At 59.0% G+C, this 56,156-nt stretch carries 60 protein-coding genes and 2 pseudogenes (2 of these 62 running past the window's edge); 37 read left to right on the plus strand and 25 right to left on the minus strand.

Features of this window, described 5'->3' with window-relative positions:
• On the plus strand, positions 1-1,794 hold the 3' portion of the coding sequence (locus tag NT179_04770) for an acyl-[ACP]--phospholipid O-acyltransferase (protein ID MCX5721328.1). 1,647 nt of this gene lie to the left of the window's left edge; only the last 1,794 of its 3,441 coding nucleotides appear in the window; the start codon falls outside the window, past its left edge; its stop codon occupies positions 1,792-1,794.
• 38 nt (positions 1,795-1,832) lie between these two features.
• Here the strand turns inward: NT179_04770 and NT179_04775 are convergent, their stop codons facing one another.
• The gene (locus tag NT179_04775; GenBank protein MCX5721329.1) at positions 1,833-2,645 is read right to left on the minus strand and encodes a sterol desaturase family protein; all 813 of its coding nucleotides are present in this window, start codon (positions 2,643-2,645) and stop codon (positions 1,833-1,835) included.
• Positions 2,646-2,983: 338 nt separating this feature from the next.
• On the opposite strand from NT179_04775, the gene NT179_04780 reads away from it, so the two are divergent.
• Both NT179_04780 and NT179_04785 read left to right on the plus strand, forming a co-directional pair.
• Positions 2,984-3,373: a DUF3015 family protein gene (locus tag NT179_04780; protein ID MCX5721330.1), complete on the plus strand. Its 390-nt coding sequence runs from the start codon at positions 2,984-2,986 to the stop codon at positions 3,371-3,373.
• 147 nt (positions 3,374-3,520) lie between these two features.
• Positions 3,521-4,438 (plus strand): hypothetical protein, encoded by a 918-nt coding sequence (locus NT179_04785; GenBank protein ID MCX5721331.1) that lies wholly within the window; start codon positions 3,521-3,523, stop codon positions 4,436-4,438.
• 49 nt (positions 4,439-4,487) lie between these two features.
• On the opposite strand, the gene NT179_04790 is transcribed toward NT179_04785, so the two are convergent.
• Complete coding sequence (locus tag NT179_04790) at positions 4,488-5,990, minus strand: CPBP family intramembrane metalloprotease (protein ID MCX5721332.1); 1,503 nt, start codon at positions 5,988-5,990, stop codon at positions 4,488-4,490.
• A 190-nt stretch (positions 5,991-6,180) separates the two neighbouring features.
• Here NT179_04790 and NT179_04795 point away from each other — a divergent pair, with 190 nt between their 5' ends.
• From NT179_04795 to NT179_04805, 3 genes are read left to right on the plus strand one after another with little or no spacing between them, the layout of a single operon-like run.
• Complete coding sequence (locus NT179_04795; GenBank protein MCX5721333.1) at positions 6,181-7,311, plus strand: alanine--glyoxylate aminotransferase family protein; 1,131 nt, start codon at positions 6,181-6,183, stop codon at positions 7,309-7,311.
• Between the two features lie 21 nt (positions 7,312-7,332).
• Positions 7,333-7,935, plus strand: coding sequence for a DUF3365 domain-containing protein (locus NT179_04800; protein MCX5721334.1), 603 nt, complete (start codon positions 7,333-7,335; stop codon positions 7,933-7,935).
• On the plus strand, positions 7,932-9,143 hold the full coding sequence (locus NT179_04805; protein MCX5721335.1) for an amidohydrolase family protein: 1,212 nt from the start codon (positions 7,932-7,934) through the stop codon (positions 9,141-9,143). The genes NT179_04800 and NT179_04805 overlap by 4 nt, the downstream gene beginning before the upstream one ends.
• A gap of 498 nt (positions 9,144-9,641) precedes the next feature.
• On the opposite strand, the pseudogene NT179_04810 reads toward NT179_04805, so the two are convergent.
• Positions 9,642-9,848: pseudogene (locus NT179_04810) on the minus strand (DnaJ domain-containing protein).
• A gap of 137 nt (positions 9,849-9,985) precedes the next feature.
• Between NT179_04810 and NT179_04815 the strand changes: the two are divergent.
• Positions 9,986-10,657, plus strand: coding sequence for a hypothetical protein (locus NT179_04815; protein ID MCX5721336.1), 672 nt, complete (start codon positions 9,986-9,988; stop codon positions 10,655-10,657).
• A 145-nt stretch (positions 10,658-10,802) separates the two neighbouring features.
• Here the strand turns inward: NT179_04815 and NT179_04820 are convergent, their stop codons facing one another.
• Positions 10,803-12,122, minus strand: coding sequence for a hypothetical protein (locus NT179_04820; protein ID MCX5721337.1), 1,320 nt, complete (start codon positions 12,120-12,122; stop codon positions 10,803-10,805).
• Between the two features lie 161 nt (positions 12,123-12,283).
• Positions 12,284-12,715 (minus strand): response regulator, encoded by a 432-nt coding sequence (locus NT179_04825; protein ID MCX5721338.1) that lies wholly within the window; start codon positions 12,713-12,715, stop codon positions 12,284-12,286.
• 519 nt (positions 12,716-13,234) lie between these two features.
• Here NT179_04825 and NT179_04830 point away from each other — a divergent pair.
• The gene (locus NT179_04830; protein ID MCX5721339.1) at positions 13,235-13,621 is read left to right on the plus strand and encodes a hypothetical protein; all 387 of its coding nucleotides are present in this window, start codon (positions 13,235-13,237) and stop codon (positions 13,619-13,621) included.
• A gap of 106 nt (positions 13,622-13,727) precedes the next feature.
• Here the strand turns inward: NT179_04830 and NT179_04835 are convergent, their stop codons facing one another.
• From NT179_04835 to NT179_04845, 3 genes are all read right to left on the minus strand, one after another.
• The gene (locus tag NT179_04835; protein MCX5721340.1) at positions 13,728-14,486 is read right to left on the minus strand and encodes a DUF3047 domain-containing protein; all 759 of its coding nucleotides are present in this window, start codon (positions 14,484-14,486) and stop codon (positions 13,728-13,730) included.
• 322 nt (positions 14,487-14,808) lie between these two features.
• Entirely contained in the window at positions 14,809-16,365 is a 1,557-nt protein-coding gene (locus NT179_04840; GenBank protein ID MCX5721341.1) for a mercuric reductase, read from the minus strand.
• A 63-nt stretch (positions 16,366-16,428) separates the two neighbouring features.
• A complete protein-coding gene (locus NT179_04845; GenBank protein MCX5721342.1) occupies positions 16,429-17,133 on the minus strand; it encodes a TVP38/TMEM64 family protein in 705 nt (234 codons plus the stop codon).
• Positions 17,134-17,423: 290 nt separating this feature from the next.
• On the opposite strand from NT179_04845, the gene NT179_04850 reads away from it, so the two are divergent.
• The gene (locus NT179_04850) at positions 17,424-18,068 is read left to right on the plus strand and encodes a sulfite oxidase-like oxidoreductase (protein MCX5721343.1); all 645 of its coding nucleotides are present in this window, start codon (positions 17,424-17,426) and stop codon (positions 18,066-18,068) included.
• Between the two features lie 18 nt (positions 18,069-18,086).
• Here NT179_04850 and NT179_04855 read toward each other — a convergent pair whose 3' ends face one another.
• Positions 18,087-18,302 (minus strand): DUF3565 domain-containing protein, encoded by a 216-nt coding sequence (locus NT179_04855; GenBank protein MCX5721344.1) that lies wholly within the window; start codon positions 18,300-18,302, stop codon positions 18,087-18,089.
• A gap of 88 nt (positions 18,303-18,390) precedes the next feature.
• Here NT179_04855 and NT179_04860 point away from each other — a divergent pair, with 88 nt between their 5' ends.
• Positions 18,391-19,290, plus strand: a complete 900-nt coding sequence (locus NT179_04860; protein MCX5721345.1) for an NAD(P)-dependent oxidoreductase — start codon at positions 18,391-18,393, stop codon at positions 19,288-19,290.
• Positions 19,291-19,390: 100 nt separating this feature from the next.
• On the opposite strand, the gene NT179_04865 is transcribed toward NT179_04860, so the two are convergent.
• From NT179_04865 to NT179_04880, 4 genes are all read right to left on the minus strand, one after another.
• Positions 19,391-19,849: a hypothetical protein gene (locus NT179_04865; GenBank protein MCX5721346.1), complete on the minus strand. Its 459-nt coding sequence runs from the start codon at positions 19,847-19,849 to the stop codon at positions 19,391-19,393.
• A complete protein-coding gene (locus tag NT179_04870) occupies positions 19,846-20,340 on the minus strand; it encodes a heme-binding protein (protein ID MCX5721347.1) in 495 nt (164 codons plus the stop codon). The genes NT179_04865 and NT179_04870 overlap by 4 nt, the downstream gene beginning before the upstream one ends.
• A 168-nt stretch (positions 20,341-20,508) precedes the next feature.
• Positions 20,509-20,694 (minus strand): hypothetical protein, encoded by a 186-nt coding sequence (locus NT179_04875; GenBank protein ID MCX5721348.1) that lies wholly within the window; start codon positions 20,692-20,694, stop codon positions 20,509-20,511.
• A gap of 156 nt (positions 20,695-20,850) precedes the next feature.
• Positions 20,851-21,795: a pectinesterase family protein gene (locus tag NT179_04880; GenBank protein ID MCX5721349.1), complete on the minus strand. Its 945-nt coding sequence runs from the start codon at positions 21,793-21,795 to the stop codon at positions 20,851-20,853.
• A 168-nt stretch (positions 21,796-21,963) separates the two neighbouring features.
• Here NT179_04880 and coaE point away from each other — a divergent pair, with 168 nt between their 5' ends.
• The 3 genes from coaE (at position 21,964) to thiI (ending at position 24,864) form a co-directional block, all read left to right on the plus strand.
• On the plus strand, positions 21,964-22,566 hold the full coding sequence (gene coaE / locus NT179_04885; GenBank protein ID MCX5721350.1) for a dephospho-CoA kinase: 603 nt from the start codon (positions 21,964-21,966) through the stop codon (positions 22,564-22,566).
• A 51-nt stretch (positions 22,567-22,617) separates the two neighbouring features.
• A complete protein-coding gene (gene trxB, locus NT179_04890) occupies positions 22,618-23,544 on the plus strand; it encodes a thioredoxin-disulfide reductase (protein MCX5721351.1) in 927 nt (308 codons plus the stop codon).
• 141 nt (positions 23,545-23,685) lie between these two features.
• Positions 23,686-24,864 (plus strand): tRNA 4-thiouridine(8) synthase ThiI, encoded by a 1,179-nt coding sequence (gene thiI, locus NT179_04895; GenBank protein ID MCX5721352.1) that lies wholly within the window; start codon positions 23,686-23,688, stop codon positions 24,862-24,864.
• A gap of 188 nt (positions 24,865-25,052) precedes the next feature.
• On the opposite strand, the gene NT179_04900 is transcribed toward thiI, so the two are convergent.
• The gene (locus tag NT179_04900; GenBank protein ID MCX5721353.1) at positions 25,053-25,589 is read right to left on the minus strand and encodes an SRPBCC family protein; all 537 of its coding nucleotides are present in this window, start codon (positions 25,587-25,589) and stop codon (positions 25,053-25,055) included.
• Positions 25,590-25,851: 262 nt separating this feature from the next.
• On the opposite strand from NT179_04900, the gene NT179_04905 reads away from it, so the two are divergent.
• From NT179_04905 to NT179_04915, 3 genes are all read left to right on the plus strand, one after another.
• The gene (locus tag NT179_04905; GenBank protein ID MCX5721354.1) at positions 25,852-26,217 is read left to right on the plus strand and encodes a hypothetical protein; all 366 of its coding nucleotides are present in this window, start codon (positions 25,852-25,854) and stop codon (positions 26,215-26,217) included.
• 2 nt (positions 26,218-26,219) lie between these two features.
• Positions 26,220-27,227 carry a tRNA epoxyqueuosine(34) reductase QueG gene (gene queG, locus NT179_04910; protein MCX5721355.1) on the plus strand — a complete coding sequence of 336 codons (1,008 nt, stop codon included), beginning with the start codon at positions 26,220-26,222 and terminating at the stop codon, positions 27,225-27,227.
• A 202-nt stretch (positions 27,228-27,429) separates the two neighbouring features.
• Positions 27,430-28,782, plus strand: a complete 1,353-nt coding sequence (locus tag NT179_04915; GenBank protein ID MCX5721356.1) for a sigma-54 dependent transcriptional regulator — start codon at positions 27,430-27,432, stop codon at positions 28,780-28,782.
• 223 nt (positions 28,783-29,005) lie between these two features.
• On the opposite strand, the pseudogene NT179_04920 reads toward NT179_04915, so the two are convergent.
• The 3 genes and pseudogenes from NT179_04920 to NT179_04930 all read right to left on the minus strand — a co-directional run bounded on the left by NT179_04920 (position 29,006) and on the right by NT179_04930 (position 30,077).
• Positions 29,006-29,191 (minus strand): annotated as a pseudogene (locus NT179_04920) (type II toxin-antitoxin system HicA family toxin).
• Entirely contained in the window at positions 29,188-29,409 is a 222-nt protein-coding gene (locus tag NT179_04925; GenBank protein ID MCX5721357.1) for a type II toxin-antitoxin system HicB family antitoxin, read from the minus strand. The pseudogene NT179_04920 and the gene NT179_04925 overlap by 4 nt, the downstream one beginning before the upstream one ends.
• A 353-nt stretch (positions 29,410-29,762) precedes the next feature.
• The gene (locus tag NT179_04930) at positions 29,763-30,077 is read right to left on the minus strand and encodes a helix-turn-helix domain-containing protein (GenBank protein MCX5721358.1); all 315 of its coding nucleotides are present in this window, start codon (positions 30,075-30,077) and stop codon (positions 29,763-29,765) included.
• 213 nt (positions 30,078-30,290) lie between these two features.
• Between NT179_04930 and NT179_04935 the strand changes: the two genes are divergently transcribed.
• Together NT179_04935 and NT179_04940 are read left to right on the plus strand one after the other, a co-directional pair.
• Positions 30,291-30,854 carry a tetratricopeptide repeat protein gene (locus NT179_04935; GenBank protein ID MCX5721359.1) on the plus strand — a complete coding sequence of 188 codons (564 nt, stop codon included), beginning with the start codon at positions 30,291-30,293 and terminating at the stop codon, positions 30,852-30,854.
• Between the two features lie 629 nt (positions 30,855-31,483).
• A complete protein-coding gene (locus NT179_04940) occupies positions 31,484-32,158 on the plus strand; it encodes a hypothetical protein (GenBank protein ID MCX5721360.1) in 675 nt (224 codons plus the stop codon).
• Here the strand turns inward: NT179_04940 and NT179_04945 are convergent.
• Positions 32,133-34,547, minus strand: a complete 2,415-nt coding sequence (locus NT179_04945; protein MCX5721361.1) for an endonuclease MutS2 — start codon at positions 34,545-34,547, stop codon at positions 32,133-32,135. The genes NT179_04940 and NT179_04945 overlap by 26 nt on opposite strands.
• Before the next feature lie 255 nt (positions 34,548-34,802).
• On the opposite strand from NT179_04945, the gene gap reads away from it, so the two are divergent.
• From gap to secG, 4 genes are read left to right on the plus strand one after another with little or no spacing between them, the layout of a single operon-like run.
• Complete coding sequence (gap, locus tag NT179_04950; GenBank protein ID MCX5721362.1) at positions 34,803-35,816, plus strand: type I glyceraldehyde-3-phosphate dehydrogenase; 1,014 nt, start codon at positions 34,803-34,805, stop codon at positions 35,814-35,816.
• A gap of 22 nt (positions 35,817-35,838) precedes the next feature.
• Positions 35,839-37,038 carry a phosphoglycerate kinase gene (locus NT179_04955; GenBank protein ID MCX5721363.1) on the plus strand — a complete coding sequence of 400 codons (1,200 nt, stop codon included), beginning with the start codon at positions 35,839-35,841 and terminating at the stop codon, positions 37,036-37,038.
• A 50-nt stretch (positions 37,039-37,088) separates the two neighbouring features.
• On the plus strand, positions 37,089-37,859 hold the full coding sequence (tpiA, locus tag NT179_04960; protein MCX5721364.1) for a triose-phosphate isomerase: 771 nt from the start codon (positions 37,089-37,091) through the stop codon (positions 37,857-37,859).
• Between the two features lie 14 nt (positions 37,860-37,873).
• Positions 37,874-38,218, plus strand: a complete 345-nt coding sequence (secG, locus tag NT179_04965) for a preprotein translocase subunit SecG (protein MCX5721365.1) — start codon at positions 37,874-37,876, stop codon at positions 38,216-38,218.
• 225 nt (positions 38,219-38,443) lie between these two features.
• Here secG and NT179_04970 read toward each other — a convergent pair whose 3' ends face one another.
• Together NT179_04970 and NT179_04975 are read right to left on the minus strand one after the other, a co-directional pair.
• Positions 38,444-39,358, minus strand: a complete 915-nt coding sequence (locus tag NT179_04970; GenBank protein ID MCX5721366.1) for a branched-chain amino acid transaminase — start codon at positions 39,356-39,358, stop codon at positions 38,444-38,446.
• A 124-nt stretch (positions 39,359-39,482) separates the two neighbouring features.
• On the minus strand, positions 39,483-39,857 hold the full coding sequence (locus tag NT179_04975) for a PilZ domain-containing protein (protein ID MCX5721367.1): 375 nt from the start codon (positions 39,855-39,857) through the stop codon (positions 39,483-39,485).
• Between the two features lie 219 nt (positions 39,858-40,076).
• On the opposite strand from NT179_04975, the gene rplU reads away from it, so the two are divergent.
• The 10 genes from rplU (at position 40,077) to NT179_05025 (ending at position 47,536) form a co-directional block, all read left to right on the plus strand.
• On the plus strand, positions 40,077-40,391 hold the full coding sequence (gene rplU / locus NT179_04980; protein MCX5721368.1) for a 50S ribosomal protein L21: 315 nt from the start codon (positions 40,077-40,079) through the stop codon (positions 40,389-40,391).
• 12 nt (positions 40,392-40,403) lie between these two features.
• Complete coding sequence (rpmA, locus tag NT179_04985) at positions 40,404-40,673, plus strand: 50S ribosomal protein L27 (GenBank protein ID MCX5721369.1); 270 nt, start codon at positions 40,404-40,406, stop codon at positions 40,671-40,673.
• Between the two features lie 128 nt (positions 40,674-40,801).
• Positions 40,802-41,827: a GTPase ObgE gene (gene obgE, locus NT179_04990; protein ID MCX5721370.1), complete on the plus strand. Its 1,026-nt coding sequence runs from the start codon at positions 40,802-40,804 to the stop codon at positions 41,825-41,827.
• Positions 41,809-42,930, plus strand: a complete 1,122-nt coding sequence (gene proB, locus NT179_04995) for a glutamate 5-kinase (protein ID MCX5721371.1) — start codon at positions 41,809-41,811, stop codon at positions 42,928-42,930. The genes obgE and proB overlap by 19 nt, the downstream gene beginning before the upstream one ends.
• 233 nt (positions 42,931-43,163) lie before the next feature.
• Complete coding sequence (gene nadD / locus NT179_05000; GenBank protein ID MCX5721372.1) at positions 43,164-43,907, plus strand: nicotinate-nucleotide adenylyltransferase; 744 nt, start codon at positions 43,164-43,166, stop codon at positions 43,905-43,907.
• On the plus strand, positions 43,822-44,394 hold the full coding sequence (gene rsfS, locus NT179_05005) for a ribosome silencing factor (protein ID MCX5721373.1): 573 nt from the start codon (positions 43,822-43,824) through the stop codon (positions 44,392-44,394). The genes nadD and rsfS overlap by 86 nt, the downstream gene beginning before the upstream one ends.
• 4 nt (positions 44,395-44,398) lie before the next feature.
• A complete protein-coding gene (locus NT179_05010; protein MCX5721374.1) occupies positions 44,399-45,799 on the plus strand; it encodes a tetratricopeptide repeat protein in 1,401 nt (466 codons plus the stop codon).
• 84 nt (positions 45,800-45,883) lie between these two features.
• Complete coding sequence (gene bioB, locus NT179_05015; protein MCX5721375.1) at positions 45,884-46,879, plus strand: biotin synthase BioB; 996 nt, start codon at positions 45,884-45,886, stop codon at positions 46,877-46,879.
• 94 nt (positions 46,880-46,973) lie between these two features.
• Entirely contained in the window at positions 46,974-47,261 is a 288-nt protein-coding gene (locus NT179_05020; protein MCX5721376.1) for a prevent-host-death protein, read from the plus strand.
• A complete protein-coding gene (locus tag NT179_05025) occupies positions 47,258-47,536 on the plus strand; it encodes a type II toxin-antitoxin system YafQ family toxin (protein ID MCX5721377.1) in 279 nt (92 codons plus the stop codon). The genes NT179_05020 and NT179_05025 overlap by 4 nt, the downstream gene beginning before the upstream one ends.
• A gap of 141 nt (positions 47,537-47,677) precedes the next feature.
• Here the strand turns inward: NT179_05025 and NT179_05030 are convergent, their stop codons facing one another.
• Positions 47,678-50,290 carry an FtsX-like permease family protein gene (locus tag NT179_05030; protein ID MCX5721378.1) on the minus strand — a complete coding sequence of 871 codons (2,613 nt, stop codon included), beginning with the start codon at positions 50,288-50,290 and terminating at the stop codon, positions 47,678-47,680.
• 162 nt (positions 50,291-50,452) lie between these two features.
• On the opposite strand from NT179_05030, the gene NT179_05035 reads away from it, so the two are divergent.
• Complete coding sequence (locus NT179_05035; GenBank protein ID MCX5721379.1) at positions 50,453-50,728, plus strand: response regulator transcription factor; 276 nt, start codon at positions 50,453-50,455, stop codon at positions 50,726-50,728.
• 2 nt (positions 50,729-50,730) lie between these two features.
• On the opposite strand, the gene NT179_05040 is transcribed toward NT179_05035, so the two are convergent.
• Both NT179_05040 and NT179_05045 read right to left on the minus strand, forming a co-directional pair.
• On the minus strand, positions 50,731-51,657 hold the full coding sequence (locus tag NT179_05040) for a dihydroorotate oxidase (GenBank protein MCX5721380.1): 927 nt from the start codon (positions 51,655-51,657) through the stop codon (positions 50,731-50,733).
• Positions 51,657-52,355, minus strand: coding sequence for an ABC transporter ATP-binding protein (locus NT179_05045; GenBank protein MCX5721381.1), 699 nt, complete (start codon positions 52,353-52,355; stop codon positions 51,657-51,659). The genes NT179_05040 and NT179_05045 overlap by 1 nt, the downstream gene beginning before the upstream one ends.
• Positions 52,356-52,495: 140 nt before the next feature.
• On the opposite strand from NT179_05045, the gene NT179_05050 reads away from it, so the two are divergent.
• The 4 genes from NT179_05050 (at position 52,496) to NT179_05065 (ending at position 54,811) form a co-directional block, all read left to right on the plus strand.
• Positions 52,496-53,311, plus strand: a complete 816-nt coding sequence (locus NT179_05050; GenBank protein MCX5721382.1) for a ComF family protein — start codon at positions 52,496-52,498, stop codon at positions 53,309-53,311.
• A gap of 284 nt (positions 53,312-53,595) precedes the next feature.
• Positions 53,596-53,793 carry a helix-turn-helix domain-containing protein gene (locus tag NT179_05055; protein MCX5721383.1) on the plus strand — a complete coding sequence of 66 codons (198 nt, stop codon included), beginning with the start codon at positions 53,596-53,598 and terminating at the stop codon, positions 53,791-53,793.
• Positions 53,794-53,809: 16 nt separating this feature from the next.
• Positions 53,810-54,250 (plus strand): hypothetical protein, encoded by a 441-nt coding sequence (locus NT179_05060; protein ID MCX5721384.1) that lies wholly within the window; start codon positions 53,810-53,812, stop codon positions 54,248-54,250.
• 9 nt (positions 54,251-54,259) lie between these two features.
• The gene (locus NT179_05065) at positions 54,260-54,811 is read left to right on the plus strand and encodes a RusA family crossover junction endodeoxyribonuclease (GenBank protein ID MCX5721385.1); all 552 of its coding nucleotides are present in this window, start codon (positions 54,260-54,262) and stop codon (positions 54,809-54,811) included.
• A 34-nt stretch (positions 54,812-54,845) separates the two neighbouring features.
• Here the strand turns inward: NT179_05065 and NT179_05070 are convergent, their stop codons facing one another.
• Positions 54,846-56,081, minus strand: coding sequence for an ABC transporter permease (locus NT179_05070; GenBank protein MCX5721386.1), 1,236 nt, complete (start codon positions 56,079-56,081; stop codon positions 54,846-54,848).
• On the minus strand, positions 56,082-56,156 hold the 3' portion of the coding sequence (locus NT179_05075) for an ABC transporter ATP-binding protein (protein MCX5721387.1). It continues 642 nt past the right edge of the window; 75 of the gene's 717 nt are visible here — the last part of the coding sequence; the start codon falls outside the window, past its right edge — the gene reads right to left on this strand; it ends in the stop codon at positions 56,082-56,084.

Consider the following 56,156-nt stretch of genomic DNA (forward strand, 5'->3'; position numbering starts at 1 on the left):
GCCCCCATCGTTCCCGTTCATCTGGATCGCATCTGGGGCAGTATCTTCAGCTTCAATCGAGGAAAGTTTCTCTCGAAAATGCCGGAGCACATCCCCTATCCCGTGACCGTCTCATTCGGGGCGCCGCTGCCGCCAGAAACCTCGGCCCATGATATCCGCCGCGCCATTCGCTCCCTCGGCGAAGCGGCCTGGCGCCTCCGCAAGCAGGACCGTTGCCCGCTGCACCGGGCCTTCATCCATGCCATGAGGAGACATCCCTTCCGCTTCGCCATGGCGGACCAGACCCGCCCGCATGTCTCGTCGCTCCAGGCCCTGATCGGCTCCATCGTACTCGCCAGAACGCTGCGGCCTCTCTGGGAGGGCCAGCGCCATGTCGGCATCCTCCTCCCTCCGACCGTCGCAGCCGCACTCGTCAATGTGGCAGCGCCTCTCTGCGGGAAGACCAGCGTAAACCTGAACTACACGGTCGGCAAAGCAGGCCTCGAAGCAGCCGCACGGCTCGCTGGCCTCCGCACGATCGTCACCAGCCGGACCTTTGTCGAGAAGGCCAAGTTGGATCTGCCGGACGGACCGGCGATTGTGTGGCTGGAAGACATCGCGCGTACGATCGGCCCAAGGCAGAAACTCGCCGCGAGTCTCCTCGCCCTCTGCGCCCCTGCCAGGCTGATCGAACTGGCCTGCGGGCAAAAGACCCCAGTGACGATGGACGATCTGGCGACCATTATTTTCAGCAGCGGCAGCACCGGCGAGCCCAAAGGGGTGATGCTCTCTCACTTCAACATCGACGCCAATGTGGAGGGAGCCAGCCAGATGCTCCACCTCTACCAGCAGGAACGAGTCCTAGGGATCCTGCCCTTCTTCCACTCATTCGGCTATCTCATCTTCTGGCTGATCATGCACAACAACGCGGGTATGGTCTTTCACCCCTCCCCACTCGACGTCACCGCCATCGGCGAGCTCGTGCGCCGCTACCGCCTCACGTTCCTCGTGACTACGCCGACCTTTCTCCAACTCTACCAACGCCGCTGCACCCCGGAGCAATTCAGTTCCCTGCGCGTGGTCCTGACCGGCGCGGAGAAACTGCCGCTCCGGCTCGCGCAGGCCTTCGAAGATCGATTTGGCATCGCCCCCATCGAGGGCTACGGCGTGACCGAATGCGCCCCCGTCATCTCCGTCAATTGTCCTGATTTCCGCGCCGCCGGCTACTATCAGCCTGCCTCCAGGCGGGGAACCGTGGGCCAACCGCTGCCGGGCATCTCCGTGCAGATCGTCGATCCGGACAGCTTCGCGCCATTGCCGCCAGGCGTTCCCGGCATGTTGCTGGTCAGGGGTCCCAACGTCATGCAGGGATACTTGGGGCGTGAAGACCTGACGGCCCAGGCCCTGCGCGATGGCTGGTACATCACCGGCGATATCGTCACGCTGGATGACGACGGATTTCTGACCATCACGGATCGGCTCTCGCGCTTCTCCAAGATCGGCGGGGAAATGGTTCAACATGGGCAGGTAGAAGAGGCCCTGCATCAGGCGCTCGGCCTGGAGACGCAGGTTTTCGCCGTCACAGGCATTCCTGATGAACAAAAAGGCGAGCAGCTCGCGGTCCTGCACACCCTGGACGAGTCGCAGATCCCAAGCCTCGTCACCAAGCTCGCGGCAAACGGCCTGCCGAACTTATTTATTCCCGCGCGCACGAACTTCATCAAAGTCGAGGCACTACCAATATTGGGCACAGGGAAAATGGATCTGCGAGGTCTGAAACGAATCGCGATGGAGCGGCTGGGGGGGAAGTGCTGAGTCCTGAGTGCTGGGTGCTGAGACAGGCGGAATGCGGGCTACGTGCGCCCGACATACCGCCCGAGCGTCGCAACGAACGGAAACCGCAGCATCATGAACAGATTCAAACAGACCGGAGGGCCGAGGTGTTCGAGGCCGATCTTCATCCCCAGTTGCCCTAAAGCCGGCTCCGCACAATAGGTTCCGAAGAGCCGGTCCCACCAGGGCACATTGAAGCCATAATTGCTGTTGGTCTCGCGCGGGTCCACCGAATGGTGGATGCGATGCATGTCCGGAGTCACGATGAACCACCGGAGAACCGGCTCGATGTTCAAGGGGATACTCACATTGCTGTGGTTGAACAAGGCCGTACCATTCAACACGATCTCAAAGGCGACCACTGCTAACGGGGCAACCCCCAAGACCAGCACTGCCGCGCTCTTCACCAGCAGCGAGATGACCATCTCCACCGGATGAAACCGCACCCCGCTGGACACATCCAGGTCCAGGTCGGAGTGATGCATCATGTGAAACCGCCAGAGCAATGGGACCCAATGGAACACCTGATGCTGCAAGTAGATCACCAGATCGAGCAGCACCACCGCCAAACCCATTTCGAGCCAGACCGGCCAATCAACCCAGTTCAACAGGCCCCAGCCATGCTCCTGCGCCATCACCGCCGTCGCCGCGACGCCTCCCGCAAACAATAGCCTGGCGATCATCGTATTCAACACCACGATCGTAAGATTCCCGCCCCACCGACAGAGCTTCGAAACAGTCAGCTTCCGGCGCGGCGCCAACAGTTCCCACGTCGCCATGATGCCCAGCACGGACAGATAGGACCCTACTCGAACCAAATCTCCAGACACCATAACGCTCCTCCTCGCCAATAACGATCACCTTGTAGAACGTAAGAGGCAGGACCGATGAAATGGATTCAGGCGATGAAAGGCAAATAAATCAATGGCTCCTGAAACCATTGTCAGTTTCATGGACGATTGTCCACCTTTGAAGGAGTTCGCGCAAACAGAGCCAGCCCAGTGCTTATGAGCAAACCGATCGCAATCCCTATCGCAGAAACGGCACGGCGAGGCGTAGGAGTCCCGCGCTCGCCATGCACGGAACTTGAGGCGGAATTTCATGCAGTGGTATAGTGCGCTTGGTCAACGATGAAGAGACTAGCGCTCTTCCATACCGAGGAGGTCTTCCGATGCGACATACTCTCAGGACATTGCTGCTGACTTGCAGCACAGCGCTCATACTATGTTCGTCAGGCTGCACGCTCAAGGGCACGATCAAAGAGACCACGGATACCACCTCCAACGTCACCGGCACGACCTCCGGTCGCACCTGGTTCACCGAGGATGGTCTCTTGCACCCGGAACATAAGCTCACCGCCTTCACGGCCTTGAACCAGACGAATCTAGAGCAGGACCTGGCGCGGGGGCAGGGAGAATATGTGGCATCGCTCGCCACCCTCTTAGGAGTCCCGAACGACCAGCAGGCGGCCTTTCACGCACAAGCCCAGGGGGCCTTCGAGACGCTCATCACGTCAAATCATGAGGCTCAGCTTCAACAGTTACGCGCACTTGCTCGCTAAGGACGGCAGAGGCATCGGCCCAGCGCTGCCAGCAGAACCTCTTTGCCCCTCCCCTTTTTCAATAGGCACCCTCCAACATTATGGAAAGATGCCCGCAACTAGCGGAACGAGGAGAACGGGAATCTCCTCCCGGCACAGGATACTCTGGTGGACCAACAGAATAACCGGCAATCACAAACTGGCCAGACGGATCGGCCACTGATCATCCTTGGCTGCGGCTATACGGGCAGGTTCATCTTGCCGCTGACCGTCCAACGCGAAACCGCAACATGGGCCACCAGCCGGAACCCAACGCAACAACTCGCGATGGTGCCTCTCTCGCAGCGACTGGAATTCGATCTGGCCCGCCCTGCAACCTGGGACCATCTGCCAGCTGGAGCTGACCTCATCTGGTGCTTTCCCGCCACTCCCCTCTCGGCCGTGCAGCAATGGGCCGGGACGCAGCGTTCACGATTCAACCACCTCGTCGTACTCGGTAGCACCTCTGCCTACGAGGTCGCCGATGACTCCACCGACTATCCCCCATCCTGGATCGACGAATCAGCCCCGATCGACCGGACGAAACCACGGGTGCAGGGAGAAGAATATTTACGAACCGAACTCGGCGCCATCCTGTTGCGCGTGGCAGGCATCTACGGCCCAGGAAGAAACCCGTTGGATTGGATCGCACAAGGCCGTGTCGGTCCATCGAGGAAATACGTGAACCTGATTCATGGAGAAGACCTGGCAGCGATCTGCCTCGCTGCAATCGAAAAGGGAACGCCAAGCGAAGTCTATAACGTCAGCGACGGGGTGCCATATACCTGGAAGGGAATCTGCGACGCGGCCCAGCAGCGCTGGGGCGTAACCTCGTCAGCAACACAAGAAGACCCTTCACCGGGAAAACGAATCAACAATGCCAAGCTTCAATCAAAACTCGGCTATACGCTGAAGTATCCGGACTTGCACGAAGCTCTTGCATTGATTGAGTCAACGAACGGAATAGAGGAACAGGATGGTCAAAATGGCTTCCAGCAAGGCCCGAGGCGAGAGGAAACCGGAGGCGTACCCTCAGGGGTACGTTGAGGATTCCGTCGAGCCGAGAACGAAGCTGGAAGGCATTTTCACCATCCTGTCAAAGGCGGAGTAGCGCCATTACGGAGAGACAGACCAGCAAGTTATTGATGGCATGAGCCAAAATCCCCGGCAACAGACTCCCGGTTTTTTCGTATAGCCAAGCCCAGAGCAGACCGCTCCAGAGCACGCTGGCGAAACCGATCAATCCATAGCCATGGGCGATCGCGAAGATGCCAGCGCTGATCAGCGCAGCCGGCAGGAAGGAAAACTTCCTGCGCAAGATCGCGAACAAAATCCCGCGAAAGGCGAGCTCCTCAAACAACGGCGCGAAAATGACATACTCGATGCCGCTAATGGCCGTCAGGGACGGCGAGCCCCAGACCAGATCGGCGTCGAACCATTCGGTCCAATGACTCGTCAGGTGAAAAGGCTCCGACAACCGATCCATCACCCACTCGCCCCAGAGCCCTGCTGCCACCACCGCTACGACCACAACCAGCAGACGTCCGACATTCGCCCATCCGATTTCCAAGCCAAACCCTTCCTCGAACGTCATGCCGGACGGACGGAAGAGGTGCCGGTAGGCCAAGAAGAGTAACGGCACATTGGTCAGCGGAATGGCCAAGGCCCGGAGTGAGGCATTATCCGGCGACGCATAGATCAAAAACAGTGCCGTGCCTATCGCCCCCAGCGCGCCCCCGCGAAGCAGCACCGCCACCCCGATTGCGCCAGGCCACGGCGGCGGCACGCCCGGCTCATGGAGCCTGACGAAACGAGCCGCCTCGCTCCGTTTGAGCCACAGCAACAGACAGACCACCGTGCCGACGACCATCGCGCCAAGCTCAACAAGCGTGATGCGATGCGACCAGACAAATTGGCGATCGACGCGCACAGCCGCCTGTTCCTGGATCCTGGATAACAGCGCAGCATCGTTGGCACGGCGCGCCAGCCGTTCGGCCAGGCGATCGTAAAACCAACCGGAGGGCAACAGTTCGGCCAGCTCGGCTTGCCACACCATATACCGGTCCGCGTCAGAGACCGCACCTTCGCCATAGGCGGCCCGCACCAGATCGGCAAACTGCGGCAGCGGATCCTCTGCATCGGCCCACTCATGCGCGGAGAGGAGCGCCTGCGACACATGCCCTGCCTCGGCTTGGAGAATCGCCAACTGCAGCGGCACCAGCGGATCGGTCGAGACCCCCGCAAGCTCTCGATACCATTCGATGGCATGGGCCTGTTCCGTCTCGTTCCCGCCGGAGGTCCAAGCAAAGAGCTGCTGTTCCCATTGGGGCGCTCGCTTCAGTCCTTCCTGCGCATCCATGGTCCGACTGACCATCAGACTGAGCGCTTGCTCCGGCGCCTCGATCCGCTCCAACTTCGAGGAGGAAGCCGACAGCAAAACCACCGACAGCAGCGCCGCCACAAGCACGAAGGCCGCCAGCCACGTCACCATGGGCGAAAATCGCCCGGGCTGGCCCCCGGTCAACGGCGGCACGTAGGTGGCACGCCACCACGAACGGTACTCTTTCGGTTCTTTGAGCGCAGAAACTGGTTCCATCATCCTTGCGACTATAACACGCGGTTTTTCAGGCTCGAAACCCCTTTCGCGCGAAAGGACGAACGGACCGGCTCAGAATACCCGTGGCCGAGAGCGACTGAACTCCGCTATACTGGCTTCCTCATATCGGAGCGCTATGCCAGTTCAGAACTTTACACCCCCTCGCCGGCTGCTCCTTGGCCCAGGGCCAAGCATGGTGCATCCGCGAGTCCTTCGCGCGCTCTCGATGCCGCTCATCGGCCATCTAGACCCAGCCTTTCTGGGTGTCATGAATGATATCCAAACCCTGCTGAGGGTCGTTTTTCAAACCAACAATCGCTTCACCATCGCCGTCTCCGGCACCGGCTCAGCCGGCATGGAGGCCTCGATCGTCAATATCGTTGAGCCGGGCGATGCGGTCATCGTCGGGGTCAATGGCGTATTTGGCACGAGATGGGCCACCGTCGTCGAGCGCTGCGGCGGCAAAGCCATCCGCGTCGAAGCTCCCTGGGGCCAGATCATCGACCCGGACGCCATCGAACAGGTCTTGCGCCGCTCAGGCCCGGTAAAAGCCGTGGCCATCGTGCAGGCCGAAACCTCGACCGGCGCCTGGCAACCGCTTGAGCCGATCGCCACCCTCTGCCGCACCCATGACGCGCTCTTCCTCGTGGATGCCGTAACCTCGTTGGGCGGCATACCGGTCGAGATCGACCGTTGGGGCATCGATGTCTGCTATAGCGGCACCCAGAAATGTCTGAGCTGCCCGCCAGGCCTCTCGCCCTTCACCCTCAGCGACCGGGCCTTGGCCTCCATCAAGGCCAGGCGCAGCCCCTGCCAGAGCTGGTACTTCGATATGGCCTTGATTGCGGACTACTGGGCCGAAGGCACCAGGGCCTACCACCATACGGCGCCGATCTCCATGCTCTATGCCCTGCGGGAGGCCTTGCGCCTCGTCGACGAAGAAGGGCTGCCGGCCCGCTTCGCCCGCCATCAACTCAATAGCGAGTCCCTGCTCGCCGGCTTGGCCCAACTCGGGCTCTTGCCCCTCCCCCAGGCGGGCCATCGACTCCCGATGTTAACCTGTGTCACAGTCCCCCCTCACATTCCTGAAGCCGAGATACGGATGAACCTCCTCTCGACCTATGGAATTGAAATCGGCGGAGGGCTCGGTCCACTCAAAGGAAAAGTCTGGCGCATCGGCTTGATGGGTGAATCATCGACTGAAGCGCATGTCTTAACCCTGCTCAACGCCCTGGAAGAACTGTTTATCCGGCGAGGCTGGCTCTCGACTCCCGGAGTCGTGCTCCAGGCTGCGGCACGGGTCTATAGTCGCATAGCATCCTGACCACAAAGGAACATCGACCCTATGGACAACAAACCATTACTCTGGGTGCTCGGCGGCGGGGCCTTTGCCTTTGTCGCAGTGGTCTCGTACTGGATCTTCGCCCTGACGCTGGCCAATCACATGAAATCGGATCTCGTTCCGCCGGACAAGGCCGCATCTTATATTCATGCGCTGATCGAGGCCAACCGGACCAACTATACTGAAAACGTCGTCGGCAAACTCCATCAGGCCGGTCTGGCCGAAGCCGTCGAACATTGGCGCGATGAAAAGGGCGTCCCGCTTCCCGCACAGTTCCTCCTAGAATCCGGACGGCTGGTCGCGCAAAAAGATCTCAAGTTCACATTCCGGTTGGCTAGCATGACGCCGATTTATGTCTGGAATGGAGCCACGACCGACTTCGAACGGAAGGGGCTTGATACCGTCGCCAAGGACCCCTCGAAGCCGGTTGGCGGGTTCGTCAGGATCGACGGAGGCCGCTACTACCAAGCCATCTACCCGGACCGTGCGGTGGTCCAGGCCTGCGCCACCTGCCACAACGAACATCCCAATAGCCCGCGCCGCGACTACAAAATCGGCGATGTGATGGGCGGCATCATCATCACCATTCCTATCGATCTACCATGACCACCCTCGCCATTCGCTCCGTGCGCGTCATCGACGGAACCGGTCGAACCATCGAACGGGCCACCGTAATCATTCGCGGAGCCACGATTGCCGCAGTCGGATCGGACCGGGACCTCTCGATTCCACGCGGCGCGGCCAAAATCGATGGCCGGGGGCTGACCCTGTTGCCGGGCTTGATCGACTGTCATGTGCACTTCTGCCTCGGAGCCGAACCGGACGTCGTCGACGCGATTGCCAAAGAAACGCCCGCGCTGAACCTGCTCAAAGCCAGCCGGGCTGCGCGAGAGACCCTGGAGGCAGGCTTCACCACCGTGCGCGACGTGGGCTCGCGGGACCATTCCATCTTCACGCTGCAACAGGCCATCGAAACAGGCCTCGTGCAAGGGCCTCGCATTGTCGGGGCAGGCCTGGCGATTTGCATGATCGGCGGCCATGCCAGATTTATCGGCCAGGAAGTGAAAGGGGTCAAGCAGGTCCGTACCGTCGTGCGTGAACAAATCGCCGCCGGAGCCGGCGTCATTAAAGTCATCGCCTCGGGCGGGGTCCTCACCCCGGGCACCTCACCGGACCAGGCGCAAATGACGATTGAAGAACTTCAGGCCGCCGTCGAGGAAGCGCAGCTAGCCGGGCGAAAGGTCGCTGCCCATGCCCATGGATCGTCGGGAATGAAGAATGCGATTCGCGCCGGCGTCCATTCGATCGAGCATGCCACGCTCATGGACGAAGAAGCGGCCACCCTGATGAAGGGGCATGACGTCTTCATGGTCCCGACCCTCTCTGCGCTCGCCACCACCGCCTCCTGCCGGCTCGGGTGCGGCGTGCCGGACAGCGCGCGCGACAAGGCCAAAGCCATGACGAAACGTCATGCCGTGAGCTTTAAGAACGCCTTGCGTGATGGAATCCAGATTGCGATGGGCACGGACGCGGGGACGCCCTTTAATTTCCATGGCGAGAACGCCCAGGAACTCGAACGGATGGTCGCTTTCGGGATGAGCCCGATGCAGGCGATCCTCGCCTCGACTTCCTCTGCCGCACGGTTGATCGGGATTCAGGACCAGGTGGGAACCATCGAGAAGGGAAAACTGGCGGACCTTCTATTATTCGAGGGGAATCCGCTTCGCCACATCGAGCAACTCCGCGACCGAGACAGGATTATCGGGGTCATGCAGGCGGGACGGTTCGTGGCGGGACCTCTTACGAGAACGTGAAACGTGAAAGGTGAATAGCAAAACGAAAAGAGTCTCCGTCGTTTCACCTTTTACGTTTCACGTTTAACGCCGCTCGTAGAAGAGCTCCAGCGCGGCGGCATAGCCCTTCTTCCGCCCCTTGCGGAACACCTCCTCAAGCTGCCCACGTAACGATCGAACACCCCCCGCATCGCCTCGCTTGGCCACCCCCTGAGACAGCAACATCTCCAGCGCCACTTCGATGAGCCGCTGTTTCCGCCCCTCCATCTCTGGAGTCACCAGTTCATCCATGACCTCTGATGCCCGAGCCTGCAACATGGCATCTTTGAACGTGTCATACCCTTGATCCGCCACGGTCCGCTCACGAATCACGGCGAGCTCGAACCGGATCCGCATCACGTCTTTCATCAGGACCGCGAACACTTCCTTGCGCCCTTCATCGAAGAGCTTCTGCTCCATCCCCTCGAGGATGACAGTCGGATCTGCCGCTTCATCCCTCGTCGCTTCATCCCCCCAATTGAGCCGGTCATAGTTCCGACGCTTCTCAGAATCGCCAATGATTTCATAAGCCGCATTGATTTCACGGATTTTGGATTCAGCCTGCGCGCTGTCTGGATGGCGGTCAGGATGGTGCTGAAAGACCAGCTTTCGGTAGGCTTTCTTGATCGCATCGTCAGACGCATCGCGAGAGACCCCCAACACCTGATAAAAGTCGATTCGTGCCATGGCCGCGACTATACCATGCACCTTATAGCGACGCACCTGGACCGCCAACGGTCCGCCGCGACCGGAATAATCGCTGCCGAATCAACATCAAACACACCAGCCCTTGACATCCCGCCAAAGCGGCTTACACTTACAACATGACCAACACACCACCACCCAAAGCCCTGACCTACGACGAAAAGAAAGCCGCTGACGCCGCCTTCGCAGGCCGTCCTTTCAATGATGCATGGTCTGCATCAGCGCGCGTGGTCTATGACGGAATCGTGAAGGCCTTGCCTCAGGCAGAGACCGACGCTCCCGCTCCGGCCCAGGCCGAAACATTCGCTGAGGCTCTTACTGCACAGACCGAAGCGCTCCAGCTTCAAGGGCCTGTCGAACAAGAACCAGCCGGTGGGCATGAATTGATGGAGGGAACTGTCGTACCGTTCAACCTGCGCGACCGGGACGCGGCGATTCAGGCCGGGGCCTTGATCGACGTGACGCCGACCGCCCTGCAACTCGGCATTACGTTCCCTGTCACGATCACCAGACCGCTCTGGGAATCTGGAATTGTCACGAATCAACCACTTTCCGAAGAAGATCAAACCGGTCGGCTGCGCGACATCTTGATGGCCTTCCGCCTGCGCCTGGCTAGCCTGACGACGGTTTCTCCGTTGCTCGACTTTCCTGTTCTGCTGGCCTTGCCTCCGAGCAGAGTGCCTCAGCCTGTGCCGCTGTTTGCCCTCATTCAGCCAGACCCGACACATCAGGCGAACGTGACACTCTTGCTGCCGAATGAAGTGTCGCTCTCCATCACCTCGCTGAACTAGCAGGCTGCTGGCAGGATGCTGAAAAAGTTCGCCAGCTTTGTTCTCGCCTCGAAAGCATCCTCAACGTAGCCCTGAGGCTACGCCTCCGGTGCTTTCATCGGCTGCGGCCGCGCTGGACAAACTTTTTGAGCATCCTGCTGGTTTATCAGCAATCACCGCGAACGCCGAGCCGCTTCTGAACGAAGGCTCGTTCTTCCGCCTCGCTGGTGATCATTCCGTCGATCCGCGCATCCAGTAATTTTCCCAAAATGGTCCCGTACTGAGGTCCCGGCGTCAACCCCATGGTCTGAAGATCCTTCCCCTTCAATACCGTTGTGATCACCCTGCTCTTCTCATAGGCCACCAAATAGCGCCTCAACAGGCTCAATCGCGCTGCCTGTTGACGGCTAATCTGTTTCGCCAGAAGCAACACGAGGGCCTCGTCCGGGAAATCTACCAAAAGGCGATAGACCTGCGATGGCCGTAGGGTTCCTCTATCGGTGAGTCTCTTCAGTACGCGATCGACCCTTTTCCCTCCGGCACTCACCTTAGTCGCCTGCTCGCGTGAGCAGGCCAGCCGCTTGATGATCGCAGCGATCACGACTGGGCTGGACTCGCTCGACAGGGCCATGAGGTAGACGATCGGCCGATCGATCACCGCATCAGGGAATCGCCTGCCCCACCAGGCAAGCGCCTTGGGAACGGCCGTGACCACTCGCGTCACCGTCGCCGTGGCGCACAGACAGCGGTGGAGGAAGCGAAGCAACTGCAACTGCGTCAGCCGCACAATCGCGCGCACCGGATCCTGCTCGGCGAACAGCAACAGAATTTCGTTCTGCAAACGTGGGCCGGAGAGCTGCTGGATCAGATTCGTGGAGGCCGCTTGCGTCAGTAGACGCAAGGTACCAGGCTCAAGGCGAAACCTGAACCGTTGTTCGAACCGGATCGCCCTGAAGATGCGAGTGGGATCGTCCTGAAAACTGCCCGGATGCAACACACGAATCGTACGCCCACGAAGATCGCGCTGCCCTCCGTAGACATCGAGCAACCGTCCGAACTGCCCAGGATTGAGTTGCATTGCGATGGCATTGATGGTGAAGTCCCGCCGGTAGAGATCCTCCTCGATCGATGCAGGCTGGACCGCCGGCAGAAGAGCAGGCTCCGCGTAGGACTCCCGCCTGGTCGTCGCGATATCCATTTTGAGCCCGTCCGGGAAGACCAGCCGCGCCGTCGCAAACCGTTCAAACACCGCCAGCCCCGTTCGGTATCGATCAGCCACCGCCCGCGCAAAGGCGATTCCATCCCCTTCCACTGCCAGATCGAGGTCCAGTGTCACATGCCCGAGCAACAGGTCGCGAACCACACCGCCCACGACATAGACGTGACAGCCCCGTTGATCCCCGAGCTCCCCAATCTCTCGCAGCAGCCCTACGATCCGAGCAGGAAGCCGTTCGAGCAGCGCCGGGCGAAGTCTCTGCTGTGCCATGGGCCTAGAAGCTTGCACAATGGTTCACTCGCATGGCCGCATTGTAGCAACCCCGCGTTATATTCGAAACCACACGAGTCGATTTGAAGGGATGAGGTCGACGTGACAGAGGGGGACAGGCTCAAACAGAAGGGGAGGCCGCAGACGGACGAAAACCACGTTCACTCTAATGAGACGTGACCGACTCCCGTTGGCACCCTGGGCGGTGATTCAACACAGGAGGCCTGCAACGCATTCTGAACCAGCGCAAGAACCTCTTGGAAGTTAAATGGCTTGAGGAGGTAGGCCACGGCCCCTAACTGCAGGACATCGTCAGCGGACTCGACACTCCCTCCGCCACTCATCACAATCACTTTGACGTCTCTTCCGGCCGCTCGTATCCGTCGCAGCAACTCAATCCCGCTGTAGTCGGGAAGCCCGACATCCATGATGACGAGATCGATCGGGTTCTGGACAACGAGTTCAAGAGCTGCAGCAGCGGTCTCCGCACTCTCGACTTGATAGAAGGGACGAAGAATCATCATCAGAGCCGCACAGGGCTCTTCTTGATCTTCGACGATCAGAATGCGCTGCTCAGATAAGCGTGCCGTCATCACACCCTCCAGTCTGAATCACTATCCTGACTGGAGAATATTACATTGCAAGTTAATTTTCTACTAGGTCCATTTGCACTCTAGGTCCATTTGCCCATTTTAGAGAGGGAAAACCCTAGTCGTCATGACATTTCTAACGACTCAGAATGTTCCCCTCCGCTGGCTGTGAATAGCCAGAACAAAGTCTCGCCATAACAACGCAGGATTGATTCCACGTAGATGAATATCATGAGACTCAGATGGCCCGCCGGCACAACTTTCAGAAATTTGCGGCATCGGTAAGGGTCAGCTGAAGTGAATATAAACCGTGATGAATGGGCCTCAACCAATTTTGAGCAGATTTGCACAGACCGCCGCCGCCTTTTCTCCATTTTTTCGTCTAGATACATGCCCCACTCTCAATTGACTTCTAACCGTCAGCAACATACAGATTTCAGGGTCAGTCCATCTGGCATGTGGCTTGCTCACTGGAAGTTCCAGACGTGCACACTGTCCAAACTTTTACAGGAGGTTCCCGCGATGGAGACGAACAGCAAGAGACAGGTTCTGCCGATCCTTATTGCCACCCTGGCTATCATGGTTCTGGCAACAGCGCCAGCGATGGCGAGTAGTTCCAAGAAGTCTCATTCGTCTGCCGCAGCGGCTGCCTCGTCGCTCGGATCTGTCCCAGCCACTCCGGCGGCGCCGAAGTGGGGACAGCACGACAGCAAACCCGGTCCGGCCTGGAGAACTATCGGCGGAACCATTAAGGATGTCGAAGGCGACGTGTACACGATTGAAGACTTCGAGAGCAAGCGAGTCCAGATGTACGTCGGCCGGGGCACGAAGTATCTCAAGAAGAAGAATGTCGGGGACACTGTCCGCGCTGAAATTACGCGAGGCGGCTTCGCGAATTCTATTCAGTAACCCACATTTTGAATCCGCGCACCCACTTCCAGCGTGGTGGTGTCCAGGAGCGGGCTGACCCTAAACAGGTCAGCCCGTTCCCTATAAGCCACCAGACAACACAGGCTCACCGAGACGACTCCTTCATTGATTTCAGAAAGACAATATCGCCGTAGTAGGCCGTGGCCCGCTCCTTGGTATTGTCCGTATCCGTCATGATCGCCACGCCGTTAATTATCGGGGGCTCCTCCCCGAACGTGGCCTTGTAGTCCTCGTAGATGTTCCGTTCCTCCTCGACCCAGGTTCCAACTTTTTGCGGCCCGCTCTCCACCACGATCATTCGCGCAAAGCTCGTATAGGCATTCTCGACGATCGTGCCGATTGGCGTGTTCCTGTCCCAAATGTAATTGAGGGCCCCGATCGGGATGTCCCCAAAGATCACACGGCCCGCCTTGTATTGAAGCTTTTTGGCGAAGCTGGTCTTTTCCGGGTCATACTCAAAGGTGACGTAGAGCCTGGCGGGATAATCGTCTCCATCTTTTCTCGTCACATCGCTCCGCGCCAAGACCTTCTCCACCCTCCAGCGCCAGCAAATGATCGGATAGTCCCTGGGATCGATCCTGACCTCTTTCGTCAGACCGGAAGCAGAGGCATCGCTCGTGGCCTTGACCACGACGATCTCGCCATCTTTCACCAATTCGTAGCGGGTCTGTTTGGGGATCTTCTTAAACGTGAGAGGTTTCCAGCCCTCCGGCAACGCCTGCCCCACAGTCCCGCTAGAAAACTTCCCCACCTCGATCACGGACGGAGATTCAGCCCTCGCAGCCACAGGCGCAATCAGCAACCCCATCACCACAAGCACAAACGGCCAGGCCCCTCTTTTCATCCATCTCCGCAATGCGAGCGGGCCCACCCTCATCCCCTTCTCATTCAGCAAGGATTTCCATACCCTTCGTCCCATCCACTTTTACAAAGAGGATGGGACGGTTATCCTGACGTGTGCGCGTCCAACGAGGGCCTTCTGAGGCCGCGCGTTGCGCGAGCACTGGGATAACCGTCCCTCTCCCATCTCTCCCATCTCTCCCATCTCTTCCTTCTCTGCCTTCTCTTCCTGCAGAGTGGGCCTGGTTCGCCTTCGACTGCGCGCATCGAACGAGCACCGCTTTATCGTGCGCGTTCTGCAAGCAAGGAAGGCGACCAGGCCCGCCCTATCCCCTCCTCAGCCAGGCAAACAACTTCACCAGCAGAGCCTTCGTGCGCGGAGTAAAATGCGCCTTCCGCCAGAGGTTCACTACCTTCTTATTCACCTCTGCCTGCGTCGGGTAGGGATGGATCGTCCCGGCGATCACCTTGGCACCGGCTCCCGCCTTCATCAGCACGGAAAATTCGTTGATCATCTCTCCCGCATGGGCCGCGACGATCGTTGCCCCCAGAATCTTGTCGGAGCCTTTCTGGATATGCACCCGCGCGAACCCTTCCTCTTCTCCGTCGAGGATCGCGCGATCCACTTCGTCCAACTTGACCGTGTAGGTTTCCACCTCCAGACCTTGGGCCTTCGCATCCGCCTCGTACAGACCCACATGGGCGATCTCCGGCTCAGTGAAAGTACACCAGGGCATGATCAACGAATCCACATTCGCGTAGGCCAAGCCGACGGGATGGGGGAAGAGCGCATTCTGAATGACGATCTGCGCCATCGCATCGGCTGCATGGGTAAACTTATACTTGGAGCAAATGTCCCCGGCGGCGAAGATACGGGGATTCGTCGTCTGGAGCCGACCATTCACCCTCACACCGGTCTTATCGTATTCGACCCCGACCGCCTCCAGCCCAAGCCCCTCCACATTCGGCGTGCGCCCGGCGCCGACGAGGATTTCATCCACCGTCACGTCATAGCCCTGGCCATGGGATTCGACCGTCAACCGCTTACCGCTCTCCGTACTGGCCACACGAAGATCCTTGCCGCAACAGAGCAGCTGGACACCGTCTCGAAGGAGGGATTGCTGGACGACCTGCGCTCCGTCCCGATCTTCATTCGGCATCACCCCGTGCAGCGCCTCGACCAGATAGACCTGGCTGCCGAAACGAGCAAAGACCTGAGCCAGTTCGCATCCGATCGGCCCAGCTCCAATGACAGCCAGGCGGGATGGAAGTTCGCTCAGGGAAAAGACCGTTTCGTTCGTCAGGTAGCCTGCTTCTGAGAGGCCTGGAATGGACGGAGCGGAAGCCCTTGCCCCGGTGCAGATTGCGGCCTTAGCGAACCTCACGGTCCTGTTGCCGGCTGGCCCTGTGATTGAGACGGTCTCTCTATCGACAAACTTAGCATCGCCAATATAGACATCCACCCCGAGCGACTTGTACCGATGGGCGGAATCATTGTAGCTGATCCGCGCGCGCAGCTTCCGCATCCGAGCCATGACGGCGCCAAAGTCATAGGTCACGCCGGGAGGAATATGAATTCCGAATTCTTCCGTCCGCTTAAGATCGGACCAGGCCTTCGCCGCCCGGATCAGGCCCTTGGAGGGCACGCAGCCGACGTTCAAACAGTCGCCGCCCATCAAGCGCCGCTCGATCAAGGCCACCTTCGCCCCGAGGCCCGCTGCAATGACCGCCGTAATCAGTCCAGCAGTCCCGGCCCCGATCACCACGAGGTTGCATCGGTCGGTTGAATCGGGATTCACCCAGGTCGGCGGATGGACATTCTCGAGGAGCGTCCGGTTGTACTCGTCGTCCGGGAGCATCAAAGGTTCTTCCTGGCGACTCATCGTAGCGATCCCCATGTTCTTTTACATTTCACGTTTCACGCCTCGCGTTTCACGAAGTTGTGGTCATAGTGGCTTGGCTGCAAACTTCTTATAGAGGACGGGCGCCAGCGCCAGGAGCCCGAGCAACGTGAAGGCCAACAACACGTTCGGCGAGGCAATCTCGCGCAATGAATTGATCGACCCGAGCTGCCGCCCCGCATAGGCAAACACGAAACTTCCGGGGACGATGCCGATGGCGGTCGCAGCCACGTAGGTACCGAGGCTCACCCTCGTCAAACCGGACACCATGTTAACGAGAAAGAATGGAAAGAGCGGGATGAGCCGCAAGGTCATCAGGTAACTGAAGGCGTTCTTCGCGAATCCCGCCTGGATCGGGCCGAGCAGTCCTCCGAATTTCCGCTCCACCCAATCATGCAGGAGATAACGCGCGGACAGAAAGGCCAGAGTCGCACCGGTCGTGGCCCCCAGATTCGCAAAGAGGGTCCCCCACAGACTGCCGAAAAGAAACCCTCCGGCGAGCGTCATGATCGCAGCGCCAGGGAGCGACAAGCCGGCAACCGCAATATAAGTCAGGACAAACAGTCCGGCCGCAATCGCATAATGTGCGTCCGTGAAGGCCAGCATCTGGTCGCGATGCTCTTGCAAGGAACCCAGAGAAAGAAACCGCCCGAGATCAAAATACAAGAACAGACCGATCGCCAGGGCGAGGGCCGCCACGATCAGGATCTTGCCCCGGCTCGACCCGCGCGCAGGAATAGTCGTTGTCATGGAGTTCGTCATGGTTCTGTGCCGGATATCATGGGGACTCCTCTCATGGGTGTCAATCGGGGCGATGCGCCGATAGGTCCAATGGGCGGCTTGTCAGGAGTGCTGCTGCTCCCGTACTCTAGCAACATCAACAGGCTGTTCAAAAAGGCCGTCCCATTCACGCGTGAAACGTAAAAGGTGAAACGTTTCGGAGGGGGAGCACTCGGCAGCCCTACGTCTCACCCTCACGTCTTACCTTTCACGGTTCGTGAGAGCGTTTTTCCAACAGCCTGCTGGGCTAGGAGGTGACGATGGACCAAAACGACCGACTCATCAAAACCAAGGAACAATGGGCCAAGGCCCGCCGGGGCGGCGAAGAACGGGAAGTGTTTTACGAAGGAGATGATCGCCTGCCTCCGGGGCAACATCTCGTCGAGACCTGGCCTGTGCTCGATCTCGGATTCAAGCCGGAGATCCCCCTCTCGGAATGGCAACTTACGATCGGTGGAGCCGTCACCAATCCTGCTACCTGGACCTGGGAAGAATTCCTCGCCCAACCCCAATTCAAAGATGTTTCTGACTTTCACTGCGTCACAAGCTGGAGCCGCTTCGACAACGAGTGGGAAGGGGTCAGCTTCAAACACATCATCGCCATGGTGAAGCCTCTGCCATCGGCCAAGTTCGTCCTTTTCAAATCGTTCGACGACTACACGACCAATTTACCGATTGAAGCCTGCGACGACCAGGACGTGCTCCTGACCTACAAATGGAACGGCAGGCCCCTCACGAAGGAGCACGGAGGCCCGGTTCGCGTGATTGTCCCCAAACGCTATGCCTGGAAAGGCGCCAAGTGGGTGAAGGAGATTACCTTTTCGGAGCAGGATGAGAAGGGCTTCTGGGAGGTGCGAGGCTACTCGAACACGGCCTTCCCCTGGAAAAACGATCGGCACGGATGACACGGTCGGCCCACGCCCCTAATCGAGGGGCGTGACGCTCGGGACTTCCGCTTCGTCACACTTCTTGCAGTTCAAGGTCTCTCCGAGATGCTGGCTCCTGCCTGCCTCTGTCAGAACCCAGGGCCGATTCGTCATCGGCGGCTGATGGCGCACATGCTGCCCATGGCCACAGTGCAGATCTGCCACCCAATCGCCATATTCGTCCAGATGAAACCCGACAATAGGCTGCTGCATGCCAACCCCTCCGTCATATCCCGTTATCGATTTCTTACGGTCATGCTACACTCGTGCGCATGCTAACACGAGCAGAGGAGCAGGCGTGATGGGGCAGGCTAAGGCAACAATCGGCTTCGTGGGAATTGGACGGATGGGAGCCAACATGGCCCGCCGGTTAAGGGATCAACAGGAAACTATCGTCGCCTTGTACGATAGGGATCAGGCCAAGGTCACCGACCTTGCGGTCGAGCTCGGCTGTGAAGCGGCGGCAACCCCTGCCAACGTCGCAGAACTCGCCGACATCATCTTCACGGTGGTGTCCGACGATGCGGCGATGCGCCAGATCTTTTCCGAGACCGGCACGGAGAGTCTTCTCTGTCGCGCCAAGAACCGGCTCTTCATCAACTGCGCCACCCTTTCGCCGGCTGTGCATGTCGAGATCTACACGCTCGTAACACAACGGGGAGGCCAAAGCCTCGAAGCCTGCATGGCCAGCAGCATCACGCAAGCGCGCCAGGGCTCGCTCTACCTTATGTGCGGCGGTCGCCCCGATGTGTTCGAAACCGCGAAGCCGCTCTTGGAAAAATTGAGTGCGCACCTCCGCTACATCGGACCGGCAGGAGAGGCCGCGAAGGTCAAAACGCTCGTCAACATGGTGATGAACAGCAACACGGCCGCCCTGGCGGAAGGGCTCGGGCTTGGGGAAGCACTCGGCCTGGACCTGACCCTGTTGCGAGACATCTTCGCCCAAACGGGAGCCGCGTCGCGCGTGCTGGAAACTGACGCCGAGGATATGCAGAACCGCGCCCATGACTGTTACTTTTCGGCGGCCCATGCGGCCAAGGACTCGGGTATCGCTCTCGCGTTAGCGAAGGACGCAGGTCTCACAGTCCCGTTAGCTCAGGCGACCTACAAGCAATACCAGCGGCTGATCGCACTCGGCAAAGGTGAGTTGGACAAGTCTGCCATTTCTGAGCTCACCTTCAAAGACCGGGCATCCCAATAGATACGTCGCTCGCCTCACCAGCCCTAACCCTCCAAGGCAGCTACGCTGCCAGGTTCCACGAGTGGCGTTCTTCCTACACGTATCCTGTCGATGGAAAGACTTATCGTTTCTCAAAAGGAAGCTCTGGCCTCTGACTGGCAGGAAAGTAGCTCCACAACTTCTCCTCATTTTCGTCGAAGCTGCCGAGAAAGGTCACATAACGATCGAGGGTGCGAAACTCGGCCAGCGTGATCGTGCAATGCCGCGCGTCAATGACGCGGGCATCGAACTGGCCCACCACATAGAGCAAACCCGTTCGCGTTAAATAGAGGTTCCGCCGGCTCGCATAGCCGGTATTGGGGAACAGGTCCTCCTCGATGGAGCAGCCTCCTGGCCCAACGAGCGCGAGATGAAGGTCGTGCCGGGACAAAAACGGATTGGTGGCGAGTCTGGTGATCGTCACGCGCACCTGATCTGCAGGAAACTCGACAGAAGCCGGCACCGGCACATCGCTATTGCAGGCCGTCAGCACAACCAGGAGGAGGCTCGCCAGCCCCCTCACAGGAGAGGCCCAGCTCACTTGGCTGCCGGAATTTTCTGCGCCGCGTCGATCGCATCCAGCCCCGCCTGAGCACAGGCATCGTCCAGATGCGCGCCTGGCGCTCCACCGACACCGATCCCTCCGACCACCTCACCGCCGATCTCGATCGGCAAGCCGCCCCCCAGGATCAAGACCTGATCGTTCATCTCGCGAAGGGCCTGCAAGGTCGGCACCTTATTGATCAGCTCCGCTAACTCGGTCGTCGAACGGCGCAGACTGGCAGCGGTGTAGGCCTTCTTCCTGCTGCTATCAACCGTATGGGGCCCGGCCCCATCGGCTCTGACCATGGCGCGCAACACGCCGGCCCGGTCCACGACCGACACACTCACCTTATACCCGTCTTTTTTGCAGGCCTCTAACGATGCCTGGATCGCCTTGCCGGCCATACCCATCGGCAGAACCGACTCTTTCGGTAATTCATCAGCAGCCGGCGCCTCAGCAGGCAGCAACGCAAGCGATGCCACGATCATGAACCGACAGGCCACAGTGACAGAAAACCGATGCTGCACGTAAGCGTAGGCCATGGGTCTATCTCCTGGTTGCAAAGGGAAGCAGTCTGCAAGAGCGTACGAAGGCCCGACAGGCCTGTCAAGGGGACCACGGTGGATCAGGGATTGAGGAGGTAGAACGCGAGCTTGTCAGCTCCAGATGACGCGTTCTTGATTGAGGAGGTAATCAATCACTTCGATGCTATTACGCATCTGGATCTGCGCCTTTTCAGACATAGGGAGGACGGCACCGACCAACTTACCTGATTCAATATCGTCGAGCGACGGGATTCCGTCCACTCCACGTCTTTCAAGCTCTTGTCGATAACTTGCCACGGTCGCTCTCCTATTTGTTTGACTGAGCATGGAACAGAGCAATTCCCACGCCAAAGACTTACGATCCATCAACTTACGCTAGATTTTAAGCATAGCACATAGAAAACCGGCCTGACGGTAGATCTCTATCTCATTGATTCAATGCTGTTTATTGATCTATCGCGTGGCAGCGCTGGCGGCTGGAGCCAGGGCGCCAAGGTAGGGGAACCGACCGATTTTAAGAAGCGGCGTATCGAGACGCAGGCGAAAATCGTCATGTTCCGGGTCAATAAAGGAGGGGTCCCCGGTAATATCTGACAGGGCCTTGAGCTCCGGAGCCGGTTGGTTCGGGTTGCCAGGCCGCAGATAATCCCCATCCCTGTTGTAGAACGCATTGAAAGACGTGCTGGTCTGACTGGAGGACGCGATCAGAAACCCTACTCCGTTCAGCCCGACTACATTGCCAGTGACGTCGCTCTGGGATTGCCCAAGAAACGCCGCCCCTCCGCCGTTCTTGACCAAGGTATTGCTCACGATCGCGGCGCGGGCATGGCCGCTGACCACCACCGCTTCAAAAAGACTCCTAGTAATGACATTCCGCTCCAACCGCACATTGGACTTGCCGGCAATCGAAACCCCATGGTCGTTATCATGGATCACATTCCCGACCATGATCGCCTCTGAGTCGGCAAACTGCACGCCGGTCGTTTCGCTCCCGCCGATGAGACAGTCTTCGATCCGCACATCATGGACCTGCTGGCTGAACAACATCCCGTTGATGGTGAGCCGACGAAGGACCAGCCCCTGCCCGTTGAACAGGCCGACCGCATGGCCGCCATGATCGTTGATGGTCATATCGCTGATTTCAATGTCCGTCGCCCCATAAGGCCACTTCCCCACATGGAGCGCGCCCACCACGATGTCGCGCCCCAGGATCGTCACCTGATCGACGCCGGCCCCGACGAACTTGATCTTCTCTTTGCTGTGAATGGTCACGTCCTGAGCATACCGGCCTGCCTTGACGAAAACGGTGTCGCCTTTCCTGGCTGCATCCACAGCCTCTTGAAGGGACTGGAAATCTCCTGTCCCGTCAAGCGCCACGACAATGGTCCGAGGACCCATTGGAGGCCCCTCGTCCGCCAAACCCAGGCTAAAGCCCGATAGCCCAACAGCTGCAATGAAACTCAAAACCAGAAACCTTTTCATGGAGAAACTCTTACAGGCCAGCCCCTCTAGAAGTCAATCGTGGTTTGTTGTGAGGCGCACATTCGCGTGCTATGCTCCGCCCCCATGATTGTGATCGGCCTCACAGGCGGCGTCGCTACCGGCAAAAGCACCGTCGCCAAGATGTTCCAGCAATGCGGCGCGGTCGTGATCGATGCCGATCTGCTGGCGCGGCAGGTCGTCGGGCCAGACAAACCGGCCTGGCGAGCCATCGTCAACACGTTCGGCAAGACCATCCTCAATCCTGACCGCAGCCTCAATCGCCACGCGCTCGGAGTCATCGTCTTTCGCCATCCAGCGAAACGCCTGGTGCTGGAAGCCATCATTCACCCCCGCGTCGCCCGCGAGCAAGCCAGGCTGACGAAACAGGCCGCACGAACAGACCCTCGGGCGGTGGTGATCTACGACGTACCGCTCCTCTTTGAAGCCGGCATCGACAAGCGAGTTGACCAGACCATCGTCGTCACAGCAGACCGAACGGCCCAGGTTTCCCGTCTCAAAAAACGAAACGGCCTCTCCCGCGCCGAAGCCCTGCACCGCATCAAGAGCCAAATGCCCTTGGCCAAGAAAGTCCGGCGAGCGGACCACGTGCTGGATGGAACCCTCCCTCGTCCCACGCTCCGCAAGCACGTCAGCCAGTTATTCACGCGCCTGCGCCTGCTCGCGTAACGCCCCTCCTGCTCCGTGCATTCCCTCCGCCCCCTGTGTTAAGTTTTCGCCATGCGCAACGTCGTCATCATCGGCTCAGGGCCTGCCGGACTCACTGCCGCAATCTATGCAGCGCGGGCAAATCTCTCCCCCCTGCTCATCGAAGGCTGGCAATCGGGCGGGCAACTGACCACCACGACCGAAGTCGAGAACTACCCGGGCTTTGCCAAAAGCATCATGGGCCCTGAACTGATGAAAGAGATGCGGGCGCAGGCAGAACGATTCGGCACGGAGTTCCTGACCGGCGAAGCTACAGCGGTTGAGCTCGCGCGAAGGCCCTTCACCCTCACGATCGACGCCGAACAGACCCTACAGACCAAAACCCTCATCATTGCGACCGGCGCGTCGGCCATTCAAATCGGCTTGAAGAACGAAGCGCGCCTCACGGGGCACGGCGTCTCTACCTGCGCCACTTGCGACGGATTCTTCTTCAAGGGCAAGGAGCTGATCGTCGTCGGCGGCGGCGACAGTGCGATGGAGGAAGCCACCTTCCTCACTAAATTCGCCAGCAAGCTCACCGTGGTCCATCGCCGTGACAAACTCCGCGCGTCGAAGGTCCTCCAGGATCGCGCGATGAAAAACGAAAAGATTGCCTTCCTCTGGAACTCCGCCGTCGAAGATATTCTGGGCGCCGATGTGGTGACAGGCGTGAGCGTGAAAAACCTTGTGACCGGCAAGGTCGCAGAGGTGCCGTGCGCCGGAGTCTTCGTCGCGATCGGGCACCGCCCCAATACCGCTCTGTTCAACGGCCAATTAGACCTGGATGCCAAAGGTTACATCCACACGACAGAGGGAAGCGCCACAAGCGTGCCAGGTGTCTTCGCCGCCGGCGATGTGCAGGATTCAAAGTACCGGCAAGCCGTCACCGCCGCCGGCTCAGGCTGCATGGCCGCCATCGACGCCGAGCGCTTTCTAGAATCGGGCAGTCATAACCTCTAAATCCTCCGCGGGATGCTCAAAATGGTCGTCCAGCAAGGCCGCAGGCGAGGCACATACCGGAGGCGTACCCTCGGGGGTACGTTGAGGATTGTGTCGAGCCGAGAACGACGTTGGCGGCCATTTTCAGCATCCCGATAAACTATGCGCTGCGCCATCGTCCATTACCACGAAATCGCCCTCAAGGGCCGCAACCGCGAATATTTCGAAGAGCGGCTCGTGCGCAATATCCAATGGATGCTGAAGGACCTCGGCGTCAAACGCGTCGAAAATCTCCGCAGCCGGATTCGCGTGGTCCTGCCAGACGGGATTCCGGACCAGACCATCATCGAGCGGCTCACCAAAGTCTTCGGGATCGCCAACTTTTCGCTCGCCCATGGGTTGCCGCTCGACCTGGCCCACCCGGACCTGGGAGCGCTCAGCCAGGCAGTCATCGAATCGCTCCAATCAGAATCCTTTTCCACCTTTCGCGTCTCGGCGAAACGGGCCGACAAACGTTTGACGCTCACCTCCATGGAAGTCGCGCGGGACGTCGGCGCCGCTGTCTGTGACGCAACCGGCAAGAAAGTCAGCCTGAAGGATCCCGACCTCACGGTCTATCTCGAACTGCTCTCCAAAGAAGCCTACTACTCGATCAAAAAGATTCAGGGGCCTGGCGGAATGCCGGTGGGGGTCAGCGGAAAGGTCGCCTGCTTGATTTCCGGAGGGATCGATTCTCCGGTCGCAGCCTATCGCATGATGAAGCGAGGATGCCGGGCCCTCTTCGTCCACTTCTCCGGCCGCCCTCTCGTGAGTCGCGCCTCGGAAGAGAAAGTTCGTGAACTGGTGCAGCTCCTCACGGCCCATCAATACACGTCGAAACTCTACGTCATTCCGTTCGGGGAGATTCAACGGGACATTGTGGCGAGCGCGCCAGCCCCCTATCGCGTGGTGCTCTACCGGCGCGTCATGATCCGCATTGCGCAGGAGTTAGCCAAACAAGAACATTGTTGGGGACTGGTCACGGGCGATAGCTTGGGGCAGGTGGCGTCGCAGACACCGGAAAATCTGACGGTCATCGAAGAGGCTGCAGAGCTGCCTCTCTTACGGCCGCTGATCGGCATGGACAAACTGGAGATCACCGACCAGGCAGAGCAGATCGGCAGCTTCGCCATCTCGATCGAGCCGGATCAAGATTGCTGCTCGCTCTTTACCCCACCCCACCCCAGCACAAAAACCAGACTCGAGGACATTCTGAGAATCGAACAAATGTTCGACATCGACGCGCTAGTAAAGCAAGGCCTCGACAAAGCTGAATTGTCCCAATTCACCTTCCCCCAGTAGCAGGCTGCCCCCAAAAGACCGTGAAGCGTACCTCGTTGGGGATAGAGCGTATGGCTTATGGCATGTAGCTGGCAGCAAAGACGCCCACTCTCCTATTCTGACCATACGCTATCGGCTATACGCCATATGCTCTTCTCTTCGGACGAGATACGAACGACGCTTCACGAACGACGAACTAAGAGCCTCACTCATCGCCCCGACTGCCGCACCTGCGCGAGCGCCTTGTCCTTCACGATTCGAAAATGCGCGTCCAGATCTCGTTTCATCGCAACCGCGACAAGCCAATCAGGCACCACCGACTCGATCTCGACGAGCAGTTCGAACTCGGCATGGGTCTGAGATCCACCCTCGACTGGAGTCAATTTCCACCGGCGATGATACCGGGTGAAATCTCCGCCTTTCAGATCTGACACCAACTCTCCGTTTGATAACAGCCTCGATTCCGTCACCAGCCGGCGCTCCCCCGGCAACAGAGCATGCTCAATCCGTACATCCAGCGTGGTGACTCCATCCTGGACTTTCAAGTCGGCAATCTTCATCCGCACGTCGAACAGTGCCGGCCAATGGGCATAATCGGTAAGGATCGCCTGGATCACCGAAACAGGCGCGGGAAAGAGGACTGTGGCCGTCGCCTTCACGCCACCGGTCGGTTCCGTCCGAACATCCAACAAGACCGGCTCAGCCGCATGGCTCCAGCCGGACCAGCCGAAGACAAAGCAAAACATGAGGACTAATGCACGCCACAACATGACGCGATTATATATGAGAGCCGGACAAGTACTAGCTGGAGGCAAAACTATTTCGCAGGATGCTCAAAATGACTGTCCAGCGAGGCCGCAGCCGATGAAAGCACCGGAGGCGTACCCTCCAGGGGTACGTTGAGGATGCTTTCAAGGTGAGAACGAAGCTGGCGGTCATTTTCAGCATCCTGCAATAGGCAGAAACGTGATTGACGCATCCAAATATCTCTGTGCTAGGATGCGAACGATGAAACAATTACTCCTCATATTACTTATGCTCATCGGCCTCTGGAGCCAGTCTGCAGAGGCTCAGGCACAATCTCTCTCCGAATCGACCGCCACCACCGAACAGTCTTGCAGTTTCGGGATGGCCAAGGGCGAGGCCTCGCAGAACTGTCACGTCCCCTTCCCCACTGGCTGCCTCGTGGCCAACGTCCCAGGCACAGACAAACCCTGGACGACCATCTCCAAGGGCGGCAAAACCTTCTGCCGCTTCGACGACAAAGCCACGGACTGGAAAACCAAGATCACCGGCTCCTGCGGCCGCTGCAAATCCGACCATTGTTCGGTCCAATTTATTGTCCGATTTGATTGTTCCCAACAAGCCCACTAGCCATGTCTTTGGCTAACGCCATCAAACGCGAAGCCCTATCGCTGGGTTTCGACGCAGTCGGCATCAGTCGAGTCGCGGGCAGCAGTCAGCCTGATTCGTCTCTACCCCCTGGCCCCGCTACTCCGCTATCCCATCTCTTATTCAGTCGTCTCACGGAATGGCTCAGCCTGGGCTACTACGGCACGATGGCCTGGATGACTCGCGATCCCTCACGGCGAAGCAATCCGCAACTGGTCTTGCCAGGCTGTCGATCGATGGTCTCAGTCGGGATGAACTACTACACGGACAATCGCGCGAACGAGCAGCCTGGCATGGGCCGCATTGCCCGTTACGCCTGGGGGAAGGATTACCATACGGTGATGAGCCAGCGGCTCTCGCAACTCGAAGCGAAGATCGCAGCTTTGGCGCCTGGCGTGACCACCAAACCCTACGTCGATACAGGCCCGATCATGGAAAAGGCCTGGGCGCAGCAGGCGGGCCTCGGCTGGATCGGCAAACATTCCAACCTCGTCTCAGCCGAATCTGGCTCCTGGCTCCTGCTCGGAGAAATTCTGACGACCCTGGATCTGGAACCGGATGAACCGGCCACAGATCTCTGCGGAAGCTGCACCCTCTGTATTCAGGCCTGTCCGACCGGCGCCATCGTCGAGCCCTATGTCGTCGATGCCAGACGCTGCATCTCCTACCTGACCATCGAACTGCGTGGTGACCGAGAGGTCATTTCCAACGAGCTTGCTGCTCAAATGGGCAATCGCATCTTCGGCTGCGACGATTGCCTGGACGTCTGTCCCTTCAATCTTCGAGCGGACGCAACGAATGAACCAGCCTTTCTCCCCAGCCCCTTAACCCTCGCCCCCAGCCTCCAGGCCCTGGCTCAGATCAGCGAGGAAAGTTTTGCTGCGACGTTCAAAGAGAGCCCCCTCAAACGAGCCAAACGAAGCGGCCTCCTCCGTAATGTAGGGATTGCACAGGAGAATCTCACGCGACAGACAGGGAGCCAGGCCTCATAGCCCGCCCCTTTCTTCTTGGAGGAAAGAGGAGTAGGCTAATTTCAGTGCTTAGCAGGATACTCAAAAGGGCCGTCCAGCAAGGCCGGAGGCGAATCAAAACCGGAGGCGTACCCTCGGGGGTACGTTGAGGATTTCGATGAGTCGAGAACGATGCTGGCGGACGTTTTCAGCATCCTGATGGTGGTTCGCGGGGAGGCGATTCATGCATCCTCCAATCCTGCTGCTCATCTCAGCCAATCCTCTCGTGTCACTGTTACTTGAACAGACCCTCGACCGCCGCGCCACCATCCTTCCCGCTACCACAACCGAAGAGGCTCTACGCCTCCTGAAAGATCAAACAGACCTGAAGCTCGTCATCTGCGACGAGAGCCAGGGGCGGATTGCGAGCCAAGCAATTCTCTCTCAGGCCAGACGCACCGGACAGAACCTCCCGATCATCATCCTCGGAACAGACGGATCAGCAAAAGCCGCTGTCGAAGCGTTACACCGTGGCGCCACAGACTATCTCGCTCAACCGGTCACAACGAAGGATCTCCAGACTGCCATCCAGAAGACCCACGCCTTCGACGCGCCAGAGCCCCAAGCGCGGGCAGAGCGCCCCTTCGCATTCGATCAGATCGTCAGCCGGTCTTCCCAGATGAAACTGCTGAAACATCTGGCAACCGAAGTCGCCCAAACCGATGCGACCGTCCTCATCACCGGCGAAAGCGGCACCGGCAAAGAGCTCTTTGCCCGGGGGATCCATGCCTCCAGCCCCCGGTTCAAAGGCCCCTTCGTGGCCCTCAATTGTGCCGGCATTCCCGAGCACCTCCTCGAATCGGAACTGTTCGGCTATCAACGAGGCGCCTTTACCGATGCGAAGCAGGCCAAGCCTGGACGGTTCCAACAAGCGGAGGGAGGCACGCTGTTCCTGGACGAAATCGGTGAGATGAGCCCGTCCGCCCAGGCCAAGCTCTTACGCGTGATGGAAACTCACCAGGTCGATCCGCTGGGAGACACGCGCAGCATTCACGTCAACATTCGCGTGATCGCCGCCACGAACGAAGACTTGCCGGCTCAGATCAAAGCCGGGCGATTTCGCCTGGACCTCTACTATCGGCTGAACGTCTACCAGCTCCGCATCCCGCCGCTCCGCGAACGGCCGGAAGATATCGAGCCGATTCTAACTTCGTTCTTAGATGTTGCCCGCCGCGATCATGGCTGTCGCATCAAGGGCATCACCCAAGCCGCTCTGACTATCTTGCAAGGCCACGACTGGCCCGGCAATGTGAGGGAGCTGCACAATGTCGTCGAAGGACTCACGATCACATGTAGAGATGAGATGATCCAGCCGGACCACCTCCCAGCTTCAGTGCGAGATACCGGATCGGCAGGATCGAATGGAGAAATCGAGAAGACCTCGCTCCTGGCCTTTGGCCTCTCGGCTCAGGAGATGGAAAAGAAGCTGCTGAAAGAAGCGCTACAGCAAACAGGCGGCAACATCTCCGAAGCCAGCAGACTCCTCAAGATCACGCGCAATACGCTCCGGTATCGCATGGCCAAGTACCACCTCTAACAGGCTGTTGAAAAATCCCGCCAGCTTCGTTCTCAGCTCGCAAGAATCCTCAACGTACCCCTGAGGGTACGCCTCCGGTTCTTGCTCCGCCTGCGGCCTCGCTGGACGGTCTTTTTGAACAGCCTGCCCATGAAAATACTGAGACAAGAAGGAACGGGCGCCCTGGATGGTCCCTTTCGCTCACAGAGTGCGCACGATCAGAAGGATGGAAAGGACGGAAGTGCTAAGGCTTCGGAACTTCTAAGTCTTTGCAGATCTTAAAAACGAGGAAATCGTTGATCTCTCGATGGCGGGGGACGGTTGACGTTTTGCCGGCGGAGCGGTTCACCTACACATTATGGCTTCCGCCTTCACGAAGAAGCTGGACACCGTAGCGTTCGAGGTGACGAATCAAATCGATCCGTTTCATGAAATGGAGGCGAGATGCTCCCGGATCACGGTCTTGCTCCCGAGAGATTCTTCCGCTAACGCACGGTTAGATTCCAGGACCAGTTGAGCGGCCTCTTGAAGATTGGTCCGGGCTTCATCAAGCGTGTCTCCCTGCGTGTTTGCGCCGGGCAACTCCTCGACAAACGCGATATACCCTTCCGGCACTTGCTGGAAAACGGCGGTCAACTGTTCCTTCATAACTGTGTCCTCCTTACGCGTGCAGTACAATAGCGAAAATAGGCCATGCCCACTCTCACCCTAGAAAGGAGCGGCCAAGTACCCTTCTTGCTCCCAGAACACGCAGGATGAAACAGTGCTCGTTCAATGCACGCAACCAAGGATCGAGCAGGCCACCCGTCAGAATGTACAATTGCAAGGCCCGACCCCGTTTCGTCGCCGGGCGTCATATGGGGGATCTGACCCCGTCGATCCGTCCCTCCCGACCGAGGCCGACGCGCCTTGCGCGCCTGACGCAGTGCGGCCAGCATTTCGCTCCGCAGCGTGCCGCGTGGCAGCACATACAAGCCCGCGTAGATGGTCTCGGCCGACAGCTATTTACCCCTATCGTCAGGATACGCGCGTTTGAGCCGTCCGGCAATCTGCTCGGGCGAACAGCCCTTGGCCAGCTGCGTCCGCACGTACTGCCACAGCCAGGGATCCAGGAGTTTGCGCGACCGCCGCGGCTGACGAGCTCGAGCCGACGCCAGGGTCTGCGCCGTGCAGGCCCGATACGGTCCCCGCACCGCGTTCCGGGCGTGCTCGCGGCTCACGGTGCTGGGCGCTCGCCTCAACACCGTCGCCATCGTCCGCAACGAATGGCCGCGGGCCAGCCCCAGACTCAAGGTTTCACGTTCTTCAGCACTCATGTGTCTACAGGATCTCGTTCACATGGCAACACCGTAACCCATCAGGGCTTGAAGTGTTGCACTTGGATTTAGAACTCAAGCTTGGTGCAAATACGGCTTGGACGTTCATCCACCTCTTTTCTGAGAACCACAAATACCACTTTGAGGGGAGTCCATGATCGAGTATTATGCTTCGCGGACGTCAAACTTGACGACCCCGTATGAGGTGAACCCATGAGACGGCGTGCACAGTTAATCCTTGCGGTAGTCCTATTAGCCGCCTCACTGCTGTTTGTGGGGTGTTCCAATCCGCTCAATCAAGCCACTTATCAGAAGTATAGGAAGATGGGTGAAACGGCTTCGGCTGCAGGCAACTGGGAAAGAGCGGAAGAGGCGTATTATCGGGCTGGGGTAAATGTGAAAATCGGCTATCTGGGACCAGCATATGAGGCTGACGCCTCTTATAACCTGGGACGTGTGAAACGGGTCCTGGGAAAGTTTGATGAATCTGAAGCCCTTCTGAAGCGGGCACTGGAACTTGATGAGGAATTGATTGGAAAGGATGGATTGCAAGTTGGCTATGTATTGGTTGAACTTGCTGTAACATACTATTATGCGAAGAAATATGAAAAAGGGATACCATTACTCGATAGGCTTGAGCCAATGCTCGGCCAATATAAGACAGGCCAGGTACGAGCCTTCATGAAACAGACCTATCAAACCTATGCAGGAGAGTTAGCACGCCGAGGAATGCCGGAGAAAGCACAACACTTTGAGACAATAGCCGCGTCTTTATAGCTGCTTTTGGCCAAAAATAAATTGAAAGGTGTTCGTTCCGAGTCTACCCAGTCTGCTAGCTAGCTATGGATATCCTGGATGCCTGGAGCTTGATGGCTTTAAATTCAATTCCTCTTCACATAGTAAGACAAGGTGTGAATTGCACATTCACAGCCTCTCCCTAACTCATTGCGGTAGCAAGGCTATCTTGAACCTGTGGCTCAAGTCTGGCTGACATGAGGGCGGGCTAAGGGTCTCCCAACTGCGCGTGTCCAGGGACGGTACCGCGAGACGGGCAGGACAGGCGGGAAAAGCGAGAAACGAGGACTGGTTCATCTGGTCTATCTGGTCTGTCTCGTTTATCTGGTTGGCTAGACCGGAAATCCCACCAGAAAAACCAGACAGACGATCCTGCTCGTTCTACAAACACAGGACCAACGTGAGCGCCCCTCCCATTCCCGTCTAAATAGATCGTGCCGAAAACTTTTTCACCAAAGACCGTTGATTTCCACTTCAACTGAATAATCTCTATTGCTATCCGTTCCTATCCATTCATTCTCGACGAGCCAGCACCTCCATCCTCAAGGCTTCCCCTCCACCACCGATAGTACCTAGGTCTACTAACAGAATGACTCACGCACGAGGGTTCCTTGCTTCACTGGCCGCCATCGATACAGACGCGCGCGCTCATTGCGACAGGTGTACTGTTGTTCTCCCTCATCGAGGGACAGGCCTACGGCGCACCGCGGCAGCAATTGATTCCCGTCCTGGGCGTCACGACCGGCCAGAACCGGATCGGCACGGTCGTCTATGTGATGGTGTCATTCGAGGAGCGGCAAGATCAGACTGGCCTGAGGCTGCAGTTCCACACGACACCGGGCCGGTTTTCGACCTTGGCCCAGACGTCGATCGAACAGGCAATTAGGCGGAGCGCGCAATCCCTGGGGACTTCCACCGACTCCTGGGCGGTCGAACTTTCGGTCTTCTATATCGGCATGACTGTCGACGGGAATAGTTTGTCGGCGATGGTGAGCCTGAGCGTCGCAGCCATGGCACAAGGAAAGACGGTGCCGACCGGTTATGTGATGACGGGAACGGTCACTCCCGATGGAGGGATCGGTGCGGTGGGATTTGTTCCGTTGAAAGTGCAGGCGGCCCAGGCGGCGAACCTGCGCCGGGTCGTAGTCTCACGACTGAATGCGCCAGCCGGAAGCCCTGCCGGCTCGATCCATGTCTCGCCGGTGCAATCGGTACGAGAAGCCCTGGATGCCCTCACCGACTCCTCGCCGCTGAAGCCGGCTAATGCCGAAGCTGAACTACAGTAACTCCGTCTCCTCCTTCTGCACGATCACCAGGCCTGGTGCCTGCGACATAGGGGGAATCTTTCAAATAGTCTCGCAACGATGCTTTCAGTTTCCCTGTGCCATGGCCATGAATGATGCGGAGAAACGGCACGGCAGCCATCGTCGCGCGATCCAGCGCCGCCACCACTTGATCCAGCGCCTCGTCCGCCGCCCTCCCTCGCACATCCACGACCGTCTGCTCATCCAACCCCATCCCGCCTCCTAGCTGGAGCCGGCGCGGAGTCGATGGGGCTGATGCCGGCTTCGACGGGGCGGCCTGTCCCCTTGCGAGGCCGACGAGATTCGCCACGGTGGCCAGCAGTTCCCCAGCCCCCACCTTCACCCTCACTCTTTTCTTCCCCTGCGGTGCTTCGAGAAGCGTGCCGGTCATGCCGAGCCCGCCGATCTCCACCTGATCTCCCATCCCCAACTGCTCAAGCGGAATCGGCGTGCCGGCCGGGGCCAATTCAGCTCTCGTTTGCGCCTCCAGCTCGAACAACCGTTGCTTCGCCGCCTTGGCCTTGATCAACTTCTGCTCGCCCTTGACTGTATCGACCGTGGCTTGCACTTCCGCCCGCGCGCGACTGAACTGCTCGCTCAATTTTCTCTTCAGGCCCCGCTGCGCTTCCTTTTCTGTCTCTTCCAGATGGGCCAGCTGCGCCTTGGCTCGCTGCTCCGCCTGCTCCGCTTCACGTCTCGCCTCAACGGCGCGGGCCAAATCGTCGGCCAACTGCCGTTGCGTGGCTTGCAGATCGTGCAACATCGTTTCCATGGCCCGCTCGTCTTTATGGAGCTTCAGCCTCGCCTCATCCAGCAAGGCCCGGTCCATCCCCAACCGGCCTGCAATCTCCAGCGCAGAGGAGCCGCCCGGCACCCCCATGAAGAGCCGATAGGTCGGCGAGAGGGTTGCCACGTCGAACTCGACGCTGGCGTTCGCGAAGCCGGGCATCGTATGGGCCAAAGCCTTCAATGATCCGTAGTGGGTGGTCGCGACGACTTTCATTCCCAGCGTGGCCAGCCGGCAGAGCAAGGCTTCGGCCAGGGCCGCTCCTTCTGATGGATCGGTCGAGGTGACCGGCTCATCAAGGAGGACCAGCCATTGCCGCGGCTCAGCCTCTTCGTCGCTATTCCGCTGCTGCTCCGTTTCATCGAGCAACTGAATCATCTGGGTCATGTGAGCCGAGAAGCTGGAGAGGTCGCGGGCCAGGTCCTGGGCATCGCCGATATCGGCATAGACGTCGGAGAAGAAGGCCATCTCTGATTCTGCCTCACAGGGCAAATGCAGTCCTGCACGGACCATCAAGGCAAAGAGCCCGACGATCTTGAGGGTGACGGTCTTGCCTCCCGTATTGGGACCGGAGATGACCAGCACCTGGATCGATTCATCCAGGAGAATATCGTTGGCCACCACCTGCCCTTTCGACAACACAAGCAAGGGATGCCGGGCCTGCAGCAATTTCACGCGCCCATCATCGTTGAGCCCGACTGGATGGGCCTTGAGTTGGCGGCCGAATGAAGCCCGCGCGGCAATCCCATCCAGCATAGCCAGGGCATCGAGCCCCGCCAACATGAGCTCTGCCTGTGCTGCGACGAGGGAAGACAGCTCCCGCAGGATGCGCCGCACTTCCCGCTCGATCTCTAAATCTGCCACTTTGATGGAATTGTTCAGCTCGACCAGCTCGCGCGGCTCGATAAACACCGTGGCCCCGCTGGCCGAGACATCATGCACAATCCCCGGCACCCGTCCCCTCATATCGGTTTTCACCGGAATGACATAACGGCCTTCCCGCTGGGCGAAATACTGTTCTTGGAGGATCTCCTCGAAGCGGCGCGAGTGGAGCATCTGATCCACCTGATGCCGGATCTGCTGTTTGAGCGAATGGGCCTGATGGGTCAAGCGCCGCAATTCCGGCGTCGCCGACTCCTTGATCGAACCGTCCTGATGGATCGCGTCATCCAGCGCGGCCTTCACGGGGCGCAGGACCTCGACCGACCGTAAGGACTGCGCGACAGATGCCAAAGCAGGAGCGACCTGCTGATGCCGTTCCACAAAACGGCCGCTCTCCTCCAGCAACTCCAGCACGATCGCGCAATCGCGGAGTTCCAATATTTCCAACGAGGCCCCTTTGCTCGCCCGGGCAAGCGGATCGCGAATATCCGGAAAGGACAAGACCGGCAGGCCCTCACCGGCATCTTGCAGCCGTCCCATCTCCGTCGTTTCCTGCTGGCGCCGTTGTGTATCCTCCAGATCCGTCGCCAAGTCGAGGGCGCGACAACGCGCCGCCCCCATCGTGGACCTGGCATGGCCAGCCAAAGCCTCCAGCAATCTCGGCCACTCCAACACCTGCGTGGTCTTCTCGAACAGATTCACTGATACCTCATGGAAAAACGTCTCAGACTGAGATCGCCGAACTCTAACGAACCACCAACAGAGACGCAAGGCAGAAGGCCGCGCACCGCGCGCCGGTTCTGTCAGCGGCCGATGCGGGCTGCAGCGAAACTCCTGTGATCCGGCGCGGAGTTACCGCCCTCTATGGCTTGACAAGGCCCAGGAGGCGTCGATACTATCGGCCTCCATTGTGGCCGGTTCATTCAGCCGGCCTTTTTTCTTGAGGGACTACTCGCCATGGCTACTCGGATCGGCATCAATGGATTTGGACGGATCGGACGGAACGTCCTGCGGGCATCACTCGGTGATCCCGAGCTGCACGTGGTCGCCATTAACGACCTGACAGATGCGAAGACGCTCGCCTATCTTTTGAAATATGACTCGGTGCACGGGACATTACCCTGGAGCGTCGAGGCCAAAGACGACCAGATCCTCGTCGACGGCAAGGCCATTAAAGTGCTCGCGATGAAGGACCCCAAAGACCTGCCCTGGAAGGATCTGGAGATCGACATCGTCGTCGAATCAACCGGGCGCTTCACCGACCGCGAAGGCGCAGGGAAGCACCTCGCAGCCGGAGCCAAACACGTCATTATTTCCGCGCCGTCGCCTAACCCGGATGTCACCCTCGTGCTGGGCGTCAACGACGAGGCCTATAACCCGATCACGCACCACATCATCTCCAACGCCTCCTGCACGACCAACTGTCTGGCGCCCGTGGCCAAAATCCTGCTGGATAACTTCGGCATCAAGCACGGCGTCATGACCACGATCCATTCCTACACCAACGACCAGCAGTTGCTCGATTTGCCGCACAAAGACCTGCGGCGCGGGCGCGCCGCCGGCATGTCCATGATTCCGACCAGCACCGGCGCGGCGAAGGCGCTGCATTTGGTGCTGCCGCAGCTCAAGGGCAAGATCGACGGCCTCGCGATCCGCGTCCCCACCCCGAATGTCTCGTTGGTGGATCTGACCGTCGAAACCGAGAAGGACTGCGACGTCGCCTCCGTCAACGCCGCCTTCCAGAAAGCGGCGCTCGGCCCGATGAAAAACATTCTACTTTACTCGGAAGACCCGATCGTCTCGATCGACCAGAAGGGCGATCCCCATTCGGCCACCCTCGATGCCCCGCTCACGATGGTCATCGACAAGCGGATGGTCAAGGTCACGGCCTGGTACGACAACGAATGGGGCTATTCCTGCCGGGTGCGGGATCTGATCAAAGTGATCGCGGCCAAGACGAAAGGCCGCTGAGGATTAGCGGACACATCGCCGGATGAACCTACGCAAACAAACGATCGACGATATCTCGCTGAAGGGCAAACGGGTCATTATCCGGGCCGACTTCAACGTCCCCTTGGATGATTCGCACCAAATCACCGACGACACCCGCATTCGTTCGACCCTGCTGACCATCAATCGAGCCGTGGACGACGGAGCCAAGGTGATCCTCTGTTCGCACCTGGGCCGCCCGAACGGAACGTTCAACCCCAAGTACAGCCTGGCCCCGGTGGCCAAACGTCTGGGGCGGCTCCTGGGCAAAGAGATTCTCTTTGCGCCCGATTGCATCGGCCCGGCGGTGGAAAAGCTTGTCGCCACGATGAAGCCGGGCGACGTGCTGCTCCTCGAAAACCTCCGGTTCCATAAGGGTGAAGAGCAAAACGACGACGCCTTCTCGAAGGCACTGGCATCCCTCGGCGACGTCTACATCAACGACGCCTTCGGCGCCGCGCACCGAGCCCATGCCTCCACCGTCGGTATCACCAAATTCATTCCCGTTTCGGCCGCCGGCTTCCTCCTCAAGAAGGAAATCGAATATCTCGAGGGAGCCGTCGAAAACCCCGTCCGGCCCTTTGTCGCCATTCTCGGCGGAGCGAAAGTATCCGGGAAGATCGGTGTCATCGAGAATCTGGGCAAACGCGTCGACAAAGTTATTATCGGCGGCGGCATGGCCTTCACCTTCCTCAAGGCGAAGGGGCTGGAAATCGGCAACTCCCTGGTCGAAAACGACATGCTGGACTTCGCCAAAGGCATCGAGGAACATGCCCTCTCCCGCGGCGTGAAATTCTATCTCCCGGTCGATTGCGTCGTTGCGGCCAGCCGCGAGCTTGGCGCGGAGTCGAAGATCGTTCCGGTCCAGGAAATCCCCAAAGGCTGGTATGCCCTCGACATCGGCCCTGCTTCCGTCAAACTGTTCAACGAAGCGGTCCAAAACGCGAAGACGATTCTGTGGAACGGACCGATGGGCGTCTTTGAAATCGATGCCTATGCCCGAGGGACGCTCGCCATGGCTCACACGGTGGCCAACGCCTATGCCCTCACGATCGTCGGCGGAGGCGAAACGGCCTTAGCCGTCCATCGAGCCGGCGAATCGGAGAATATGTCGTTCATCTCGACCGGCGGCGGCGCCGCGTTGGAGTTGCTCGAAGGCAAACAACTTCCGGGCTTGACCGCCCTCCCGGATCGAGTCGAGTAATCGCCTCGTCGTAAGTTCACGCCCGCGACACCATCCATATCGAGAAATCTGTGCGCACACCCCTCATCGTCGGCAACTGGAAGATGAATAAGACGGCCTCGGAGGCCGCAGCCTTCATTCGCGACCTCCTGGAACGGCTGACCCCATCCCCCAAGGCCGATGTGGCCCTGGCGCCGCCCTTTACCTCCCTTGAATCGGCTACTAAGGCCCTCGGTCCCTCCTCCTGGATCAGCCTCGGCGCCCAGAACCTCCATTGGGAGCAGCAGGGCGCCTTCACGGGAGAGGTGTCCGCTTCGATGTTACGCGAGCTGGGCTGCCGCTATGTGATCGTCGGCCATTCGGAGCGTCGCGTACTCTTCGGCGAACGGGACGAGACGATTCAGAAGAAAGTCCGGGCAGCCCTGGCGCAGGGACTCTCTCCGATCCTCTGCGTGGGAGAATCCCTGGCTGAGCGGGAGGCGGGCAAGACGGAATCGGTCGTCACGGCTCAGTTAAACCGCAGCCTGGCAGGGCTGAGCCAGCAGGACCTCGCGACCGTCACCATCGCCTACGAGCCGGTCTGGGCCATCGGCACAGGACGGGCCGCCACCACGGAGCAGGCCGTGGCAGTCCATCGGTCCATCCGCTCGTTCGTGGAAACAGGCTGGAACAGCACAACTGCCGTTGCCATGAGAATTCTCTACGGAGGGAGCGTCACGCCTCAGAACGCCGAGTCGCTGCTCGCCTCGGAGGCGATCGATGGGGCATTAGTGGGCGGGGCTTGTCTCAATCCCGATTCCTTTGCTACAATCGTGCGCATTGCTCAGACACGACGTGCTTAACTGATCGGAGTGCCATGTATACGTTGCTCATCGTCATCCATGTATTCATCTGTTTTCTCATGATCGGCGCGATCCTCTTGCAGTCCGGCAAGGGCGCTGAGATCGGCGCATCGTTCGGCGGCTCCAGCCAGACCGTCTTCGGAAGCCGTGGCCCAGCCAACTTCTTGAGCAAGTTCACGGTCGCCGTTGCCGCCATCTTCATGCTGACCTCCTTCAGCCTTGCCATCATGGCCAAAGAGCGGACCTTCTCCTCCACGGTCATCGATCTCAAGAAGAAAGAGACCTCTCAGACCGCTCCGGTGACCCCGGCCACAACTCCGGCAGCTCCCGCTGCTGCCGACGCGGCTCCCGCTCATTAGGCGGACGCTGAAAAGGTCCGCCAACTTCGTTCTCGCATCGTTCAGACCCTCAACGTACCTTACGGGTGCGCCTCGGCCCTTCACTCGCTGCGGCCTTGCTGGACGGCTCTTTTGAGCGTCCGGCAACATCAAGAAATCGACATGCACGAGGCTGGTCGCAGGGACGCAGGAACTGACGCTCCTGCACCTCTACTGATCACACCTGATCGTTGAAATCGTAAGACGCTAAATGCGGGTAAGCCAGGCTGCGTGGGAAGGATCCTCCCCGCGCACGATGGCAAAGAACTTCTTTTGCAGAGCTTGGGTAATGGGACCGGGCTTTCCGGTTCCAATGCGGCGATTGTCAATCTCCCGCACCGGGGTCAGCTCGGCCGCCGTCCCGGTCACGAACACTTCATCGGCGATATACATGTCATCGCGCGTGAATCGCTCTTCGGCCACGGCAATCCCCTGCTCCCGCGCCAGGTCAATGACGGAGCTTCTGGTGATGCCGTCGAGGATCGAGGTGAGCGGCGTGGTCTTGATCCGCCCCTTCCGCACGATGAAGATGTTCTCCCCAGTCCCTTCGGACACATAGCCCTCGGTATCGAGCAGGATGGCCTCATCGTAGCCGTCGATTTTGGCTTCCCGCTTCGCGAGGATCGAATTCACGTAGTAGCCGGAAATCTTCCCCCTCGTCATCGACACGTTGACGTGATGACGGGTAAAGGAGGATACGCGGGCCCTCATCCCGTTCGCCAGGGCGTCGTCTCCGAGGTAGGCGCCCCAGGTCCAGGCCGCAATGGCCAGCTTGATCGGATTGTCCCCCGGATAGACCCCCATCGCTCCATGCCCGATATAGACGAGCGGACGGATATAACAGGCTTCCAGCTTATTGATCTTCACGGTCTCCACAATGGCCTCGGCGACCTGCTTCCTGTCGAAGGGCAGCTGCATCATGCCGATATGGGAGGAATCGAACAGCCGATCGACATGTTCCTGCAGCCGGAAAATCGCCGAGCCGGACTTCCCCTTGTAGCAACGAATCCCCTCGAACGCCGCCAATCCATAATGGAGCGAATGGGTCATCACATGGACCTGTGCGTCCGCCCAATTGACGAACGCCCCGTCCATCCAAATTTTTCCTTGTGGTTCAAGCATAGCAACGAAGACGAACCGGTGAATGATGTGAGCGCCGAAAGCGGAATATAGCAGCGGGCTGGAAGAAGCGTCAAGCAAACGGGCGCGCAACCCCCACAGGCACGAAGGAGCGAAAGAAAGACGGCTAGGCAGGCCTCTGAGAGGCGCGAAGCTGCTGGCTCAATATATGGGCGATATGTGTCGCGGCGGACGGATTGATGCGGACAAAGCCTAGGCCGAAATCATACCCATTCACCCAGCGGACCGTGGCCCGTTCAATTTCTATCGTCGGGCCACCGTCTGTCAGCTCAAAGCGGAGCGACAGTTCGAGGCCCGGCGTCACGGCATGTTCACCTTGAATACGCATCCCTGTATGGGACAGATTCGTCACCACACCCTTCCCCACACAATCCCCGCTCAGATAATAGAGCCCGCACTGGGTCGGGATGCGGCGGTAGGGACGGAGCACAAATCGCGTGCCTTTCGGCTGAGGCAGATGAGACTTCGGTGCGACGGCCATAATTTATCTCCAATCCCAGGCGTAGCGTGACAATGACACAGCAGCATACGCCCAGGAATCAGCCCAAGATAGCCAACGAACAGGTTAACCCGAAGGAGGGGGAAAGGGCTGAAGAGGAGCCAGCGGGCGGGGAAATATCCGTGGGGGACGAGCCTTTGCCTTGACAGGCCTCAAGCCCCTATGTTACACAATCATCTTCTGTAACGGAGGCAGGGGTCTATGTACGCAATCATTGAAACGGGCGGCAAGCAGTATCGGGTGGAAACTGGATCTTTGGTCCAGGTGGAGTCTCTTCCCGGCGAAATCGGGGGGACGATCGAAATCGGCGAAGTCAGGCTGGTTCACGGCGAAAAAGGCATGGTCGTCGGGCAACCGCTGGTCAAAGGGGCCATCGTCAAAGCCGAAATTATCGACCAGGACCGGACTCGCTCCATCACCATCTTCAAGAAACAACGGCGCAAGAACTATCGGCGGACCCGTGGCCATCGCCAGGGCTTCACCAAGCTGCGCATTACCGGTATCGAAACAGCTTAACGAGGATCAGTCATGGCAACAAATAAAGGCGGCGGATCAACACGAAACGGGCGCGACAGTAATCCACAGTACCTTGGCGTCAAGGCCTATGCTGGGGAGACCGTCACGGCCGGATCCATCCTGATCCGTCAGCGCGGAACGAGATTCTTCCCCGGGTTCAACGTGGGCCTCGGTAAAGACCATACCCTCTTCGCCCTCATTACGGGGATCGTGAAGTTCGAACGCGGCCGCGGACGGAAGAAGATCAGCGTCTATGCTGACTCCGTGCCGGCGGTTTCCTAACGCATTCTTTCCTCTTTTCTCGTCACAGCTTCGTACCCGCGAGGACTCCCGGCATGACTGTACGTGCAGCGGGATGTTCCTCGCAGGCAGCGATCCCTCAGCCTTCACACTGAAGAAACGGTGCGCCGATGTTTGTTGATGAAGTCCGTATCCGCATCACTGCCGGTCGTGGCGGGGACGGTTCATGCAGTTTTCGGCGTGAAAAGTTCGTGCCTCGCGGCGGACCTGACGGCGGCGATGGCGGCGATGGCGGGAATGTCATATTCGAAGCGTCGCCTCGCATGACGACGCTCCTCGACCTCCGGTACCAAAAACATTACGAAGCCGAAGTCGGTCGCCAGGGAGGCGCAGCCAACTGCTCCGGAAGAACCGGGGAAGATGTGGTGGTGGTTCTGCCTGTCGGCACCGTCATCTACGACGATGAGACCGGCGACGTATTGGCCGACCTGGTCACGGCGGGACAGCGCTTCGTGGCAGCCCACGGAGGCCATGGAGGACGAGGGAACAACCACTTCGCGACTCCGACCAACCGCACGCCCACAGAGTTTGAACTCGGCACAGAAGGCGAAGTCAAATCCCTCCGGCTTGAGCTGAAACTGCTGGCCGACGTTGGACTGGTGGGCTTTCCCAATGCCGGAAAATCGACGCTCATCTCCGTCATCTCAGCGGCCAGGCCGAAGATCGCCGACTATCCCTTCACTACGCTGGTGCCGAATCTCGGGATCGTGCGCTGGGGAGAAAAGGGCAGCTTCGCCGTTGCAGACATTCCCGGAATCATCGAAGGCGCCCATGAAGGCAAGGGACTGGGACTCCGGTTCCTCCGGCATATCGAACGGACGTCATTCTTGTTGTACATGGTCGACGTCTCGGAATGGGCCCCCGAAGAACCGGTCAAAAGCTTCGAGGTCATGCGCCAGGAACTCGCCGCCTACGATGAACCGATCACCGCACGCCCCTTTGCCGTGGTGGCGACGAAAATCGATGCGGCGGGAGATGGCGCGCGCCTGCGCGAGTTGCAGAAATACTGTAAGCGCCATCGCTACCCCTGCCTCGCGATCTCTGCCGCCACGAGAGAAGGGCTGACAGAACTCGTCAACTATGTGGGGCAACAGGTTACGCAGCTGCGAACCACACCATGCGAGATCAGCTCTTAAAGCAAGCCACCCGCATCGTCATCAAAGTCGGGAGCAGTCTCGTTGCGTCCCGAGAGACCGGGCTGCGCCCGGAACGGATCGATCGGCTTGCGGATGAAATCGCGGCCCTCCGGTCCAGCGGTCGTGAAGTCCTGATCGTTTCCTCCGGCGCGATCGTTTCCGGCATCAAGAAGCTGGGCCTGACGGAATATCCCAAAAGTCTCCCCGTGAAGCAGGCGGCCGCCGCAGTCGGCCAGAGCCGGCTCATGTGGGCCTATGAGAAATCCTTCGAACGGCTCGATATCAAAGTGGCGCAGATCCTCCTGACGCACCAGGACCTGGCCGATCGACGGCGCTTCCTCAATGCCCGCCATACCCTGAACGCCCTGATCGGATTCGGCGTCATCCCCGTTATCAACGAAAACGATACGGTGGCTGTGGATGAGATTCGCGTGGGGGACAACGACACCCTGGCAGCCGAAGTCGCCCATTTGGTCGACGCGGAACTGCTCATCATCCTCTCCGATATCGATGGCCTGTTCACGGAAGACCCGCGCAAAAATCCCGCTGCCACCCTGATTCCTCTGATCCAGGACATTACCGAAGACATTGAACAGCGGGCCGGCGTCTCCAGCACCTTCGAGGGGACCGGAGGCATGGCCACGAAAGTCCGGGCTGCCAAGAAAGTCAGCGAGTATGGCGTAGCCACCCTGATCATGAACGGGCAAGAAGCCGGCCTCCTCACGACAGTTTTGGCCGGCGGCCCGGGCGGCAGCCTCTTCCTCGCGAAGGAACGCCGCTTCACCAGCCGCAAACATTGGATCGCTTTCACCCTCAGGCCCCGAGGCACCCTGACGCTCGACGCAGGGGCGGTCGAGGCCCTGGCCAAACGGGGCAAGAGCCTCCTGGCCTCCGGCATCCTGGAAACCGGCGGTCCGTTTGAAGCGGGCGATGCGGTCAGTTGCCTCGACCAGGATGGCAAAGAGTTCGCGAAAGGACTCGTGAACTTCTCGTCCGACCTGCTCGCAAAGATCAAAGGGCTCAAGACAACCGAAATCCAGCAGCAACTCGGGCCTCAGGAGTATGAAGAAGTCATACACCGGGACAACCTCGTCATCCTCTAGCAGGATGCTGAAAAATTCCGCAAGCGGCGCTCTCGCATCGCTCAGAGGCTCAACGTACCACAAGGCTACGCTTCGCCTCTTCGCTCGCTGCGGCCTTGCTGGACGGCCTTTTTGAGCATCCTGAGGTTATTCAAACTCCGGCACGATACGAAATATTCCAACCATGTTTGTGTGCGTACCGAGTTTTTCCGCAGCCTACTAGATGTGCATACGGAGATCCGAGTGCTGAGATTATGATGTCGACCAACTCTGATTCTCAGCCTTCAGTGCCCAGCACCAAGCACTCAGGCATTCTTCGGCTAGGACTCCTCGGCGGCAGCTTCAACCCCATACACAACGGTCACCTGGCCATTGCGCGCCAGACGCGCGAGGCCCTCGGACTCGACCGGATCCTCTTCATTCCCACGGGACACCCTCCCCATAAACACAATGCCAGCCTGGCCCCGACCCAAGACCGGTACGAAATGGTCCGTCTGGCCATCGCCTCAGACCCGACGCTGGCCATCTCGGATGTCGAACTCCGCCGGCCAGGCAAGTCCTACTCCATCGACACAGTTCGCCTGCTGCAGCAAGAATATGGCGCGCAGACCCAGCTCTTCTTCCTGGTCGGGCTCGATGCCTTTCTGGATTTTCCCTCCTGGCGTGACCCGCAAGCCTTGCTGGAGCTCTGCCAGTTCGTCATCCTCTCCAGGCCAGGCCAGTCGTTTCGTTCTCTGTCCACGGTCCGACTGCTTCCACCGATTCCCTACCCCTCCCTGGCGGACCTGGATGCAGAGCGAATTTCCCAAATCACAGCGCCACTCGGCACGCAGGGCCTGATCTGTCTCAAACTACCGCCCTGCCCGATCTCCGCATCGGATATTCGCTCGCGCATCAGACAAGGACTCCCCGTTGCAAATCTATTGCCGCCCCCGGTGGAATCTTATATACTCCAGCATCATCTCTACCAAGAGGACCGCGATCACACGAACCGCTAGATCCACGGCCCTCGCCATTGCACAGGGCATGCTTGATAAGAAGGCCACCGACGTCATCGTCCTCCAGGTTGCGCCTCTGACCTCCGTTGCCGATTACCTGGTCATCGGCTCTGCAGATTCGGATCGCCAGGCCAGCGCGATCGCCGATCACATCAACGGCGTCCTCGCGCGCTCCGGATCCAAAGCACGCAGCATCGAAGGCGCAAGAAATTCGCAATGGGTCCTGATGGACTTCGGCGACGTCATCGCGCATATTTTCCGGCAAGACGTCCGGGGCCATTACGCCCTCGAACGGCTGTGGGCCGACGCGAAACGCATCCCCGTGTCTGACGAACCACCGGTCGTAGAACAGGCGGCAGCCCCAGAGCCGGCAAAGAAGCCGAAAAAAATACCGGTGAAAAAAGCGCCGACCCAAAAGGTCCCAGCGAAAAAGGCCCCGGCCAAAAAAGCACCGATGAAGAAGGCGCCGACGAAGAAAAAGGCCTAGCCCGATGCTCCGACTGCTCACCACCATTTTCCTGATCTGCCTCGGCATCTTCCTCTACAGCTATTTCCGCGAATTGAACCCTGGGACGGTCGACATCAAGACCAGCCCCTCCATCCAGTTTCAATTGAGCCCCGTCACCCTCGTCGTCTTCTCCATGGCCCTCGGCGCCGTGCTCGTCACCTTGGCCGTGGGCATGAGACAAACCGCCCATGCCATCGGCAACTGGCGCAGCGCGCGGCTATTGCGGCGCAAGGAAAAGATCGACGCGTTCCATCGTGAAGGCACCCATGCCTTCATGTCCAAGCGCACCGTCGAAGCCATCGGCCTCTTCGAGAAGGCCCTGGCCATGGACCCGAATCGCGTTGACTCGCTGCTCTGGCTGGGAAACATTTACCGCGCGGAGGACAACTTCGCGGAGGCGATCCGGCTCCATCAACGAGCGAACCGCGTCGACGATCGCAACATCGAAATCCTGCTGGAGCTGGCGAAAGACTTAGAAGGCGCCAAACGTTATGAAGACGCCTTGCAGGCTCTGCACAAAATGCTCCGGATCGAACCGGATAACCTGACGGCGCTCATTCGCGAGCGCGACCTCTTGATCCGGCTTGAAAAATGGAGCGAGGCGCTCGAAATCCAGCACCGGCTCCTCAAGGCCAACCTGCCTGAACCGGAACGCAAGGCCGAGGCCCATCTCCTCACCGGCTGCACCTATGAAGTGGGGCGGCAGCTACTGGAGCGGGGCCACCCGGACAAAGCACGGCGCTACTTCCGCGGCGCCATCAAGAAAGACCGAACATTTCTGCCCGCCTATATCGGTATCGGCGAAATCCTCATCCGGGAAGGCAAAACCAAACAGGCCGTTGAAATCCTTAAAAAGGTCTATGCCAAGACCCGTAGCATCATCATCCTGCACCGGCTCGAAGAACTCTTTCTCGAGCAAGGCGAACCAGGTGAAATTATCCGGGTCTATCAGGACGCCCTTCATCAGGACCCGAACAATCCGGCCCTGCAGTTTTATTTGGGCAAACTCTACTATCGACTGGAAATGGTCGACGAAGCCTTCGACATCCTCTCGACCGTCGAAGGAATCCAGGATCAGCTGGTCGATTACCACAAAATCATGGCCAATCTGTTCCTGCGCAAGCAGCACATGGAGCAGGCCGTCGTGGAACTCAAGAAAGCCCTCCACTTCAAGAAACGCGTCGTCGTCCCCTACGTCTGCACCGCCTGCCAGCAGGAATCGACCGAATGGTCCGGACGCTGCCGCCGTTGCGGAACCTGGAATACCTTCGTGGCATTGCCCTGGCCGAATGCCGGCCAAACGGTCTCCACTCAAGACAGCGGCCCCCTCCAGGTCTCTGAAGTCCCCTACCAGGGCATTGCTTCTCCCTTCGAAACCGTGTAGGTTTTCAGCCAGTCCGGCTGCCTGACAGAGGCACAGCCATCCGCATCGCAATCAATTCAACTTCTACAGATGATGGAGTCTCCCATGGTCGACTATCAGGATTTCGCTGCTAAAGCCTTGCGCGACGAGACGCTGACGAGAAACGAATGCCAGGCCGTGCTCGACACTCCCGATGAACGATTGCTGGAACTTCTCCAGGCCGCCTTTACCGTTCGATCCCGCTATTTTGGCAAGACCGTGCGCCTCCAGATGTTGCAAAACGCCAAGAGCGGAGCCTGCCAGGAAGATTGTCACTACTGCTCACAATCTGCGACCTCCACCGCCCCCATCGAGCGCTACAACCTCTTGCCCCAAAAGCAGATGATCGACGGAGCCAGACAAGCAGCCGCCTCAAAGGCCCAACGCTATTGCATCGTCATCAGCGGCCGGAGTCCGTTGGATCGGGAAATCGACGAAATCGCAGGAGCTGTCCGCTCCATCAAGCAGGAGATTCCGATTCAGATTTGCTGTTCACTGGGCCTCATGAGCGAGCAACAGGCCAAGCGACTGAAGGAAGCGGGAGTCGATCGGGTGAATCACAACTTGAATACAAGCGAAGCCTTTCATTCCTCCATCTGCAGCACCCACACGTTCCAAGACCGGCTCAACACCATCCAGAACGCGCGAGCGGCAGGATTGGAGATCTGCTCCGGCGGGATCGTGGGCATGGGAGAGAAGGACGAGGACCTCATCGACCTAGCCATGGCCCTGATCGACGTGAAACCTGACTCGATTCCGCTCAACACGCTCCATCCAGCCACTGGCACGCCGCTGGAGAACTGTGACAATCTGACCCCTCAACGCTGCCTGAAAGTGCTCTGCCTCTTCAGGTTCCTGCACCCACGCACCGAACTCCGCGTGGCCGGAGGCCGTGAGCATAATCTACGGAGTCTCCAGCCCTTGGCACTCTATCCAGCCGATTCCATCTTCGTGAACAACTACCTCACAACGCCAGGAGCCCCCGCTCCAGAAGTCTGGGGCATGATCGAAGATCTCGGCTTTAAAATTGAAGTCGAGCATCAGCAACCGGTCGCAAAGTAGGAAACGGGTCCAGACACCCATCTCTCTCCCCACCCAACTCCCTTGGCACAGGGAATGGCTTGCCGTAGTCGAAATCTTGGGATAGAGTACCTCCATGCGAAGCTCTACCAGTGTGCTGCAAAAAGCAATCCCCGCGACAGAGATCAAGCGACGAGGGCTTTCCGCCATCGACAAAGCTCTGAAACGCGGCCCGGTCCATGTCCTCAGGGGCAAGGAGCCCACCTACGTCATCATGGCAGAAGAGCAGTATCGGGAATTGTCTGAGCGATATCGCAAATCGTACGTGAGCCGAATCCGCCGATCTTTAGAAGATCTCAAGGAAGGACGTGTCCGTCACGTCACAGCGCAAACACTCATCGACGAACTCCGACTCAAATCCTGATGTATACGCTGGTCACGACCAGCTATTTCGATCGGCGCGCGGCCAAGTTCACGCGAGCCCACCCCCAGCTAAAGAAACCGCTTGCCAAAGTTCTCAGCAGTCTGGAAACCGATCCCTTTCAGCCACATCTCCGATTGCATGCACTCAAAGGAGAATTGGAAGGGCTGCACGCCGTCAGCGTGACTCATTCGTACCGCGTCACTCTCACGTTGAGAGTGACCAAGAAAGAGATCATCCTGCTTGATATCGGAACCCATGATGAAGTCTATCGATAACATGGGCAAGGAGGACGAAACGGCTACCTCACGACACCAGGCGCGCCAGGACCAGAAGTCTGGGGCATGATCGAAGATCTCGACTTTAAAATTGAAGTCGAGCATCAGCAACCGGTCGCGAACTAACAGGCCACCGCTTCTCTATTCCTCGCGCAATCCTTCGACCAGCGGCTGCCTGGCGGCCCAGCGAGCCGGCCAATAGCCAGCCACCAGGGCAGAGGTGAGTGCGAGTGCGACTGCCTGTAAAATTACTCCGCCTGGAACCGTCATCTGAATCGTCCATCCAAAGGACTGTTTGTTGACCACGTGGATGAGCAGGAGGGCCAGCAGCAGCCCCCCCACAACGCCCAGCACCGCCCCGATCAGCCCGAGATAGGCCGCTTCCCACAAAACTAACCGTTCGACCTGCCTCGTACTGGCGCCGATCGCCCGCAAGGTGGCGAACTCACGTCGCCGCTCCAGCACGGCCGTCACTAATGTATTGACGATGCCTAGCACCGCCACCAATACAGCAATGGCCTCCAGGACATAGGTCAGGACGAAGGTCCGATCGAAGATATCGAGAATCTCTTTCCGCAGCTCATGGTTTCTGATCACCAAAGGCGAAACCGTCACTCCGTCCAGCCCTGCAACCTGCGCGACAATCGATTGCCTGACTTGTTTCGCATCGGCCCCGGCAGCCAGGTAGACAGGAAACACGGTCACCCGGTCGTCCTGCCAATATCGTTGATACCAGGTTCGATCCATCACCATCTTTCCTCCGTCGGTCGCGTAATCGTAGAAGATTCCCTCGACCGACAAAGCCACTGGCCCAGTCTGCGTCATGATTGAAACCTGGCTTCCCTCGTGAAGCCCCAGTCGAGTCGCCAACACTTCCGACAGGAGGACGCCTCCAGTCTCGGCGGCACGCTGCAACGCCACGGTCGAGTCTCCATGAACCATCAGATACCGGCTACGCTGCGCATGGAGCAGAAGATCGCGCGAGACCAACGAGACTGTCTGGCCCGCCACTTCCACATGCACCTCCCGGTAGGTATCGACTGCAGCAACGCCCTCGATTGCCGACAGGGTCGCCAGCCAGTTCCCAGGGAGGGAACGGGACGCCTGCCCTGCTTGCTTGCCCTGGAGCCAGGATTGCGGAGCCACGATGAGATCGGCCATCACGGTCTCGTTCACCCAGACCTCAACCGTGCCACGAAAACTGCGAACCATCACGGCCACACCGATCATGATCGACAGTCCCACCATCAAGGCCGACACCGTCACCGCATTCCTGCCAGGATGGCGCGCAGCCTGGTCCGCCGCAATAAGCCGGAGGCTCCCCCCGAGCGCCATCGTCTTGTTCTTGTTGTAAGAGCGCCAGCTCAGCGCTTTAATACAAATAGGCGCAAGACAGGAGAGGGCTCCCAGGAGACAGACCGTCGCGAGATAGCCAAAGAGCGGCAGGCCTCCGACCGGGCCCATCAGTGAACAGAGGCCTGCCAACACCAACAATGCCAGGCTGATCCACCCGAAGAGACCGGCCCTCAGTTGATTCGTTATTTCATAGTCTCCCGGCGCCAAGGCACGAACCGTCACGGTCCTGCCTGCCTCCAGACTGGGACCCAAGGCCCCCACCATTGAGATCAAGGTTCCGAGCAACAGTCCCTTCGCTACGGCCAGAAATGTTGACAGGTCGAACGACAGGATCAACCAGCCTGACGTCACCGGCGCGTAAAGATCTGAGATCGTCCGGCTCACCAGCGACACCAGCCCGCTGCCCAGCCAGACCCCGCCGAGCCCCCCCAGCAGCCCTCCCAGAAGACCGAGCAGCCCTGCTTCCATGAGAAACAGACCGGCAACCCGCTGCTCCGTCATGCCGAGCGCACGATAGATGCCGATCTCGCGTCTCCGTTGCGCCACGGCAAAGGCCATCGTGTTGTAGATTAAGAACATCCCGACGAGCAGCCCCACCCAGCTCAAGACCGTCAGATTGAGCTGGAAGGCCCGCACCATATTTTCAATCTGCTTCGTCCGTTGCGCCGGCCGTTGCACGACCAAATGGGGTGGAACCACCGCCCGCACCGAGACCGCAATCTCATCGAGCGGTCGGCCAGGCTGCGTCACCAGCTCGATCCGGCCCAATCGCCCGACTGAGTGGAACAGCAGCTGCGCCGCCGCAATATCCATGACGGCCAGCCGATCCCAGAGGGACGAACGGGACTCGTCGTTGTGAAGGAGCCCGGCGACTCGCAGTTGCACGAGACGCCCTCCCGCCGTCGCCTCGACAAGACTCCCGACTCCCAGGTTCCAGTCGGCCGCAACCTGGCGGCCAAGATAGAGCGAGTCTGGAGCCAACAGGGTCTCCAGCGCCTCTTCTGCATCAGCCTGGATCTGAAATCCCCGGGTCCCGGCCTCCGCGAGGAGATCCAACCCCACGATCTGAAGCGCCTGCCCTCGCTGTTCCCCCTGGGTCAGCACGACCGAATCTTCAATAACCGGAGAGGCGCTCACCACCCCCTCGACCGCACGGACCGCCGTGATCACCGATTCATCCACTCCGAGATCATGACCTGCAATTTCCAATGAAGCAGGCCCGGCGACCGTTGTGACCGTTTGCTCGAAGGATCGTAGTACGTGAATATTCGCCGTCCCGATGGCCACGGAAGCCAGGACACCCAGGGCCACCCCGGCAATGCTCAGCAATGCGCGAAACGGCTTCTGGCTTGCATGGGCGCGGATCAAGGCGATATGGAACGCGAGTGGTATAGTCATCTAGGGCCTAGACAGGGAATGAACCGCGCAAATCATGGTGGACGAGGAACGAAGACGAATGACAATACGTAGGCTGGCAACAGGGCTCTGCACAAATGAGTCGTTTCGTTTACAGCGATACATACCTTTGCTAGACTTGCGTGAGTTGATGAGGAGAGATTGATGATGAGCGAAAAAACTGCCCTGATCCACAAAATCCAGCCCCTGCAAGAGGAAAGCGACGCCGACCTCCTCACCCCTCGGCAGCGTGACATCCTTCGTCTCGTGGCGAGCGGGCAGACGAACCGTGAAATTGCGGAAGTGCTGGAGATCAGCGTGCGCACGGTCGAAGTGCACCGATTCAACTTAATGCGACGATTGAACGTGAGGAACGTGGCGCAACTGCTCAGACGGGCGCTGCAACTGGGCCTCCTGGCCAAGACGTTCGGGACGAAGTAGATCTACAATTCCTTCAGCTTGCCCCGGCAGTCCTCCAGCTTCGTATAGCCCTTCTTGCTGAGCTGGGCCGCCAGCTCCGTTTCCAACCGGACGAACACACCGAGCCCCTCTTCGACCAAGACCGTCCCGATCTGCACAGCCGAGGCGCCACAGAGCACATGTTCGAAGGCATCCACCCCATTGACCACGCCGCCGGTCCCGATAATCGGGATGCGCCCTTCGAAAATCTTCCAAAAGGCCCGGACATTGGCCAGTGCGACCGGCTTGATGATCGTGCCACCCAACCCGCCGAACCCGCCCTTTGGCTTGATGACGACCTCCTCGCGCTCAGGATCGACCACGAGCCCGTTACCGACCGAGTTGATCAGGTTGAGAAAATCGACCCCGCAGCGGCCGATCACGTCGCCCATGACTTTGTGATGGGCCGGATCGAAGTAGGGCGGCAGCTTAACCCCCATCGGGACCGTGATCACCTTGCGAACCCGCTTCAACAGACGCTCGGAGGCTTCTGCGTCATAGCCGATCTGGGGCTTGCCTGGAATGTTGGGGCAGGAGAGATTGACCTCGATCAAATCAGGCTTTGCCGCATTAATCGTGGCTGCGATCGTCAAAAAATCGTCTTCACAAAGGCCGGCCACGCTGGCGATGACCGGTTTCCCAAGCGTCTTCAACTCAGGAATGAGCGCAGCGTAGACCTTGTATCCGAGGTTCGGCAAGCCCATGGAATTGATGGAGCCGCCGGAAAATCCATAATACCTGGGCGCGGGATTGCCGTCGCGCGGTTCGACCGTCATCGACTTGGTGACGATGGCGCCGGCATGGGACCGGCCCAGGGCCAGCAGCTCCTCACGCGTGACACAGAGGGCTCCAGAAGCATTCATGATGCAACTGGGGAATCGCACGCCGGCAATCGTAATCGAAAGATCCATCACGCTCCTATCGTAAGAGGCTCGCGCGACGTTTTCGCCACGAGCTGCCCATCCTTCATGGTCCAGACATAATCGGCTGCGTCCGCCGCCGCGACACTGTGGGTGACTAATAAAACGGTTTGGCGAAAACGCTGCACCAGCGACCGGAGGAGGAGAATGATCTCCGCTCCATGCTGGGAATCCAAATTGCCGGTCGGCTCGTCGGCCAGAATGATCTGGGGCCGATGCACGATCGCGCGCGCCATCGCCACCCGCTGTTGTTCCCCGCCAGAGAGCTCGCTGGGGCGATGGTGGCGCCGCGCCGTCATCGAGACCAACTCCAGCACTTCTTCGACGCGGGTTTGGACCGATGTCCCTCGCTCTCCGCGCAACAACAGGGGGAACGCAACATTCTCCGCCGCCGTCAGTCCGGGAATCAAATGAAACGCCTGGAAGATAATCCCGACCGTATCCCGCCTGATCCTCGTCCAGTCATCGCTCGTAAACCGGCTGGTCGACCGGCCTTCAAGAAAGATCTCTCCCGAAGTCGGCGCATCCAGCCCTGCAACGAGGTTGAGTAAAGTGCTTTTCCCGCAACCGCTGGGGCCGATAAATGCGCAGAAGTCTCCCTCTGCCACTTCGACCGTGACCCGATCGAGCCCGGTGATGATATCGCCGCCCCGCTCATACTGTTTCGATACCTGGTCGAGCCTCACCATGCTGAGCGACTTCTCCATTCCTAGCCTTGCAACCTGCCGCCTTCGTATATCACAACCATTTATAGAGCAACAACCTTGACTGGCGCGGCCTATTCTCTTAGAAGAAACACAGAGCAACGTTGAGGAGAGCGCCTCCTGCGATGTTACGTGCATGCACCAAGGATCGGTTCATTGGCTGGTGCCGCCAGGCCCTCCGGTTTGTCTTGCCGGTGGAATGTCTGAGCTGTGGGACTGAGCTCGGCACTGACCCGGTCCCCTGCTTCTGTACAATGTGCTGGCAGAGCATCCGCCCGCTCCAGCAACCGGCTTGCGCCATCTGCGATCAGCCCTTTGTCTCGCCAGCTGCCACGACCTATACGCCGAACCATCACTGTCAACATTGTCAGGAGCGGCCTCCGGCCTTTCAACGGGCCTGGACCCTCTTCCCCTACCTTCCACCCCTGAAGGACGCCATCTGCTCGTTCAAGTATCACGGCACATATACACTCGCCAAGCCGCTCGCGCGCCTCATGATCGACGCCCTGCCTGGCGAGATCGACGCCGATATGATTATCCCTGTCCCCTTACACTCAATCCGCTTGCGAGGACGGGAGTTTAACCAATCCTTGCTGCTAGCCGATCAGCTCGGACGTCATCTAGCTCGCCCGGTTTCAGCCACCCACCTCGTCAGGATCACCGCCACCGATCCCCAAACCACATTGACAAGACAGGCACGACTGAAAAATCTTCGGAAAGCCTTTACCGTCCGCAGGCCCCAAGATCTCACGGGGAAACGCATCCTCCTCGTGGATGATGTCTTCACCACCGGCACAACATTGCACGAATGCGCAAAAACTCTCCGACAAGCCGGCAGCGGGCCGGTCTTTGCCCTGACGTTGGCCAGGACTATTGAGACGGACCTGGTGCCGGATCGACTCGTGGCCGAACAGGCAGCACGATCCTCTGGCAGAGGTTGAAACAACCAAACAGCACCATAGCTTTCCCTCAGGCTGCTCAAAAAGGCCGTCCAGCAAGGCCGCAGCCGATGAACGCACCGGAAGCGTAGCCTCTGGCTACGTTGAGGATGCTTTCGAGGCGAGAACGACGCTGGCGGATTTTTTCAGTAGCCTGCCAGAGCCGGATGGCACTGACATGCACTGTCATGCATTTTCACTTGACAGATTGCTCACATTTTCCTACCCTGACGACAGTATCCGAAGCCTCGTGAGGCATATGGATCCCTATTGCACCAGGTTTTTGAATGGCCAACGAGCCCAAGAGCGAGCTGATGACGGCGGAGGAGACCTGCCGTTATCTCAAGATCACTTCGCGCACGCTCTACCGCTATCTACGGAGTCGCCAGATTCCCGCCTTCAAGCTTGGGAAAGAATGGCGCTTCGTACGTTCGGATCTGGAACAGTGGATTCGCGATCGCACCAAAGCCCAGCTGGCGTCGTAACGAACAGGACCCATTGATGTTTGCCGGTGAGTACCTCTGCAAAGTGGATGAGAAGGGACGGTTTATCGTCCCCTCGCCCATTCGTGAGCAGGTCGAGTCGGACGGACAGGCGGTCGTCTTCCTCAAAGGCCCGGAAGAATCGACGCTCATCTACTCGATGAGAGAGTGGGAGAAAGTCCTCGAACGGACGAAAGCCACGCTCGATGAAGACCAGAGCCGGCTGTTCATGCACCACATCGTGTCGGAAGCCGGCACATCAGAGCTCGACAAGGCCGGACGCATCCTGATTCCCAGCCGCCTCAGAAAACTCATCCCCTTGGATGAGGACCAGGAAATCATTCTCGTCGGCCTGTACCATCGCATGGAAATCTGGAATCCAAGCGAATGGCGTCGCTACCTCGCCAGATCCGAAGAGCGATACGAACAGAACATGTCCAAAATTCTCAATCTCCTCTAAGCTAGCGCCATGCCAATTTTCCGGCGCCAGACCCGGCTTCTCTCTTCTCCCCGCGCCGTTCGCGTGACCTCCTACCGGAACCCCGACAAGAAAGTGGCCGCACCACGAACTGCGGCGAAAACCACTCCCCGTTCCCTCATGCCAGCAGCTCCATCAGCACAACCACAGGCCGGGAATCATGCGATAGCCCTGACCCTCCCGATGCCCCCCAGCGTGAACCATCAATATGCCACGGTGAACGGACGGAGATTGCTCTCTGCTGCTGGTCGCGCCTATAAGGCCCAGGTAGGACAAGTCGTCTGGCTGAAACTGGCACAATCCCCTCACCGAACTGCCCTGCTGGCAGGACTCCAGTCCGAGTGGCTCGCCCTCTCCATCAGATTTTATTTTACGTCGGGTCTCCGACGGGACGTGGATGGCGGGCTCAAGATCGCGCAGGACGCCCTCTGCGATGGGCTCGGCCTCAACGACAACCGCATCGTCGAAACCCACCTCTACAAACACATCGACAAGGACAACCCTCGCATCGAAGTGCATTTAGCCCCGGCATCCGCCTCCTAGCAGACGGCACGGGCACTGATCAAAGTATCCTCGTTTATTCGTACCGGAGCGCTTCGATAGGATTCAGCCTGGCGGCCTTGTTGGCAGGATACAGGCCGAAGAACAGCCCAACGACGAGCGAGAAGAAGAACGCGACCACGATCACGTCGCCGGAAATGATGGTCGGCCAGCCGGCGATGACCGTCGTCAACTTGGCTCCGGCGATCCCCAGCGCGATCCCCAAGACCCCTCCCACCAGGCTCAAGGTCATGGCCTCGATCAGAAACTGCATCATGATGTGGTGGCGCTTGGCTCCCACTGCCATCCGGACACCGATCTCTCTCGTCCGTTCCGTCACGGACACCAGCAAGATATTCATGATGCCGATCCCCCCGACCAGCAGCGACACGGAGGCGATGGCAAACAACATCATCGTCAAGGTCTCACTGGTGCCCTCTTGCACCTTCCCGATATCGACCTGGGTCCGGATCGTGAAGTCGTCGTTCTGCTCAGTCTGGAGCCGGTGCCGCGCCCGCAAGATCTCCCGAATCTGCTCGACCGCCTGAGGCAAATCTTCAACCTGATCGGTCGAGCCGAACATGGCCCCGACGGACCCGATAAACGACGTCCCGAACACCTTCCGTTCCGCCGTGCTGAAGGGAATGAAGATCACATCGTCCTGGTCGGAGCCCTGAGAGGACTGGCCTTTCGGCGTCAGAACCCCGATGACGCGGAACGGCACGTTCTTAATGCGAATCACCGCCCCCACCGGCTCTTCGCCAGGCTCAAAGAGGTTCTCCACGATCGTCTGGCCGATGAGCGCGACCCGGGCTGCGCTGTCCAAATCCGTCTGGGTAAAGGGACCGCCGCTCGTAAAGGACCAATCTCGAATGGTGAGGTAGCTTGGGGAGATCCCGTTAATCGGTCCGTTCCAGTTTTTGTTCCCATAGACGATTTGCATGACATCGCGCCGTGACCAGCCGGTGTCGGTCAGCAAGGGAATGCGTTTTCTCAGCTCCAAGGCGTCGGATACGGTCAGCGTCACGGCGCTCCCCTGACTACCCCGGACCCCGCTCGCAGAGGTCACCCCGGGAAAGATGATGATGACGTTCGTGCCCATCGTCGCGATCTGCGCCTGCACGGCCCGCTTAGCCCCCTCGCCGATGCTCACCATCGCAATGACCGCCGCCACGCCGATGACGATCCCCAGCATCGTGAGACCGGCGCGCAGTCGGTTCCGTCCGAGGATCCGCAGGGCCGTCATGATCGTGAGCCAGACAAACGCCGCCATCTAAATCTGGACCTCGACTTGGCTGGATGGTGGACGAGCCTTGGTCCGGCGATCGCTGAGAATCTTCCCGTCCTG

It is taken from the genome of Nitrospirota bacterium, assembly GCA_026387665.1.
Lineage (GTDB): Bacteria > Nitrospirota > Nitrospiria > Nitrospirales > Nitrospiraceae > Palsa-1315.

Bases quoted from the DNA above. Each gene is read 5' to 3' on its own strand.
- NT179_04805 (MCX5721335.1), top strand. From the start codon at position 7,932: ATGACCACCCTCGCCATTCGCTCCGTGCGCGTCATCGACGGAACCGGT.
- NT179_04855 (MCX5721344.1), bottom strand. From the start codon at position 18,302: ATGCAGCAGCCTATTGTCGGGTTTCATCTGGACGAATATGGCGATTGG.
- NT179_04845 (MCX5721342.1), bottom strand. From the start codon at position 17,133: ATGACAACGACTATTCCTGCGCGCGGGTCGAGCCGGGGCAAGATCCTG.
- NT179_04775 (MCX5721329.1), bottom strand. From the start codon at position 2,645: ATGGTGTCTGGAGATTTGGTTCGAGTAGGGTCCTATCTGTCCGTGCTG.
- NT179_04900 (MCX5721353.1), bottom strand. From the start codon at position 25,589: ATGTTTTGCTTTGTCTTCGGCTGGTCCGGCTGGAGCCATGCGGCTGAG.
- NT179_04840 (MCX5721341.1), bottom strand. From the start codon at position 16,365: ATGAGTCGCCAGGAAGAACCTTTGATGCTCCCGGACGACGAGTACAAC.
- NT179_04820 (MCX5721337.1), bottom strand. From the start codon at position 12,122: ATGGCACAGCAGAGACTTCGCCCGGCGCTGCTCGAACGGCTTCCTGCT.
- NT179_04915 (MCX5721356.1), top strand. From the start codon at position 27,430: ATGCATCCTCCAATCCTGCTGCTCATCTCAGCCAATCCTCTCGTGTCA.
- NT179_04825 (MCX5721338.1), bottom strand. From the start codon at position 12,715: ATGACGGCACGCTTATCTGAGCAGCGCATTCTGATCGTCGAAGATCAA.
- NT179_04880 (MCX5721349.1), bottom strand. From the start codon at position 21,795: ATGGGTCCTCGGACCATTGTCGTGGCGCTTGACGGGACAGGAGATTTC.
- NT179_05060 (MCX5721384.1), top strand. From the start codon at position 53,810: ATGTTTGCCGGTGAGTACCTCTGCAAAGTGGATGAGAAGGGACGGTTT.
- NT179_04795 (MCX5721333.1), top strand. From the start codon at position 6,181: ATGGTGCATCCGCGAGTCCTTCGCGCGCTCTCGATGCCGCTCATCGGC.
- NT179_04925 (MCX5721357.1), bottom strand. From the start codon at position 29,409: ATGAAGGAACAGTTGACCGCCGTTTTCCAGCAAGTGCCGGAAGGGTAT.
- NT179_05035 (MCX5721379.1), top strand. From the start codon at position 50,453: ATGATGAGCGAAAAAACTGCCCTGATCCACAAAATCCAGCCCCTGCAA.
- trxB (MCX5721351.1), top strand. From the start codon at position 22,618: ATGCGCAACGTCGTCATCATCGGCTCAGGGCCTGCCGGACTCACTGCC.
- NT179_05040 (MCX5721380.1), bottom strand. From the start codon at position 51,657: ATGGATCTTTCGATTACGATTGCCGGCGTGCGATTCCCCAGTTGCATC.
- NT179_04790 (MCX5721332.1), bottom strand. From the start codon at position 5,990: ATGATGGAACCAGTTTCTGCGCTCAAAGAACCGAAAGAGTACCGTTCG.
- NT179_05010 (MCX5721374.1), top strand. From the start codon at position 44,399: ATGCTCCGACTGCTCACCACCATTTTCCTGATCTGCCTCGGCATCTTC.
- NT179_04955 (MCX5721363.1), top strand. From the start codon at position 35,839: ATGAACCTACGCAAACAAACGATCGACGATATCTCGCTGAAGGGCAAA.
- NT179_04835 (MCX5721340.1), bottom strand. From the start codon at position 14,486: ATGAAAAGAGGGGCCTGGCCGTTTGTGCTTGTGGTGATGGGGTTGCTG.
- obgE (MCX5721370.1), top strand. From the start codon at position 40,802: ATGTTTGTTGATGAAGTCCGTATCCGCATCACTGCCGGTCGTGGCGGG.
- NT179_05050 (MCX5721382.1), top strand. From the start codon at position 52,496: ATGTTACGTGCATGCACCAAGGATCGGTTCATTGGCTGGTGCCGCCAG.
- nadD (MCX5721372.1), top strand. From the start codon at position 43,164: ATGATGTCGACCAACTCTGATTCTCAGCCTTCAGTGCCCAGCACCAAG.
- coaE (MCX5721350.1), top strand. From the start codon at position 21,964: ATGATTGTGATCGGCCTCACAGGCGGCGTCGCTACCGGCAAAAGCACC.
- NT179_05045 (MCX5721381.1), bottom strand. From the start codon at position 52,355: ATGGTGAGGCTCGACCAGGTATCGAAACAGTATGAGCGGGGCGGCGAT.
- queG (MCX5721355.1), top strand. From the start codon at position 26,220: ATGTCTTTGGCTAACGCCATCAAACGCGAAGCCCTATCGCTGGGTTTC.
- NT179_05030 (MCX5721378.1), bottom strand. From the start codon at position 50,290: ATGACTATACCACTCGCGTTCCATATCGCCTTGATCCGCGCCCATGCA.
- NT179_04850 (MCX5721343.1), top strand. From the start codon at position 17,424: ATGGACCAAAACGACCGACTCATCAAAACCAAGGAACAATGGGCCAAG.
- NT179_04800 (MCX5721334.1), top strand. From the start codon at position 7,333: ATGGACAACAAACCATTACTCTGGGTGCTCGGCGGCGGGGCCTTTGCC.
- rpmA (MCX5721369.1), top strand. From the start codon at position 40,404: ATGGCAACAAATAAAGGCGGCGGATCAACACGAAACGGGCGCGACAGT.
- gap (MCX5721362.1), top strand. From the start codon at position 34,803: ATGGCTACTCGGATCGGCATCAATGGATTTGGACGGATCGGACGGAAC.
- NT179_04815 (MCX5721336.1), top strand. From the start codon at position 9,986: ATGACCAACACACCACCACCCAAAGCCCTGACCTACGACGAAAAGAAA.
- NT179_04870 (MCX5721347.1), bottom strand. From the start codon at position 20,340: ATGATCGTGGCATCGCTTGCGTTGCTGCCTGCTGAGGCGCCGGCTGCT.
- thiI (MCX5721352.1), top strand. From the start codon at position 23,686: ATGCGCTGCGCCATCGTCCATTACCACGAAATCGCCCTCAAGGGCCGC.
- secG (MCX5721365.1), top strand. From the start codon at position 37,874: ATGTATACGTTGCTCATCGTCATCCATGTATTCATCTGTTTTCTCATG.
- NT179_05020 (MCX5721376.1), top strand. From the start codon at position 46,974: ATGCGAAGCTCTACCAGTGTGCTGCAAAAAGCAATCCCCGCGACAGAG.
- NT179_04930 (MCX5721358.1), bottom strand. From the start codon at position 30,077: ATGAGTGCTGAAGAACGTGAAACCTTGAGTCTGGGGCTGGCCCGCGGC.
- rplU (MCX5721368.1), top strand. From the start codon at position 40,077: ATGTACGCAATCATTGAAACGGGCGGCAAGCAGTATCGGGTGGAAACT.
- NT179_04780 (MCX5721330.1), top strand. From the start codon at position 2,984: ATGCGACATACTCTCAGGACATTGCTGCTGACTTGCAGCACAGCGCTC.
- NT179_04830 (MCX5721339.1), top strand. From the start codon at position 13,235: ATGGAGACGAACAGCAAGAGACAGGTTCTGCCGATCCTTATTGCCACC.
- NT179_04905 (MCX5721354.1), top strand. From the start codon at position 25,852: ATGAAACAATTACTCCTCATATTACTTATGCTCATCGGCCTCTGGAGC.
- NT179_04970 (MCX5721366.1), bottom strand. From the start codon at position 39,358: ATGCTTGAACCACAAGGAAAAATTTGGATGGACGGGGCGTTCGTCAAT.
- NT179_04935 (MCX5721359.1), top strand. From the start codon at position 30,291: ATGAGACGGCGTGCACAGTTAATCCTTGCGGTAGTCCTATTAGCCGCC.
- NT179_05070 (MCX5721386.1), bottom strand. From the start codon at position 56,081: ATGGCGGCGTTTGTCTGGCTCACGATCATGACGGCCCTGCGGATCCTC.
- bioB (MCX5721375.1), top strand. From the start codon at position 45,884: ATGGTCGACTATCAGGATTTCGCTGCTAAAGCCTTGCGCGACGAGACG.
- proB (MCX5721371.1), top strand. From the start codon at position 41,809: ATGCGAGATCAGCTCTTAAAGCAAGCCACCCGCATCGTCATCAAAGTC.
- NT179_04975 (MCX5721367.1), bottom strand. From the start codon at position 39,857: ATGGCCGTCGCACCGAAGTCTCATCTGCCTCAGCCGAAAGGCACGCGA.
- NT179_04860 (MCX5721345.1), top strand. From the start codon at position 18,391: ATGGGGCAGGCTAAGGCAACAATCGGCTTCGTGGGAATTGGACGGATG.
- NT179_05065 (MCX5721385.1), top strand. From the start codon at position 54,260: ATGCCAATTTTCCGGCGCCAGACCCGGCTTCTCTCTTCTCCCCGCGCC.
- NT179_05055 (MCX5721383.1), top strand. From the start codon at position 53,596: ATGGCCAACGAGCCCAAGAGCGAGCTGATGACGGCGGAGGAGACCTGC.